The 41,213-nt window shown below is 71.6% G+C and carries 43 protein-coding genes and 3 tRNA genes; 13 read left to right on the forward strand and 33 right to left on the reverse strand.

The features are described 5' to 3' along the window. From VK640_09725 to VK640_09745, 5 genes are all read right to left on the reverse strand, one after another. Positions 1–124: dehydratase (locus VK640_09725; GenBank protein HTE73463.1), on the reverse strand; the 124-nt coding region annotated here is incomplete at its 3' end. Next, complete coding sequence (locus VK640_09730) at positions 124–570, reverse strand: MaoC family dehydratase N-terminal domain-containing protein (protein ID HTE73464.1); 447 nt, start codon at positions 568–570, stop codon at positions 124–126. The genes VK640_09730 and VK640_09725, both read right to left, overlap by 1 nt. A 42-nt stretch (positions 571–612) precedes the next feature. After that, complete coding sequence (gene rpmG / locus VK640_09735; protein HTE73465.1) at positions 613–780, reverse strand: 50S ribosomal protein L33; 168 nt, start codon at positions 778–780, stop codon at positions 613–615. 168 nt (positions 781–948) lie between these two features. Beyond that, positions 949–1,022 (reverse strand) — tRNA-Met (locus tag VK640_09740). 48 nt (positions 1,023–1,070) lie between these two features. Further along, positions 1,071–1,143 (reverse strand) — tRNA-Thr (locus tag VK640_09745). A 135-nt stretch (positions 1,144–1,278) separates the two neighbouring features. Here VK640_09745 and VK640_09750 point away from each other — a divergent pair. Next, positions 1,279–2,667, forward strand: a complete 1,389-nt coding sequence (locus tag VK640_09750; protein HTE73466.1) for a glutamate decarboxylase — start codon at positions 1,279–1,281, stop codon at positions 2,665–2,667. Between the two features lie 95 nt (positions 2,668–2,762). On the opposite strand, the gene VK640_09755 is transcribed toward VK640_09750, so the two are convergent. The 3 genes from VK640_09755 to VK640_09765 all read right to left on the reverse strand — a co-directional run bounded on the left by VK640_09755 (position 2,763) and on the right by VK640_09765 (position 4,557). Further along, positions 2,763–2,847 (reverse strand) — tRNA-Tyr (locus VK640_09755). A 55-nt stretch (positions 2,848–2,902) separates the two neighbouring features. Next, positions 2,903–3,280, reverse strand: coding sequence for a hypothetical protein (locus VK640_09760; protein HTE73467.1), 378 nt, complete (start codon positions 3,278–3,280; stop codon positions 2,903–2,905). Next, complete coding sequence (locus VK640_09765) at positions 3,277–4,557, reverse strand: PspC domain-containing protein (GenBank protein ID HTE73468.1); 1,281 nt, start codon at positions 4,555–4,557, stop codon at positions 3,277–3,279. The genes VK640_09760 and VK640_09765 overlap by 4 nt, the downstream gene beginning before the upstream one ends. A 133-nt stretch (positions 4,558–4,690) precedes the next feature. Here VK640_09765 and VK640_09770 point away from each other — a divergent pair, with 133 nt between their 5' ends. From VK640_09770 to VK640_09790, 5 genes are all read left to right on the forward strand, one after another. Beyond that, positions 4,691–5,926: a PspC domain-containing protein gene (locus VK640_09770; protein HTE73469.1), complete on the forward strand. Its 1,236-nt coding sequence runs from the start codon at positions 4,691–4,693 to the stop codon at positions 5,924–5,926. Beyond that, on the forward strand, positions 5,923–6,573 hold the full coding sequence (locus VK640_09775) for a response regulator transcription factor (protein HTE73470.1): 651 nt from the start codon (positions 5,923–5,925) through the stop codon (positions 6,571–6,573). The genes VK640_09770 and VK640_09775 overlap by 4 nt, the downstream gene beginning before the upstream one ends. A gap of 58 nt (positions 6,574–6,631) precedes the next feature. Further along, positions 6,632–6,994 carry a cytoplasmic protein gene (locus tag VK640_09780; GenBank protein HTE73471.1) on the forward strand — a complete coding sequence of 121 codons (363 nt, stop codon included), beginning with the start codon at positions 6,632–6,634 and terminating at the stop codon, positions 6,992–6,994. Between the two features lie 23 nt (positions 6,995–7,017). Then, positions 7,018–7,506 carry a YajQ family cyclic di-GMP-binding protein gene (locus VK640_09785; protein HTE73472.1) on the forward strand — a complete coding sequence of 163 codons (489 nt, stop codon included), beginning with the start codon at positions 7,018–7,020 and terminating at the stop codon, positions 7,504–7,506. Positions 7,507–7,577: 71 nt separating this feature from the next. Further along, positions 7,578–8,096 carry a hypothetical protein gene (locus tag VK640_09790; protein HTE73473.1) on the forward strand — a complete coding sequence of 173 codons (519 nt, stop codon included), beginning with the start codon at positions 7,578–7,580 and terminating at the stop codon, positions 8,094–8,096. 2 nt (positions 8,097–8,098) lie between these two features. Here the strand turns inward: VK640_09790 and htpX are convergent, their stop codons facing one another. Continuing rightward, complete coding sequence (htpX, locus tag VK640_09795; protein HTE73474.1) at positions 8,099–8,962, reverse strand: zinc metalloprotease HtpX; 864 nt, start codon at positions 8,960–8,962, stop codon at positions 8,099–8,101. A 218-nt stretch (positions 8,963–9,180) separates the two neighbouring features. After that, positions 9,181–10,206: an HNH endonuclease signature motif containing protein gene (locus VK640_09800; protein HTE73475.1), complete on the reverse strand. Its 1,026-nt coding sequence runs from the start codon at positions 10,204–10,206 to the stop codon at positions 9,181–9,183. A gap of 60 nt (positions 10,207–10,266) precedes the next feature. Between VK640_09800 and VK640_09805 the strand changes: the two genes are divergently transcribed. Both VK640_09805 and VK640_09810 read left to right on the forward strand, forming a co-directional pair. Beyond that, positions 10,267–10,560, forward strand: a complete 294-nt coding sequence (locus tag VK640_09805) for a hypothetical protein (protein HTE73476.1) — start codon at positions 10,267–10,269, stop codon at positions 10,558–10,560. Then, a complete protein-coding gene (locus VK640_09810) occupies positions 10,557–10,946 on the forward strand; it encodes a hypothetical protein (protein HTE73477.1) in 390 nt (129 codons plus the stop codon). Before VK640_09805 ends, VK640_09810 begins: the two co-directional genes overlap by 4 nt. Before the next feature lie 140 nt (positions 10,947–11,086). Here VK640_09810 and VK640_09815 read toward each other — a convergent pair whose 3' ends face one another. From VK640_09815 to VK640_09860, 10 genes are read right to left on the reverse strand one after another with little or no spacing between them, the layout of a single operon-like run. Further along, on the reverse strand, positions 11,087–12,562 hold the full coding sequence (locus VK640_09815; protein HTE73478.1) for an NADH-quinone oxidoreductase subunit N: 1,476 nt from the start codon (positions 12,560–12,562) through the stop codon (positions 11,087–11,089). Beyond that, on the reverse strand, positions 12,559–14,070 hold the full coding sequence (locus VK640_09820) for an NADH-quinone oxidoreductase subunit M (protein HTE73479.1): 1,512 nt from the start codon (positions 14,068–14,070) through the stop codon (positions 12,559–12,561). Before VK640_09820 ends, VK640_09815 begins: the two co-directional genes overlap by 4 nt. Further along, on the reverse strand, positions 14,067–16,019 hold the full coding sequence (locus VK640_09825) for an NADH-quinone oxidoreductase subunit L (protein HTE73480.1): 1,953 nt from the start codon (positions 16,017–16,019) through the stop codon (positions 14,067–14,069). Before VK640_09825 ends, VK640_09820 begins: the two co-directional genes overlap by 4 nt. Beyond that, on the reverse strand, positions 16,016–16,378 hold the full coding sequence (nuoK, locus tag VK640_09830; GenBank protein ID HTE73481.1) for an NADH-quinone oxidoreductase subunit NuoK: 363 nt from the start codon (positions 16,376–16,378) through the stop codon (positions 16,016–16,018). The genes VK640_09825 and nuoK (VK640_09830) overlap by 4 nt, the downstream gene beginning before the upstream one ends. Next, a complete protein-coding gene (locus VK640_09835; protein HTE73482.1) occupies positions 16,378–16,929 on the reverse strand; it encodes an NADH-quinone oxidoreductase subunit J in 552 nt (183 codons plus the stop codon). The genes nuoK (VK640_09830) and VK640_09835 overlap by 1 nt, the downstream gene beginning before the upstream one ends. Continuing rightward, on the reverse strand, positions 16,926–17,582 hold the full coding sequence (locus tag VK640_09840; protein HTE73483.1) for an NADH-quinone oxidoreductase subunit I: 657 nt from the start codon (positions 17,580–17,582) through the stop codon (positions 16,926–16,928). Before VK640_09840 ends, VK640_09835 begins: the two co-directional genes overlap by 4 nt. Positions 17,583–17,623: 41 nt before the next feature. Continuing rightward, positions 17,624–18,592, reverse strand: a complete 969-nt coding sequence (gene nuoH, locus VK640_09845; protein HTE73484.1) for an NADH-quinone oxidoreductase subunit NuoH — start codon at positions 18,590–18,592, stop codon at positions 17,624–17,626. Next, the gene (locus tag VK640_09850) at positions 18,589–19,161 is read right to left on the reverse strand and encodes an NADH-quinone oxidoreductase subunit C (protein ID HTE73485.1); all 573 of its coding nucleotides are present in this window, start codon (positions 19,159–19,161) and stop codon (positions 18,589–18,591) included. The genes nuoH (VK640_09845) and VK640_09850 overlap by 4 nt, the downstream gene beginning before the upstream one ends. Continuing rightward, positions 19,158–19,727 carry an NADH-quinone oxidoreductase subunit B family protein gene (locus tag VK640_09855; protein HTE73486.1) on the reverse strand — a complete coding sequence of 190 codons (570 nt, stop codon included), beginning with the start codon at positions 19,725–19,727 and terminating at the stop codon, positions 19,158–19,160. Before VK640_09855 ends, VK640_09850 begins: the two co-directional genes overlap by 4 nt. Next, positions 19,724–20,095: an NADH-quinone oxidoreductase subunit A gene (locus tag VK640_09860; GenBank protein HTE73487.1), complete on the reverse strand. Its 372-nt coding sequence runs from the start codon at positions 20,093–20,095 to the stop codon at positions 19,724–19,726. The genes VK640_09855 and VK640_09860 overlap by 4 nt, the downstream gene beginning before the upstream one ends. Before the next feature lie 90 nt (positions 20,096–20,185). Between VK640_09860 and VK640_09865 the strand changes: the two genes are divergently transcribed. The 5 genes from VK640_09865 to VK640_09885 all read left to right on the forward strand — a co-directional run bounded on the left by VK640_09865 (position 20,186) and on the right by VK640_09885 (position 26,248). Next, positions 20,186–22,069: a 2-oxoacid:acceptor oxidoreductase subunit alpha gene (locus VK640_09865; protein HTE73488.1), complete on the forward strand. Its 1,884-nt coding sequence runs from the start codon at positions 20,186–20,188 to the stop codon at positions 22,067–22,069. Continuing rightward, entirely contained in the window at positions 22,066–23,142 is a 1,077-nt protein-coding gene (locus tag VK640_09870) for a 2-oxoacid:ferredoxin oxidoreductase subunit beta (GenBank protein HTE73489.1), read from the forward strand. Before VK640_09865 ends, VK640_09870 begins: the two co-directional genes overlap by 4 nt. Then, positions 23,139–24,086, forward strand: coding sequence for an EamA family transporter RarD (rarD, locus tag VK640_09875; GenBank protein ID HTE73490.1), 948 nt, complete (start codon positions 23,139–23,141; stop codon positions 24,084–24,086). Before VK640_09870 ends, rarD begins: the two co-directional genes overlap by 4 nt. 88 nt (positions 24,087–24,174) lie before the next feature. After that, a complete protein-coding gene (locus VK640_09880) occupies positions 24,175–24,732 on the forward strand; it encodes a hypothetical protein (GenBank protein HTE73491.1) in 558 nt (185 codons plus the stop codon). 124 nt (positions 24,733–24,856) lie between these two features. Next, on the forward strand, positions 24,857–26,248 hold the full coding sequence (locus VK640_09885) for a trehalose-6-phosphate synthase (protein HTE73492.1): 1,392 nt from the start codon (positions 24,857–24,859) through the stop codon (positions 26,246–26,248). A gap of 30 nt (positions 26,249–26,278) precedes the next feature. Here VK640_09885 and VK640_09890 read toward each other — a convergent pair whose 3' ends face one another. The 13 genes from VK640_09890 to VK640_09950 all read right to left on the reverse strand — a co-directional run. Continuing rightward, positions 26,279–27,889, reverse strand: coding sequence for an NAD(P)/FAD-dependent oxidoreductase (locus tag VK640_09890; protein ID HTE73493.1), 1,611 nt, complete (start codon positions 27,887–27,889; stop codon positions 26,279–26,281). A 1-nt stretch (position 27,890) separates the two neighbouring features. After that, the gene (locus VK640_09895; protein ID HTE73494.1) at positions 27,891–29,090 is read right to left on the reverse strand and encodes an aminomethyltransferase family protein; all 1,200 of its coding nucleotides are present in this window, start codon (positions 29,088–29,090) and stop codon (positions 27,891–27,893) included. Between the two features lie 125 nt (positions 29,091–29,215). Continuing rightward, a complete protein-coding gene (locus VK640_09900) occupies positions 29,216–29,392 on the reverse strand; it encodes a hypothetical protein (protein HTE73495.1) in 177 nt (58 codons plus the stop codon). A 75-nt stretch (positions 29,393–29,467) separates the two neighbouring features. Continuing rightward, a complete protein-coding gene (locus VK640_09905; GenBank protein HTE73496.1) occupies positions 29,468–30,469 on the reverse strand; it encodes a polyprenyl synthetase family protein in 1,002 nt (333 codons plus the stop codon). Then, on the reverse strand, positions 30,469–32,043 hold the full coding sequence (nuoN, locus tag VK640_09910) for an NADH-quinone oxidoreductase subunit NuoN (protein HTE73497.1): 1,575 nt from the start codon (positions 32,041–32,043) through the stop codon (positions 30,469–30,471). The genes VK640_09905 and nuoN overlap by 1 nt, the downstream gene beginning before the upstream one ends. Further along, positions 32,040–33,569: an NADH-quinone oxidoreductase subunit M gene (locus VK640_09915; GenBank protein HTE73498.1), complete on the reverse strand. Its 1,530-nt coding sequence runs from the start codon at positions 33,567–33,569 to the stop codon at positions 32,040–32,042. The genes nuoN and VK640_09915 overlap by 4 nt, the downstream gene beginning before the upstream one ends. Position 33,570: 1 nt before the next feature. Continuing rightward, the gene (nuoL, locus tag VK640_09920; GenBank protein ID HTE73499.1) at positions 33,571–35,517 is read right to left on the reverse strand and encodes an NADH-quinone oxidoreductase subunit L; all 1,947 of its coding nucleotides are present in this window, start codon (positions 35,515–35,517) and stop codon (positions 33,571–33,573) included. A 10-nt stretch (positions 35,518–35,527) separates the two neighbouring features. Further along, complete coding sequence (gene nuoK / locus VK640_09925) at positions 35,528–35,827, reverse strand: NADH-quinone oxidoreductase subunit NuoK (protein ID HTE73500.1); 300 nt, start codon at positions 35,825–35,827, stop codon at positions 35,528–35,530. Beyond that, positions 35,824–36,621, reverse strand: a complete 798-nt coding sequence (locus tag VK640_09930; GenBank protein HTE73501.1) for an NADH-quinone oxidoreductase subunit J — start codon at positions 36,619–36,621, stop codon at positions 35,824–35,826. Before VK640_09930 ends, nuoK (VK640_09925) begins: the two co-directional genes overlap by 4 nt. After that, positions 36,621–37,184 (reverse strand): NADH-quinone oxidoreductase subunit NuoI, encoded by a 564-nt coding sequence (nuoI, locus tag VK640_09935; protein HTE73502.1) that lies wholly within the window; start codon positions 37,182–37,184, stop codon positions 36,621–36,623. The genes VK640_09930 and nuoI overlap by 1 nt, the downstream gene beginning before the upstream one ends. Then, on the reverse strand, positions 37,184–38,497 hold the full coding sequence (gene nuoH, locus VK640_09940; protein ID HTE73503.1) for an NADH-quinone oxidoreductase subunit NuoH: 1,314 nt from the start codon (positions 38,495–38,497) through the stop codon (positions 37,184–37,186). Before nuoH (VK640_09940) ends, nuoI begins: the two co-directional genes overlap by 1 nt. Continuing rightward, positions 38,494–40,926 carry an NADH-quinone oxidoreductase subunit G gene (locus VK640_09945; protein HTE73504.1) on the reverse strand — a complete coding sequence of 811 codons (2,433 nt, stop codon included), beginning with the start codon at positions 40,924–40,926 and terminating at the stop codon, positions 38,494–38,496. The genes nuoH (VK640_09940) and VK640_09945 overlap by 4 nt, the downstream gene beginning before the upstream one ends. Then, on the reverse strand, positions 40,923–41,213 hold a 291-nt coding region (locus VK640_09950; GenBank protein HTE73505.1), incomplete at its 5' end, for an NADH-ubiquinone oxidoreductase-F iron-sulfur binding region domain-containing protein. The genes VK640_09945 and VK640_09950, both read right to left, overlap by 4 nt.

The following is a 41,213-nucleotide window of genomic DNA, read 5'->3' on the forward strand; positions in this document are numbered from 1 at the left end:
TCCAGTGGATGACGTTGAAGTCGCCGGAGGCGCCGGCGTAGCGCACCAGGTCGGCGCGCCGGATGGTGAAGGTCTGCGCGGGGACGGTGGTGCCGACCTCGACCTCGGCGGGGGACGGGGCCATCAGCCCTCCCCCCGGACGACCAGCGTGGACCGGACCGCGGCGACGTGCTCGCCCTCGACGGTCGCGACGTCGCTGCGCGAGGTGAGCATGTCGTGACCACCGGCCGAGCGGACGGTCTCCAGCGTGACGGTCACAGTCAGCGCGTCGCCGGCGTGGATCGGCCGGGTGTGCTCGAAGCGCTGGTCGCCGTGGACGACCCGGCTGTAGTCGATGCCCAGCTCGGGGTCGTCGACCAGGACCCGGGTCGCTCGGAAGGTCAGCACGAAGGCGAAGGTCGGCGGTGCGATGACGTCGGGGTGGCCGAGCGCCGTGGCCGCCTCGCGGTCGCGGTAGGCCGGGTTGGCGTCGCCGATCGCCTCGGCGAACTCGCGGATCTTCTCGATCCCGACTGCGTAGGGCTCGGTCGGCGGGTAGGTCCGCCCGGCGTACGACGGGTCGATCGGCATGGCGGCGACCCTACGGCCTGGCGCCCGTGACCTCGTGACGGACTAGCGGGTCTCGCGGTGCAGGGTGTGCCGGCGGTCGCGCGGGCAGTACTTCTTGATCTCGAGCCGGTCCGGGTCGTTGCGGCGGTTCTTGCGCGTGATGTAGTTGCGCTCCTTGCACTCGACGCACGCCAGCGTGATCTTCGGACGGATGTCGGTCTGCTTGGCCACGGTGGCTTCTCCCAGCCTTGTCGGGCGGCCCGTGATGGGCCGGGTGCAGTCGTGTCGCTGCGGGTGTTCGGGTCGTGCGGTGTCCTGCGGTTTCCTGCGGTGTCCTGCGGTGTCCTGCGTGTCTTGCAGGTTCGTGCGGTGTCCTGCGGTGACGCCGGGCGGCGTCGGTAGCGGAGGCCGGACTTGAACCGGCGACACAGCGATTATGAGCCGCTTGCTCTACCAGGCTGAGCTACTCCGCCGGGTCGGCCGCCGCCGCACACCGGGGTGCGAGGCGGGCTGCCGTCCAGAGCCCCCTTACGGAATCGAACCGTAGACCTTCTCCTTACCATGGAGACGCTCTGCCGACTGAGCTAAGGGGGCGTGAGCCCGACGAGGATACATGCTCGCCGGGGGCCCCGAAACCGCGCTCGACCGGCCGGCGGCTCATCCGAACCGGGTGATGACGACGCCGCCTCCGGCTGGGAGCGTGACCGGGCCACAGGCTTGGAGGCGGACATGGCGGTCTGGAAGAAGGACAGTGGCGCCGGGCAGGACCTGACGGTGGTCCCCCGGTTCACCCGGGCGGGGATGCTGCAGGTGCCGAAGGACCGGCTGCCAGAGAGCGAGATGCTCCCGCAGACGGCGTACCAGATCGTCATGGACGAGGTGATGCTGGACGGCAACGCCCGGTTCAACCTGGCCACCTTCGTCACCACCTGGATGGACGAGGAGGCCGACCGCCTCTACGCGGCGACCGTCGACAAGAACATGGTCGACAAGGACGAGTACCCGCAGACGGCCGAGATCGAAGCGCGCTGCGTGCGCATGCTCGCCGACCTGTGGCACACGGCCGACGTCGCCGACAGCGTCGGCACGTCGACGACGGGCAGCTCCGAGGGGTGCATGCTCGCCGGCCTCGCGCTCAAGCGCCGCTGGCAGGACGCCCGGCGGGCGGCGGGCCGGGCCACGGACCGGCCCAACATCGTCATGGGCGGCAACGTCCAGGTGGTCTGGGAGAAGTTCGCCAACTACTGGGACGTCGAGCCGCGCTACGTTCCGCTCGAGGGTGACGTCTTCCACCTGACCGAGGACCGGCTGCTGGAGTACGTCGACGAGAACACGATCGGCGTCGTCGCCGTCCTCGGGTCGACCATGGACGGCAGCTACGAGCCGGTGGAGGCGATCTGCGCCAAGCTCGACGAGTACGAGGCGAGCAGCGGGGTCTCCGTTCCGGTCCACGTGGACGCGGCGTCCGGCGGCTTCATCGCGCCCTTCGTGCAGCCCGACGTCGTCTGGGACTTCCGGTTGCCCCGCGTCGTGTCCATCCAGGCGTCCGGGCACAAGTTCGGCCTGGTCTACCCGGGCGTCGGCTGGGTCCTCTGGCGGGACACCGAGCACCTGCCCGACGGCCTCGTCTTCCACGTGAACTACCTCGGCGGCGACATGCCGACCTTCGCCCTGAACTTCTCCCGGCCCGGCGCGCAGGTGCTGCTGCAGTACTACCAGTTCCTGCGCCTCGGCAGGGACGGGTACCGCCTGGTCCAGCAGGCGTGCCAGGACGTCGCGCTGCACATCGCCCGGCGCCTGGAGAAGATGCCGGAGTTCGACGTGATCACCGACGGGAGCGACCTGCCGGTCGTCTGCTTCTCGATCAACGCCGGTGTCACGAAGTACGACGTCTACGACGTGTCCCGCAAGCTGCGCGAACGCGGATGGCTGGTGCCTGCGTACACCATGCCGCCCAACCGCGAGGACCTCGCGGTGCTGCGGGTCGTCGTCCGCAACGGCTTCAGCCACGACATGGCCGACCTGTTCCTGCGCGACCTCGTCACCGCCGTGGAGTGGCTCGACGGGCTCAGCGGCCCGATGCCGCACGAGGAGCAGCCGAGCGGCTTCCACCACTGAGCCGCGAGTCCTCTCCGCACGACCGAGCAGGTGAGATCCGGGACGAGAAAGGGCCCCCGACCCGTGTCCTCCCGGGGTAGGGGGCCCTTCTCGGCTGGTGGCAGGTGAAGGATTCGAACCTTCGTAGGCTAAGCCGACGGATTTACAGTCCGCTCCCATTGGCCGCTCGGGCAACCTGCCGTGCGTGGCCGAGAATATCCGACGGCACCGGGGGGCGGGCAAACCGGACCGGCGGTCACCTCGGGTCCGGTCGGTCCCGGTCCGCCTCGAGCACCACGGTGTCGTCGCTCGGGGTGTCGTCACTCGGGGTGTCGTCGCTCGGGGCGCTCGGGGCGTCGTCGCTCGGGGCGTCGTTCCTCGGGGCGTCGTTCCTCGGGGCGTGGGTGCTCGGGGCGTGGGTGCTCGGCCCTGCTCCGACCGGCACCGGACGCGGCCGGCTGCTGCGCAGCGCACCGGTCAGGCCGGCCAGGCCGATCCCGACCAGCATCGCCGGGAGCAGCCACCGCAGGTCGGGATCGTCGCCCGCGGCGGCACCGATCAGGTGCGTCACTGCCACCAGCAGGAAGACCACGCCGGCGATCAGGGACACCCAGTCCAGCTCGTGACGCTTCATCGCTGCTCCACCCTGACCTCTCCGAGGCCGACCTCGGCGTCGACCTTGATGACGGTGCCGCTCGGCCCACCGCGGGGCTCGGTGCTGGCTGTCACGTCCACGTCCGTCCCGTCGTCCTCCTGGTCGAAGACCATCGCGTGGCCGGCGCCCACCTCCGCGTCGACCGTCACCTCGGCGTCCGACGGAACGAGCACCGTCAGGCTCCCGACACCGACTCGGACGTCAGTGTCGACCGTGCTGCCCGGTGGAACCTGAGTGAGGTCGAGCAGCGCGTCCCCTATGCCGAGCCGGTGCGGCCTCTCGGCCGCGGCGGCCGTCTGAGGGGTCCAGTCCCGCTCGCCGACGCCGCCGGAGAGGCGCTGGTCGGTGGCCGCGGCCACGGTGGTCGCGAGCGCCAGCAGGACCCCGAGCACGATCAAGCCGCGGGCCCGGCCCACGACGGCGCCGACCAGCAGGCCGATCGCCGTGACCCCGAGGGCCGTCCCGAAGACCGCGACCGCCCGGAAGTCGTCCGCGGACCCGTCGTTCGCCACGTTCCACAGCAGCATCAGGCCGACGACGACCAACACCGAGCAGAACGTCACGACGCCGAGGACCGAGCGCTCGCGCGGTGGCTGCGGCGGCCGGGGTGGCACTGGCGGAGGCGGCGGTACGGCGGCGCCGGGCGGCACGGGCGCGGTCGGGCCGGGCGGCACGGGGACGGTCGGCGCGGTGTAGGCGGTGCCGGTGGTCTGCCCGAAGGCGCCCGGCCCGGTGGCTGGGACCGGTGGGGGCACCGGGCCGTACGGCACCTGGCCGGGTGTTCCCGCGGCCGGCCGCTGCCCGTTGCGCAACAGGAGCAGCACGATGACCGCGACGACGACCAGCGCGCCGAGCCCCCCGAGGCCGGGGCCGGTGTCGAGCACCGCGCCCATGAATACCAGCCCCAGGATGAGCACGACGCTGCCGAAGACGACCGTGGACACGGTCGAGCCGTCGGTGTGGCCGCGGACGATCCGCTGGGCCTGCGACTCCTCCTCGCCGTCGTCGGCGATGAGGAGCCAGCCGGCGACGTACAGCAGGATGCCCGAGCCGCCGAAGATGGTCAGCACCACGAAGAGGATCCGCAGGATCAACGGGTCCACGCCGGCGTACCGGCCGAGCCCGCCGGCGACGCCGGCCAGCTTGCGGTCGGTGCGGCTGCGGCGCAGCGTCGCGATCGGCGGGAGGGCGCCGGCGCCGGAGGCGTAACCGGGAGGCGGGCCCTGAGGAGGAGCGGTGGTCTCGTCTGTGCTCATGGGCCCAATCGTGTCCACGGCCGGCCTGCGCCGCATCAGGTGACGCCCCTGGACGCACCCTGAGCGGACCCTGACCGCCGGCTCCGGCGGCGACCCTGATGCGCCTCGCGCGCGCGCGTAGGAGGATCGGGGAGTGAGTGAGCCCGCCGAGCCGATCGCGGCACCCGTGCTGCCCGGCGACCTGCCGGTGCGGCGGATGTACCGCAGCTCGGACGGCCGGGTGCTGGCCGGCGTGGCCAAGGGCCTGGCCGACCACCTCGGCGTCGACGTGCTGTGGGTGCGCATCGCCTTCGTGGTGCTCACCGCCGCCAGTGGGGCCGGCGTGGTCGCCTACGGGCTGTTCTGGGTCTTCGCCCCGCAGAGCCCGTACGAGCCGGCCGGGCAGCCGCGCGAGCGCGGCCGGGACCTCACCATGCTGTTGGCGCTGGGCTCGCTGGCCGTCGGCCTGGTGCTGCTGCTCACCGCCCTGGGCATCGGGCTGAACCCGGGTCTCACGGTGCCCCTCGTGACGGTGTGCCTCGGCGTCGCGATCCTGTGGCGGCAGGCCGACGACGACGCCCGCGAGCGCTGGCGGCAGGCGACGGCGACCTCCCAGGGGCCGGGCATGCTCCGGGCCGGGGTGGGGCTTGCGCTGGTGCTGCTGGGGGCGGCCGCGATCCTGGCCGGCCCGGCCAACGGCGGCGGGGCGGTCGGGGGACTGGTCGCCGCCGCCGTGGTGGCTGTCGGGATCGCCCTGGTGAGCGGTCCGTGGTGGTTGCGGATGGCGCGCGAGCTCAGCGCCGAGCGCAGTGCCCGGATCCGCGAGCAGGAGCGCGCCGAGGTGGCCGCCCACGTGCACGACTCGGTGCTGCACACGCTGACGCTGATCCAGCGTCACGTCGACGACCCGCGCGAGGTCGCCCGGCTGGCCCGCTCGCAGGAGCGGGAGCTGCGCGGCTGGCTCTACCGGCCGGTCGGTGGACCGGGCGGCTCCACGCAGCTCGGCGCGACCCTCGAGGCGGCGGCCGCCGAGGTCGAGGACGCCCACGGGGTCGCGATCGAGGTCGTGGTCGTCGGCGACTGCCCGCTCGACGACCGGCTGGTCGCGGTGCGGGACGCGGCCCGCGAGGCGATGGTCAACGCGGCGAAGTACGCGAAGGGTGCGCCGGTCTCGCTGTACGCCGAGGTCGAGCCCGAGCAGGTCACCGTGTTCGTCCGCGACCGTGGACCGGGCTTCGACCCGGACACGGTCCCTGGGGACCGACTCGGCCTGCGCCAGTCGGTCGTGGGCAGGATGGCCCGGCACGGTGGCCGCGCGATCGTGACCTCGGAGCCGGGCGAGGGGACAGAGGTGCAGCTAGAGATGCCGCGTGACAGGAGCCCGTCATGACCGACCACACCGCCGTCCGGGTGGTGCTCGTCGACGACCACCGGATGTTCCGCAGCGGCGTGCGGGCCGAGCTGGGCGACGCCGTCGAGGTCGTCGGGGAGGCCGAGGACGCCGACCAGGCGATCACCGTCATCAGGGCGACCCGGCCCGACGTGGTGCTCCTGGACGTCCACCTGCCCGGTGGCGGCGGGCGGGCCGTCCTGGCGGCGCTGGTCGCCGAGCTGCCGGACGTACGGTTCCTCGCCCTCTCCGTGTCCGACGCCCCGGAGGACGTCATTTCCGTGATCCGCGGCGGCGCCCGCGGGTACGTCACCAAGTCGATCACCGGGCCGGAGCTGGCCGGTGCCGTGCGCCGGGTCGCCGACGGGGACGCCGTGTTCTCGCCCCGGCTCGCCGGGTTCGTGCTCGACGCCTTCGCTGCCACGACCGACGTCGCCACCGTCGACGAGGACCTCGACCGGCTCTCGCAGCGCGAGCGCGAGGTGCTGCGGCTGATCGCGCGCGGCTACACCTACAAGGAGGTGGGCAAGGCGCTGTTCATCTCGGTCAAGACCGTCGAGACCCACGTGTCCGCTGTGCTGCGAAAGCTGCAGCTGTCCAACCGGCACGAGCTGACCCGATGGGCGACGTCGCGCCGGCTGGTCTAGGGGCTGGCCGGGCGACAGGCACTCGCGCCGGCGAGGTCTGCTGGTCGACACTGCTCCCATGAGCGACGAGGTCGAGCAGGACCCGGTCGTCACCGACCCGGACAAGTACCGCGTCGTGTTCGAGAACGACCGGGTGCGCGTCCTGGAGTACGTCGACTCCCCCGGAGCACGCACCAGCCCGCACGGCCACCCCGACAGCGTGATGGTCACCCTGTCGTCGTTCCGGCGCCGCCTGCACCACGAGGGTGGGACCCGCGACGTCGAGGTCCCGGCCGGGCTCGCGACCTGGCTGCCCGCGCAGCAGCACAGCGGGGAGAACACCGGAGACAGCCCGACCCACACCGTCTTCGTCGAGCTGAAGGAGCCCGCGCACGGTGGAGAGGCCCAGGCCGGTGAGGCCGTCGGCCCGGACCTGGGCTGACCGCGTCGTATACCGTGCCGCGCATGGCTGACTCGTCCTTCGACATCGTGAGCAAGGTCGACCACCAGGAGGTCGACAACGCCCTGAACCAGACCGCCAAGGAGATCTCGCAGCGCTTCGACTTCAAGAACGTCGGGGCGTCGATCAAGTGGTCCGGCGAGGCGATCCGGATGGAGGCGAACAGCGAGGAGCGGGTCAAGGCCATCCTCGACGTCTTCGAGACCAAGCTCATCAAACGCGGCATCTCGCTGAAGTCGCTGAAGAAGGGCGACCCGACACTGTCGGGCAAGGAGTACTACCTGGTCTGCGAGATCGAGCAGGGCATCTCGTCGGAGAACGCCAAGAAGGTCTCGAAGCTGATCCGCGACGAGGGCCCGAAGTCGGTCAAGGCGCAGATCCAGGGCGACGAGCTGCGGGTGTCGTCGAAGAGCCGCGACGACCTGCAGGCGGTCCAGGCGATGGTCAAGGGCGCCGACCTCGACTTCGCGGTGCAGTTCGTCAACTACCGATGAGGTAAGAGCCGGCGAACCATCGACCGCCCGAGGGCGTCGTCCCTACATCGACTCTTCGTCAGGGGGACGGCATGAATCGTTGGCTCTTCCTTCCCGGTGCGCTGGTCCTCGGACTCCTGGTCGGCACGCCGTCGACTGCGTCGGCGGCCACCGTCACGTCGGAGTTCGCGTTCGTCAACGGCCTGCTGCAGGCCCAAGGCGTGGACTGTGACCGCACCGTCTACTACGTCTGCGGCATCGGCACCTTCGATGGTCGGGCCGCTGTCAGCCGGGTGGAGTACCCGACCGACCAGCGGCTGCTGCTCGACCAGGGGTGCGCGCTCTACGACACCGTGGAGGTCGTGACGCTGGTGGACGGGAGCGGCGAGCTGGTCATCGCGCACGACGACGCCCTGCTGTGCGGCCCCAACCCGAACTGGCTGCTGCACGCATCGCCTTCGTCGTTCGGCAACCCGTTCCGCGTGACCTCCGACTGGACCGTCGTGGACGGTTCCGGCGCTTACGAGGACACCTCTGGCACCGGCACCTGGTCGGTCAGGTGGGCCGGCGGCGCCGGGTCGGGCGGGCACGTCGGGGTGCTCACCGACTGACGTCAGCGCTGGTAGCCGGCCATCTGCTCGAGGCGGGCGATCCGCTCGGCCATCGGCGGGTGGGTCGAGAACAAGCTCGACATGCCCTCGCGGCGGAACGGGTTGGCGATCATCAGGGAGCTGGTGGTCTGCAGGTTCGGCTCGGGCGGCAGCGGCAGGGCACGGGTGCCCATCTCCAGCTTGCGCAGCGCGCTCGCCAGGGCGAGCGGGTCGCCGGTCACCTGGGCGCCCGAGGCGTCGGCCTGGTACTCGCGGGACCGGCTGATCGCCATCTGGATCAGGCCGGCCGCGACCGGGCCGAGGATCAGCACCGCGAGGGCGCCCAGCGGGCCGGGACCGTCGTCGTCGCTGCTGCGGCCGATCGGCACCAGCCAGGCGATGTAGCCGAGGTACATGATCACGCTGGCCAGCCCGGCAGCCACAGAGCTGATCAGGATGTCGCGGTTGTAGACGTGGGCCAGCTCGTGGCCGAGCACGCCTCGCAGCTCGCGCTCGTCGAGCAGGCCGAGGATCCCCTCCGTGCAGCAGACCGCAGCGTTGCGGGGGTTGCGCCCGGTCGCGAACGCGTTGGGCGCGTTGGTGGGCGAGACGTAGAGGCGGGGCATCGGCTGGCGGGCGGCGGTCGACAGCTCGCGGACGATGCGGTACATCGCGGGCTGCTCAGCCTCACTGACCGGGCGGGCCCGCATCGACCGCAGCGCCATCTTGTCGCTGTAGAAGTAGGCGATGCCGTTGGTGACCAAGGCGATCACGAACGCGATCGTCAGCCCCGCAGTGCCGCCGAGCCACTGCCCGACGAGCAGGATCAAGCCGGACATGAGTGCGAGCAGGACGGCGGTCTTGACGCCGTTCGCGTGGCGGTGCACGTGTTCCTCCGCAGGGGTCGGGTCTCCGACCGGTCAACGCCTCCCAGGAGCGCGCCGTTCCCGGGACCCGATCGTCCCATCTCCCGCCGCACGCACGTGAACGCGTGCTCACGGCGGGCAGGCGCCGGTCCGGTGAGCAGTCAGCTCCCCGCACCGGTCAAGCCGAGATCAGGTGAGCGGCAAGCCGCCGCCGTCGTCAGGTGAGCGGGTGCTGCGCGTCAGCTGAGCGGTGGGTCGGTTCCGGTGGTGTAGGTGCGGCCCAGCGGGCTGGTCCAGGTCTTGAGGCCGGTGTCGGGGTGGTAGCGCAGCGTCCAGCGGCCGTGGGTCTTGGCGTTGTGGTGCTGGCGGCACAGGGGGCCGAGGTTGATCGCGACGGTCCGCCCGTCGGGCCGGCCGAAGTTGACGACGTGGTCCCAGTCGCAGTCCTGGGCCCGGCGTGAGCAGCCGGGGAAGCCGCAGACCCGGTCCCGGGCGGCGAGGAAGGCGGTCATGTCCGCGCAGGGCCGGTAGGTTCGCGCGCCGCGGTCGATGACCTGGCGGGTGCCGGGGTCGGTGGTCCAGCGGACCCAGTCCCGGTCGGCGGCCATCGCCCGGGCCAGCCCGGCCGGGACGGCGCCGTAGCCGGGGATCACGCCGGGGTTGGCGGCCAGCCCGAGGGCGGTGGGCAGATCCAGCACGACCGCGGCGACCTGCTTGCCGCCGCACGAGCACCGCGGCAGGTACCGGGACGACCGACCGCCCACGCTGGCCCGCAGCAGCTCCAGCACCGCCGCGTCCACCGTCGCCCCGTCACCGGCGGAGCCGTCGCGGACCGCAGCATCGAATCTGGTCTGTCCCTCGTCGGTCTCGAGCTGGCGGATGAGGCGGGCGGCGGCACCGGGGCCGAGCAGGGCGTCGATCACCGAGTCGACGCGCAGGGTGTCCAGGCCGGTGCCGACGTCGTCGCCGGCGGCGCGCAGGGCGGCCCTGGATGCCCGGGCCCGGCGGGTCACCTCGGCCCACATGTCGCCCTCGAGGTGCGCCGGCATGGACATCGCCCAGGAGGCCATCGAGTCGGGTTGCCCGAGGCGGTCGATCCGGCGGCCCCTGGCGGCCTGCGCAGCGCGCTGGGCAGCGCCGTCCGGGTCGACGGTGACGACCGCGGCCTGCACCGCGCGGCGGGACTCGGCGGCGGTGCGGTCGGCCATCGTGGGCAGCACCCGGGCCTGCACGGCGGCGGCCAGCGGGTCGGGCAGCTCGCGCACCGCAACCGCCAGGTCGGCCGCCTACCGCCAGACACCTCCCCGCGGGCCAGCGCGGCCAGCGTGTCACCGAGCCGCTCGGTCAACGCCAGCGCGACCTCGGTGCGCTCCGCCGCGGTGCCCGGCGCGAGTCGCAGCGCAGCCCCGACCTCGTGGCGGGCCTCGATGCCGGGCAGCCCGAAGGACGCGGTCGCCTCCGCCACCGACGCGAGGGCACGCTGCTGCTCGCCGGCCACCATCGCCAGCACCCGCTCCCAGCCGCGGATCAAGTCCACCCTCGCCGCGCCGTCCAGCACCTGCGGGTCGATCCCGGCCAGCACGGTGACCGCCGCCACCAGGCCGACCGGCTCACCATGAACGTCGACGCCCTCAGCCACCCGCGCCACCATCACCGCCGGATCCGCGCACACCTCCCCCTCGGCCCTCGCGAACCGGTCCCCGGTCGCGACCCGGTCCGCGGTCTCGACCCGGTCGACGGCCGCCGCTTGGTCGGCGACCCGCACACGGTCGAGGCGCAGGAGATGGTCGAGGCGCCGGAGACGGTCGAGGTCGGCCCGGTCGACGCCGTCGATCAGATCGCGGTCGTCCGGGACCTCGGCCAGGTGGTCCCACAGACCGGCCGGCTCCTCGGGCAGCACCGGCTCCCAGCCCTCGAACGGGTCCGCGGGAAGCACCGGCTCCGGCGCCAGCGCCCAGTCGGGCGGCCACCAGGCCGGCTCGGCCAGCGCCAGGGCACCGGCTGACCCCGCCGCCTCGGTCACCCCACCCACCGCCCGCATAACTCGAACGTATGTTCGAATACTACCAGGTGTCCGGTCGCCGCCACTAGCCCTGCGGCGGATCTGTGGACGTCGCCGAGAGCCCCAGTCGCCGAGAGTCCCGGTCACCCGAACCGCAGGATGGTGTCCGGCAGCACCGAGAGCAGGACTGCTGCACCGAGGGTCATCCCGATGGCCACACCGTCGGACCACGAGATGCGGTACGACGGCGGGCCCTGCGCCGGGTCGCCCGCGGGGCGCGCGTAGATCAGCGCCGCCCATGCCAGGTAGTAGAAGAGCCCGACCACCACGTTGACCGCCATCACCAGGGCCAGCCAGCCGGCCCCGGAGTCGACCGGCGCCTGGAAGACGACCACCTTGGCGAACAGTCCGAGCAGGCCCGGCGGCAGCCCGGCCAGGCAGGCGAGGGAGAACGCAAGGGCGAAGGCCGACAGCGGCTCGGTGCGGGCCAGCCCGCGGTAGTCCTCGAGATCGTTGGCTGGCCGGTGCCGGCCGACCAGCGTGACGATGCTGAACGCGCCGAGGTTCATGACGCCGTACGCGAGGACGTAGGCGACGGTCGCGGGCAGCACCGCGTCGACCTCGCCGACGGTCGCCGCACCGAGCGGGACGAGCATGTAGCCGGACTGCGCCACCGACGACCACGCGAGGAGGCGCACGGCGTGACGTTGGCGCAGCGCCGCGAGGTTGCCGACAGTCATCGTGAGCGCAGCGACGACGGCGATCGTCGGTCCCCAGACGTCGGCGTAGGGCGCGAAGCCCTCAGTCAGCAGCACCGCGAGGCCGACGAAGCCGGCCGCCTTGGAGACGACGGACAGGAACGCCGCCACCGGGACGGCCGCCCCCTGGTAGACGTCCGGCGCCCAGAAGTGGAACGGCACCGCGGCCACCTTGAAGCCGAAGCCGGCCAAAGACAGCGTCACGCCGAGCACGAGCACCGCGGTCCGGTCGCCGGGCACGTCGAGCGCGGTGGCGATGCGGTCGAGGTGCACGTGGCCGGTGACGCCGTAGACCAGGCTCAGACCGAAGAGCATCACCGCGGTCGACACGACGGAGACCAAGAACAGCTTCAGCGCCGCCTCGCCCGCCCGAGGGTCGTCGCGGCGCAGCGCCACGAGGGCGAACGCGGGCAGCGACACCACCTCCAGTGCCACGACGAGGGTGAGCAGGTCGCGGGCCGCCGCCAGGGTGAGGGCGCCGGTCACCGAGGCGAGCAGCAGGAAGAAGTACTCGCCGGACGGCAGCCGGTCGTCGCGCACCGTGTCGATCGACAGCAGCACGACGACTGCCGCACCGGCCACGACGAGCGCCTGGAAGACGAGGGTGAGGTCCTCGACGACGTACGAGCAGGACGGCAGCACCAGCCCGCCGCCGCCGACGCAGAAGGTCTCGCGGCGGTCACCTGCGAGCGGGACCAGCAACGCGCCGGCGACGACCAGCCCGCCCAACGCCAGCCAGCCGGTGACGGCGCGCCGGGCCGCCGGGAGCAGGGCGTCGACGACGACGACCGCCACCGCCACCAGCGCCACCACCAGCGGCGGCGCGACGGCGAGGTAGTCGATGTCCTGGACGACGCTCAACCGACGATCACCCGCTGGGCTGAGAGCAGCGTCTGGACCACCGGGTCGCTGGCGTCCAGCAGCCAGCCCGGCCACAGCCCCAGCACGAGCACCAGCGCCACGACCGGCGCCCAGACCAGCAGCTCGAACCGGCTCGCGTCACGCATCAGCACGGCGTCGCGCCAGGCCTGGTAGCTCGTGCCCTGCGCGACCCGGCGCAGCATCGACGCGAAGTACGTCGTCGTGAGGACGACACCCAGGCCGGCGAGCGCCATCAGGACGAGGTAGTAGGGCCGGTTGAGCTCGGTCGCAGGGTCGAACGCGCCGAGCAGCACCAGCATCTCGCCCCAGAAACCGGCCAGCCCGGGCAGGCCCAGGCTCGCGACGGCCGCGAAGGCGAGCAGGCCGCCGAGCCGCGGCATCCGCTCGTACAGCCCGCCGCCGAGCACCGCGATGGACGCCGTGTGGTGCCGGTCCTTGATCGCACCGACGAGGAAGAAGAGCAGACCGGTGATCAGGCCGTGCGCGATGTTGGCGTAGAGCGCACCGTTGACGCCGACCGGCGTCAACGTCGAGATGCCGAGCAGCACGAAGCCCATGTGGCTGACCGAGGAGAACGCGATCAGCCGCTTGAGGTCGGTCTGGGCCAGGCAGGCCAGTGAGCCGTAGACGATGCCGACGACCGCCAGGGCGCCGAGGAAGGGCGCCACCACCTCGGCCCCCTCGGGGGCGACCGGCAGCGCGACCCGGACGAACCCGTAGGTGCCCATCTTCAGCAGCACGCCGGCCAGCAGCACCGAGCCGACCGTCGGCGCCGCTGTGTGGGCGTCGGGGAGCCAGGTGTGCAGCGGCCACATCGGTGTCTTGACGGCGAAGCCGAGGCCCAGCGCGAGGAAGGCGAGCACCTGGATGCCGCGTGACATGTCGGCGCCCTGGCGGTCGGCGAGCTCGACCATGTCGAAGGTGCCGGCCTGGCTGCCGACGAGCAGGATGCCGACGAGCATGACGACGCTGCCGAGCAGCGTGTAGAGGATGAACAGGTTGGCGGCGCGCCGCCGGTCGCCGGGCACCGAGTCGTCGCCCCACTGCGCGATGACGAACCACATCGGCACCAGGACGACCTCGAAGAAGACGAAGAACAGCAGCAGGTCGAGGGCGACGAAGGTGCCGACCATGCCGACCTCGAGCAGCAGGATCAGCCCGACCAGGGCACGCAGCCGACCGGCCTCGGGGCGTACGCGCAGCAGGTAGGCGGTGCAGAGCGCGGTCAGGCCGCAGGTGAGGAGCAACAACGGCGAGGAGACGCCGTCGACGCCGAGGTGGAGACGCAGGCCGAGTGTCGGCACCCACTCCACATCGGTGGCCGCGTCGGCGGCGACCGCCCAGCCGGCGACGGCGAAGGTCGCGGTGGTCACCGCGAGCCCGAAGCGCACGGCGAGCCGCTCCGCGCGGCGCGGCGGTGCGACGAGCAGCCCCAGCGCGCCGGCAGCGGGCAAGGCGAGGAGCAGGGGCAGCAGCAGGTCGGTCACGACGCGAAGGTCACCACCCCGGCCACGAGCAGGAGCACGCCCGCCAGCAGCCCCGTCAGGTAGGCCTGCACGGTGCTGCCCTGGGCCCGGCTGACCCACTCGGAGAGCCGGCCGGTGCCCTGGCCGGTGTCGCGCACCGCCTCGCCGACGACGGCGTCGTCGGCCCACCCGACGGCGCGGGTGGCGACCCGGACCGGCTGCACGAACGCCCGGTCGTAGAAGTCGTCCACGAAGAAGGCGTGCTCGAAGGCGCGGCGCTGACGCAGCTGCGCGGTGGGGTCGGCTGCGGGCGCGCGCCGCCACACCAGCCAGACCGCGAAGGCGCCGATGACGGCGAGCGCCACCGACAGGGCCGAGGTGACCGGTCCGACGTGCAGAGTCTCCTGCGCGATGTCCGGCTGCTCGGTCACGAGCGACGGGGTGCTGCCCAGGGCCGAGACAGTCGTCGCCGCCCAGTCCGGGAGCCACTCGTCGCGCAGGCCGACCAGCCCGAGCAGCACCGTCGGCACGGCGAGCAGCACCAGCGGCCAGCGCATCACCGGCGACGACTCGTGCGCGGCGACGGGGCTGCGCGGCCGGTCGAAGAACGTCATCAGCCAGAGCCGGGCGACGTACGCCGCGGTCACCGCGACGGTCAGCAGACCCACGACGAGGACCAGCCAGCCGGTCCACGCGTAAGCCGGGCCCTCGTGGTGGACGGCGGTCTCCTCGGCCGCGCCGAGCACCGCCTCCTTGGAGAAGAACCCGGCCAGGGGCGGGACGCCGGCGAGGGCAGCGAGCCCGAGCGTCATGGTCAGAAAGGTGACCGGCATCAGCCGGCGCAGCCCGCCCATGTCCGGCATCAGGTTGGTGCCGACCGCGTGGATGACCGCGCCGGCGGCCAGGAAGAGCAGCGCCTTGAACGCGGCGTGGGTGAGCAGGTGGAACTCGGCGGCCACGGCCGAGCCGACGGAGAGCGCCGCGAGCATGTAGGCCAGCTGGCTCACCGTCGAGTAGGCGAGCACCCGTTTGATGTCGTCCTGGCCGAGCGCCGCCATCGCCCCGCCGAGCATCGTGATGCAGGCGATCACCGCCATCACCGCGAGGGTGGCCGGGGCCAGCAGGAAGACGTCGAACAGTCGCGCGACCAGGTAGATGCCCGCGGCGACCATGGTGGCGGCGTGGATCAGCGCGCTGATCGGCGTCGGGCCGGCCATCGCGTCGGGCAGCCAGGTGTGCAGCGGGAACTGCGCCGACTTGCCGACGACCCCGCACAGCAGCAGCAGGGTGGCGATCGTCGCGGTGTGGCCCGACCAGACGTCGGTGGACAGGGTGCCGGGCAGGTCAACGCGACCGTTCTCGACGGCTGCGGTGGTGACGGCGGCGTCCATGCTGAAGGAGCCGACGGTGGTGCCGACCAGGAAGATGCCGAAGAGGAAGCCGACGTCGCCGAGCCGTGTCGTCACGAACGCCTTGACGGCCGACGCGCGCGAGCCCTCCTGCTCCCAGTGGTGGCCGATCAGGAAGTAGGAGCAGACGCCCATCACCTCCCAGCCGACCAGCAGCACCATCAGGTCGTCGGCGAAGACCACGAGCAGCATGGCGGCGGTGAACAGCGAGACCAGCGCGGCGTACGACGAGTAGCGGGGGTCGCCCTTGAGGTAGCCGATCGAGTAGACCTGCACGGCCAGCGCCACGGCGCAGACGGCGACCGAGACCACCGCGGCCAGCCCGTCGACGCGGAGGTCGACGCCGATCGGCGGTCCGCCGGTGGGCACGTCCGCCAGCCGGGCGCTCTCGTAGAGGTCGCCCGCGAGGGAGCGGCCGGCGAGCAGGAGCGCAGAGAGGAAGGCCACCGAGGCACCGGCCACCGCGACCGGCACCACCAGCCGCGGCCAGGTGCGCCCGCCGAGCAACCCGACGACGGCAGCCAGGAAAGGCGCGCCCAGGGCGAGATAGGCCGGGATCACGACGCCTTCTCCTGCACCGGCTCTGCGTCGGTCGCGGCGACGGCCTCCGGCTCGGGCTCGCGCAGCTCGGTGAGCTGGTCGAGGGACGACGTCTCGCGTTGCCGGAAGACCAGCAGCACGATCGCCAGGCCGAGACCGACCTCGGCGGCGGCGATGGTGATGACGAACAGCGTGAAGACCTGGCCGGCCAGCAGCTCGTCGCGCAGCCAGACGTCGAATGCCACCAGATTGATGTTGACCGCGTTGAGCATCAGCTCGACCGACATCAGCACGAGGATCGCGTTGCGGCGGGCCAGCACGCCGTAGACCCCGATGGAGAAGAGCAGGCCGGCGAGCACGACCGGCAACAGCAGCGGCATCAGCGCCCGTCCCCGTGGCCGCCGCCGGAGGGGTCCGCCGCGCCGATGTCCCGGCGCGACAGCACGATCGCCCCGACGAGCGCCGCCAGCAGCAGCACGGAGAGCACCTCGAAGGGCAGCACCCAGCTGCGGAAGACCGCCTCGCCGGCCGCCGCCGACGAGCCGCCGACGTCGTCGGACGACAGCTCGATCCGCTCGCCCCGAAAGGCGTCGACCGACGAGACGACGACGATCCCCGCCAGGCCGAGCGCCACCACAGCGGCCGCGACCCGCTGCATCGGTGGCGCGTCGAGGTCGGCCGAGACCCCGATCGGCGCCCGGGTCAGCATCAGGCCGAACAGCAGCAGCACGACGACGGCGCCGACGTAGATCAGCACCTGCACCCAGGCGACCAGCTCGGCGGACAGCAGCAGGTAGCAGCCGGCGATCGCGCCGAGGCACACGACCAGCCACAGGGCGGCGTGCACCAGCTGCCGGGTGGTGACCACCAGCAGCGCAGACCCCAGCGCGACGACACCGAGCAGGCCGAACAGCGCCTCGACCAGCGTCACCGCTCGTCCTCCTCGGGCGCCCAGACCACCCCACCCAGCGAGCGCCGGCCGGTCGGCGGCGCCTCCGGCGCCGCGACCTCGGGCGTGACGGGCTCGGCCGGAGCCGGCTCCACGGGCTCGGCCGGAGCCGGCGCGGCTGCCTCGGCCTCACGACCGTGCCGGGACGGTCGCTCCGGCCCGGCTCCGGCCGCCGTCTTGGCCAGCGCCGCGGCAGCCGACTCCAGCTCCTTGGGGCGTACGCCGCTGTCGTCGTGCGCGGGTGGCGGCGGGACGGTCGCCATCCACTCGCCGAGCCGCTCCTTGCCGTGGGTGAGGTCGCGGATGTCGAGCTCGGCGTACTCGAACTCCGGGGACCAGAACAGCGCGTCGAAGGGGCAGGCCTCGATGCAGATGCCGCAGTACATGCACAGCGAGAAGTCGATGTCGAAGCGGTCGAGGACGTTGCGCTGCCGCTCGCGGCCACCCGGCGGCGCAGGGATCGTCTCCTTGTGCGAGTCGATGTAGATGCACCAGTCGGGGCACTCACGGGCGCACAGCATGCAGACCGTGCAGTTCTCCTCGAGCAGGGCGATCACCCCGCGGCTTCGCGGCGGCAGCTCCGGCTTGACGTCCGGGTACTGCCCGGTGACCGAGCGGCGGGTCATCGTCCGCATCGTGACGGCGAGGCCCTTGGCGAGCCCTGCACCCGGGATCTTCACGCGACCACCACCGCCACCACCCCCGTGAGAGCCAGCTGGCCCAGCGCCAGCGGCACGAGTCCCTGCCAGGCCAGCCGCTGCAGCTGGTCCTCACGCAGCCGCGGGTAGGCGACCCGCAGCCAGATCACCACGAAGGCCAGTGCCATCGTCTTGACCAGCGTCCACACGACACCGAGCGCCGGCAGCTCGTCGACGAACGGGCCCCGCCAGCCGCCCAGGAAGAGCACCGTCGTGAGCGCCGACAGCACGACGATGCCGGCGTACTCCGCGAGCAGGAACAGCGCGAAGCGCAGGCCGGTGTACTCCGTGTAGGCGCCGAAGATGATCTCCGAGTCGGCGACCGGCATGTCGAACGGCGGGCGCTGCAGCTCGGCCAGCCCGGCCACGAAGAACACGACCGCACCCGGCAGCTGCCAGACCAGCCACCACGGCTCCCACGCCTCGACGATCGCGGGCAGCGACAGGGTGCCCGCGGCCATCGCGACCGACGCCGCGGCCAGGATGAACGGCAGCTCGTAGGCCATCAGCTGGGCGGCCGAGCGGAGGCCGCCGAGCAGCGAGAACTTGTTGGCGCTCGCCCAGCCGGCCATCAGCGAGCCGAGGACGCCGATGCCCATCACGGCGAGGACGAAGAAGAGGCCGGCGTCGAGGTCGTGCCCGACCCAGTCCGGCCCGACCGGGATCGCGACCAGGACCACCAGGTAGGGGATCAGCGCGACCGCCGGCGCGAGCTTGAAGACGGTGCGGTCCGCCGCCGCCGGGACCACGTCCTCCTTCTGGGCGAACTTCACGCCGTCCGCGACCAGCTGGGCCCAGCCGTGGAACCCGCCGGCGTACATCGGCCCGAGCCGGCTCTGCATGTGGGCCATCGCCTTGTGCTCGGTCTGCCCGACGAGCAGCGGCAGCACGAGGAACGCGCCGAGCACCAGCACGATGCGCAGCACCACCTCGAGCGCCTCGGTCACGCCCCGTCCGCCCCCTCGTCCGACGGCTCGGCGGGTACGTCCGGCAGCCCGTCCGGGCGAGGTCCCCACACCGCGGGGTCGGGCACGCCGGGGGGCCGGGTCTTGCGCCGTCCGGGCGACGCACCGCCGTGGGCGTCGGCGTCGGACTCACCCGGCTCCTTGGCTCCCGGCCAGGCCTTGGCCGCCCGCGCGGCGAGCACGAAGTCCTTGCGCAGCGGGTGCCCCTCGAAGCCGTCGGGCAGCAGCAGCGGCCGGAGGTCGACGTGGCCGGCGAAGTCGATGCCGAACATCTCGTAGGTCTCACGCTCGTGCCAGGCCGCGCCGGCGAAGACACCGGTCACCGTCGGGAGGACCGGCTCGGCCGAGGGCACCCGGGTCCGCAGCAGCAGGTGCTCGCGCCGCTCCAGGCACCACAGGTGGGTCACCACGTCGAAGCCGGGCGCGTCGGTGTCGTCGAGCTGGTCGACCGCGGTGAGCCAGTCGAAGTAGTCGAACCCGCGGTCACGGGCCGCCGTGACCTCGGCCACCCACGCCTCCGGCGCGACGTCCACCTCGGCGGGGATGCTCACTCGTCACCGACCGGGACGGTGGTGATCGGGCCGCGCACCGGGGTGGGGTGGTAGCGGTCGGCGAGGGACTCGCCGGCGATCTTCTCCTGCAGCTTGAGGATGCCCTGCAGCAGCGCTTCCGGGCGGGGCGGGCAGCCAGGCACGTAGACGTCGACCGGGACGATCTGGTCGACGCCCTTGGTCACGCAGTAGGAGTCCCAGTAGGGCCCGCCCGAGTTGGAGCACGCCCCGAAGGAGATGACGTACTTGGGCTCGGGCATCTGGTCGTACAGCCGCTTCACGGCGGGCGCCATTTTGTCGGTGACGGTGCCGCTGACGACCATCAGGTCGGCCTGCCGCGGCCCCGGGGCGAACGGGATCACGCCGAGGCGGATGAAGTCGTGGCGGGACATCGACGAGGCGATGAACTCGATCGCGCAGCAGGCCAGGCCGAAGTTGAACACCCACAAGCTGTAGCGGCGCCCCCAGTTGAGGACCAGCCGCATCGGCTCCGGGGCCGCCCGCTGCAGCGCCCCGACCGACGGGGGGCCGACTGATGGCGACGGCAGGTCGACGGCGCCGCTCACGACCACGTCAGCACCCCCTTGCGCCAGGCGTAGAGCAGGCCGACTGCGAGGAACCCGATGAAGACGAACATCTCCACCAGCGTCGTGACGCCGTAGCCCGGCGCGGCGAAGATCGTCGCCCACGGGAAGAGGTAGACCGCGTCGACGGCGAAGATCACGTAGAGGTAGGCGTAGACGTAGTAGCGCACGTGGCTCTGCGCCCAGCCCTCGCCGACCGGGTCGACCCCGCACTCGTAGGTCAGGGACTTGCCGACGCCCGGCACCGACGGCGCCAGCAGTCGGTTGGCCGTGAACGCGACGGTCACGAAGACCACGCCGACCAGCAGGACCAGCCCGACCAGGGCGTAGCCGCCGTAGAAGCCGTCCACCGCTGCTGCCTCCTCGATCTCGCTCGTCGATCTCGGCGCAAGCCGGAGTCTAGGGGGCGTTGCAACCTACGCTGACGTAACCTGGGAGGCGTGCCACCAGCGAAGCACGTGGAGCAGCGCGACCGGGTGATCATCCGGTTCGCGGGCGACTCCGGTGACGGGATGCAGCTGACCGGCGACCGCTTCACGACGGAGACCGCGTCGTTCGGCAACGACCTGTCGACGCTGCCCGATTTCCCCGCCGAGATCCGGGCGCCGGCCGGGACCCTGCCCGGCGTCTCGGCCTTCCAGCTGCACTTCGCCGACCACGACATCATGACGCCGGGGGACCGGCCGGACGTGCTGGTCGCGATGAACCCGGCGGCCCTCAAGGCCAACCTCGGCGACCTCGCCCGGGGCGCCGACGTGATCGTCAACACCGACGAGTTCACCGGCCGCAACCTGACCCGCGTCGGCTACGCCGCCAACCCGCTCGAGGACGGCTCCCTCGAGGCCTACAACGTGCACCCGATCGCGCTGACCTCGATGACGGTCGAGGCGCTCAAGGGCTTCGACATCACCAAGAAGGAGGCCGAGCGCGCCAAGAACATGTTCGCGCTGGGCCTGCTCTCCTGGCTCTACAACCGCCCGACCGAGGGCACCGTGCGGTTCCTCAAGGCCAAGTTCGCCCGCAACGAGGCGATCATGCAGGCCAACCTCACCGCCTTCGAGGCGGGCTGGTCCTTCGGCGAGACGACCGAGGACTTCTCGGTGTCGTACGAGATCAAGCCGGCCCGGCTGCCGACCGGGACCTACCGCAACATCTCCGGCAACCTCGCCCTGTCCTACGGGCTGGTCGCCGCCTCGCAGCGCACCGGACTGCCGCTCTTCCTGGGCTCCTACCCGATCACCCCGGCCTCCGACATCCTGCACGAGCTGAGCAAGCACAAGCGGTTCGGCGTGCGGACCTTCCAGGCCGAGGACGAGATCGCGGCCGTCGGTGCGGCGCTGGGCGCGGCGTACGGCGGCTCGCTCGCGGTCACCTCGACCTCGGGCCCCGGGCTGGCCCTGAAGGCCGAGACGATCGGGCTCGGCGTGTCGCTGGAGCTGCCGCTGATCGTCGTCGACGTGCAGCGCGCCGGTCCGTCGACCGGCATGCCGACCAAGACCGAGCAGGCCGACCTGCTGCAGGCGATGTTCGGCCGCAACGGCGAGGCACCGGTGCCGATCGTGGCGCCGCGCTCGCCCGCCGACTGCTTCGACACCGCCCTGGAGGCGGCCCGGATCGCGACCGCCTTCCGGGTGCCGGTCATCCTGCTCTCCGACGGCTACCTCGCCAACGGCTCCGAGCCGTGGCTGGTCCCGACCGTCGACGAGCTGCCCGACCTGCGGGTGGCCTTCGCGACCGAGCCCAACGGCGAGGAGGACGGCCAGCCGGTCTTCCAGCCCTACCTGCGCGACCCGGAGACGCTGGCCCGGCCGTGGGCCGTCCCGGGCACCGCCGGGCTGGAGCACCGGATCGGCGGCATCGAGAAGGCCGACATCACCGGCAACATCTCCTACGACCCGGCCAACCACGACTTCATGGTCCGCACCCGGCAGGCCAAGGTCGAGGCGGTGGCCGCGACGATCCCGCCGCTCGAGGTCGAGGACCCGTCGGGGCACGCCCGGGTGCTCGTCCTGGGCTGGGGGTCGACGTACGGCCCGATCGGCGCCGCCTGCCGACGGGTGCGCAGCGCCGGCGGCGTGGTCGCCCAGACGCACCTGCGCCACCTCAACCCTTTCCCGGCCGACCTGGGCGAGGTTCTGCGCCGCTACGACAAGGTGCTCGTCCCGGAGATGAACCTCGGCTACGGCTTCGGCGGCCAGCTGGCAATGCTGGTCCGCGCCAAGTACCTCGTCGACGCCATCGGCTACAACCAGATCCGTGGGCTGCCCTTCAAGGCGGAGGAGCTCGCGACCGTCATCACCAACGTGATCGAGGACCTTCAGTGAGCGCCGTTCCGAACCAGCCCTACCCGTCGCTGTCGCTGGTGCCCAAGGCTCCCGAGAAGCAGTCGGCCAAGGACTTCAAGACCGACCAGGAGGTCCGCTGGTGCCCGGGCTGCGGCGACTACGCGATCCTCGCGGCCGTCCAGTCGTTCATGCCGACGCTCGGCCTGGCGCGCGAGAACATCGTCTTCGTGTCGGGGATCGGCTGCTCGTCGCGCTTCCCGTACTACATGGACACCTTCGGGATGCACTCGATCCACGGCCGCGCGCCGGCGATCGCAACCGGCCTGGCGGCGTCGCGGCCCGACCTGTCCGTGTGGGTGGTGACCGGTGACGGCGACGCGCTGTCCATCGGCGGCAACCACCTGATCCACGCGCTGCGCCGCAACGTGAACCTGAAGATCCTGCTGTTCAACAACCGGATCTACGGCCTCACCAAGGGTCAGTACTCCCCCACCTCCGAGCTCGGCAAGATCACCAAGTCCACGCCGATGGGCTCGCTGGACTCGCCCTTCAACCCGGTGTCGCTCGCACTCGGGGCCGAGGCGTCCTTCGTGGCCCGCTCGATCGACTCGGACCGCAAGCACCTGACGTCGGTCCTGCAGGCGGCAGCGGCGCACCGCGGCACGGCGCTGGTCGAGATCTACCAGAACTGCAACATCTTCAACGACAACGCCTTCGAGCCGCTCAAGGACCCAGGCACCCGCGACGACTTCACCATCCGGCTCGAGCACGGGCAGCCCATCACCTGGGGCGCCGACAGCGGCCAGGGCGTCGTCCGTGACCACGACCAGGCGCTCAAGGTCGTGGACGTCGCCTCGGTCGACCCGGCCGAGCTCGTCGTGCACGACGCGCACGCCGACGACCCGTCCCACGCGTTCGACCTGAGCCGGCTGGCGGACATCTCGCTGGCCCGCACCCCGATCGGCGTCTTCCGGGACATCGACCGGCCGGTCTACGACGACCTGATGCGCGAGCAGATCGAGCGCAGCCAGCAGCCCGGCACCACCCCGGGCAGCGGGGACGACGCCCTGGCTTCGCTGCTGGCCGGCTCGGACACCTGGACCGTGTCCTGACCGACGAGCCCCGCACGGAGGCTCGGCGGGGGCTCCTCTACGGCGTCGCCTGCTACCTGATCTGGGGGCTCTTCCCGCTCTACTGGCCGCTGCTCGAGCCGGCCGGGGCGGTGGAGATCATGGCCCACCGGGTCGTCTGGTCCCTGGTCTTCGTGCTCGTCGTCCTGACCGTCCGCCGCCGGTGGGAGTGGGTCCAGCCCCTGCTCGCCGACCGGGCCACCATGGTCAGGCTGTCGCTGGCGGCCGTCCTGATCGCCGCCAACTGGGCGCTCTACATCTGGGGCGTCAACAACGAGCACGTCGTCGAGACGTCGCTGGGCTACTTCGTCAACCCGGTCGTGACGGTCCTGCTCGGCGTGCTGGTCCTGCACGAGCGGCTGCGCCGGCTGCAGTGGGCGGCGGTCGCGGTCGGTGCGGCCGCGGTGGTGGTGCTGACCGTCGAATACGGCCGGCCGCCGTGGATCGCGCTGGGACTGGCCGGGTCGTTCGCGACGTACGGCCTGCTGAAGAAGCAGGTCGGCCCATACGTCGGCGCCCTGGAGTCGCTGACCGTCGAGACCGCCGTCATCGCGCTGCCGGCGCTGGGCTTCCTGGTCGCGCTGGAGCTGCGCGGCGACGGTCAGCTGGGGCACTCCGGGGTCGGGCACGGGCTGCTGCTCGCGTCCGCTGGAGTGGTGACCGCGGTGCCGCTGATCTTCTTCGCGGCAGCCGCCCGACGGGTCCCGCTGAGCATCCTGGGCCTGCTGCAGTACCTGACGCCGGTCCTGCAGTTCCTCCTCGGCGTGCTGCTCTACCAGGAGCCGATGCCCGCGTCGCGCCTCGCCGGCTTCACGCTGATCTGGGCCGCCCTCGCCCTGCTCACCTTCGACAGCCTGCGCCACCGACGGCGCTCGACCCGCCGGGAGCCCGAGCCCGGACCGGAGTCGGTCGAGATCCTGGCCTGATCGTGATGACGACGGCGGCGGCGGATGAACCACCCACGGTGGTCGCTCCGTGTACCTGGACGACACAGTCCAGCGAACGGAGAACACCATGTCGATCCACGTCTCGAGGTCAGGCAGCCGGCTCGCCGGGGCAGCTGGCGTACTCGCTGCCGGGCTCCTGCTCGCCGCGTGCGGCGGCGGGTCGGGCTACGGCGGCTCGGACGACGCCGACAGCCCCTCCGCCTCGACCCAGGCCGCACAGAAGGCCGGCGGCGGGCAGACCGTCCGGACCGGCGACACGGAGTACGGCGACGTCCTGGTGGACGCGAACGGCATGACGCTGTACGTGTTCGACGCCGACTCGCCGGGCACGTCGACCTGCACGGGCAGCTGCCTGGAGTACTGGCCGGTCGCCGAGGCGTCCGGCACCGTGAGCCACGCGGCGGACGTGACGGCGGAGCTGTCGACCATCACCCGCGACGACGGCACCACCCAGCTGACGGTCGACGGGTGGCCGGCCTACACCTACGCCGCGGACTCCGGGCCCGGCAAGGCGACCGGTCAGGGCACGAACCTCTCCGGCGGGCTCTGGTGGGTCATCTCCCCTTCCGGCTCGAAGATCACGACCACGGATGACGACGACACGGGCGTCGGCGGCGGCTACTGAGCGTCCGCGGCCTGATCGTCGTGAGCTCCGGCCTCCCCGCGCAGTTGCGCGGGCCGAGCGTGGATGCATTCGGCGCCGACGGTCACCCCGGCTTGGAGCGGGGTGACCGTAGGGTGAGGGGGATATGCATGACTTCGTCGTGGTTGCCAACCGCCTGCCCGTCGACCGGGTGGAGGAGCTGGACGGCGACGTCCACTGGCGGCCCAGCCCGGGTGGGCTGGTCGCGGCCCTCGAGCCGGTCATGCGGGCCGGCGACGGTGCCTGGGTCGGGTGGTCGGGCGCGCCGGGCGAAGCCGACGACCCGTTCGACGCCGACGGCATGCACCTCGTGCCGGTCGGCCTCTCCGAGAGCGAGGTCGCGGACTACTACGCCGGCTTCTCCAACGCCACCCTGTGGCCGCTCTATCACGACGTGATCGCGCCGCCGGTCTTCCACCGGCAGTGGTGGAAGGCCTACCTGGTGGTCAACGAGCGGTTCGCCGAGGCTGCCGCGGCCGAGGCCGCCGACGCCGCGACCGTCTGGGTGCACGACTACCAGCTGCAGCTGGTGCCCGCGATGCTGCGCCGGGCCCGACCCGACCTGCGGATCGGCTTCTTCAACCACATCCCGTTCCCCGGCTACGAGATCTTCGCGCAGCTGCCGTGGCGCTCGGAGATCGTCGAGGGGCTGCTGGGTGCCGACCTGGTCGGCTTCCAGCGCCAGCAGGACGTCACCAACTTCCTGCGGGCCGCCAGGAGGGCGGCCGGCCGCAGCACGAAGGGCGCCGGGGTGACGGCCGGCTCCGAAGGCAGCCGCCGGGTCCGTGCCGGGACGTTCCCCATCTCCATCGACGCAGCGAGCCTCGAGGAGGTCGCCCGCCGGGACGACGTGCAGGCACGGGCCAAGGAGATCAGGACCGCCCTCGGCGACCCGCAGACCGTCCTGCTCGGCGTCGACCGGCTCGACTACACGAAGGGCATCCTGCACCGGCTCAAGGCCTACGGCGAGCTGTTGCGCGAGCGACGGCTCGGCCCGCCGTCCGCCGTGCTGGTGCAGGTGGCCAGCCCGAGCCGCGAGCGCGTCGAGCAGTACCAGGTGCTGCGCGACGAGGTCGAGGGCACGGTCGGCCGCATCAACGGCGACCACAGCGTGCTCGGGCACCCGGCCGTGCACTACCTGCACCACGCCTACCCGCGCGAGGAGATGGCCGCCCTCTACCTCGCCGCGGACGTGCTCCTGGTGACCTCGCTGCGAGACGGCATGAACCTGGTCGCCAAGGAGTACGTCGCCTGCCGCTTCGACGAGACCGGCGCACTGGTGCTCAGCGAGTTCACCGGGGCTGCCGACGAGCTCACGGCGGCCTACGGCATCAACCCGCACGACATCGAGGGATTCAAGGACACCGTGATGCGCGCGGTCGAGGCGTCGCCCGCCGAGTCGCGGCGGCGGATGCGGTCGATGCGGCGCCGGGTGCGCGAGCACGACGTCGCCGCCTGGGCGGCCGACTTCCTCGGCGTGCTGCAGCAGGGCGACTGACGAGCGCCTCGGTGCCGAGGTGCTGCCCGGTCAGTCGGCCTCGCCGACGCGGGTCCTGAGGTCCCGGAGGATCTGCTGGCTGGCCAGCTTGCCGGGAGCACCCATGACGCAGCCGCCGGGGTGGGTGCCGGAGCCGCACTGGTAGTAGCCGTCGATCGGCGTGCGGTACTGGCTCCATCCCGGAGCCGGCCGGAAGAAGTACATCTGCGGCGCGAAGAACTCGCCGGCGAAGATGTTTCCCTCGGTCAGACCCACGGTGCGCTCGATGTCGAGCGGCGTCTGCACCTCGCGCTGCAGCACGAGGTCGCCGAAGCCTGGGAAGAACGACTCGAGCGTCGCCTGCACGGTGTCGGCGAAGCGGTCCCGCTCGGTGTCCCAGTCGCTGCCCTTGAGGTGGTAGGGCGCGTACTGCACGAAGCACGACATGACGTGCTTGCCGGGAGGCGCCATGTCCGGGTCGACGAACGACTGGATGGCACAGTCGATGTAGGGCCGCTTGCTGTACCACCCGTACTTCGCGTCGTCGAAGGCCCGCTCGAGGTACTCCATGGTCGGGCCGATGTTGACGAACCCGTAGTACTGGTCGGTGCTGTCGCCGAGCGCGGGGTAGCGCGGAGCTCCGTCCAGCGCGAAGTTTACCTTCGCGGAGGTGCCCTGGAACCGCAGGCGGTCGATGTTCTCGACCAGCTCGCTGGGCAGCTCGCGCGGCTCGACCAGCTGGGTGAAGGTGCGTCGCGGGTCCAGGGCGCTGACGACCGTCGGCGCCGTGAGCTCCGTGCCGTCCTCGAGGGCGACGCCCACGGCTGCGCCGTTCCTGGTGATGACCGACGCCACGGGGGCGTTCAGCATGATCTCGGCGCCGTACGCCTGAGCTGCGCGCGCGAGCACCTGAGTGAAGCCGCCGTTGCCGCCCTTGTGGAACGACCAGGCGCCGAAGTGCCCGTCGTGCTCGCCGAGCGAGTGGTACAGCAGCACCAGGCCGGATCCCTGCGACATCGGCCCGACCTTGGTCCCGATGATGCCGGAGGACGCGATGTAGCCCTTGAGGATGTCGCTCTCGAAGTAGTCGTCGAGGAAGTCGGCGGCACTGCCCGTGATCAGCCGCACCAGGTCGTGGAGCACCTTCTGGTCGACGCCGCCGAGGTGCTTCAGCAGGTCCGCGGTCTCAGCCAGGTCCTGCGGCGACTTGCCGAAGACGTTGGGCGGCACCTTGTCGAGCAGCGGCTTGACCACCTGGCAGACACGCTCGACGTCGTACTCGTACCGGTCCATCGCGTCGGCGTCGTGCGACGAGTGGCGGGTGATCTCCTTGATGTTCTCGTCGCGGTCCTGCCCGAGCAGGAGGTAGTCGCCGTTCTCCATGGGGGCGAACGACGACGGCATGAGGATCGGCATGAAGCCGTGCTTGACGAGCTCGAGCTCCTGGACGATGTCCGGCCGGAGCAGGCTCAGCGCGTACGAGAACGAGGTGAACTGGAACCCCGGGCGCAGCTCCTCGGTGATGGCCGCCCCGCCGACGAGGTGCCGGCGCTCGACGATGAGCACCTGCAGGCCGGCCTTCGCGAGGTAGGCGCCGTTGACGAGGCCGTTGTGCCCGCCGCCGACGATGATGGCGTCGTACGCCCTGGTCGCGGGTGCCATGTCAGGCCGTCTTCCTGGGCGGGTTGAAGAACGGCAGCTTGGTGACAGCGGCCGCGACCGTCTCGTAGTGGTGGTTGATGGTCAGCTCGAGGTTCACCCGGGTGCCTGCGGAGGCGAGGTCGGGCCGGACCCGGGCCATCGCGATGTGCTGCTGGAGCACGGGTGAGTACATCAGGCTGGTGGCGTAGCCGACCCGTTCGCCGACGTCGTCGTACAGCATCGACTCGTAGTCCAGAGGGGTCTCGTCCTTCGGGGGGACGAGACCGGCCCGGTTGTAGACCCGGTCGTAGTCCAACCAGTCGAGCACCAGGCCCACGGTGGCCCAGCGCGAGGTCTTCTCGGCCAGCTCGCGGCGCAGCGCCTGCCGCCCGATGAACGGGCGGGTGTCGTCGTCGATGCTCTTGAGCATCCAGCCGAAGCCGAGCTCCTTGGGCGTGATGCGGTCGTGGTCGGTGTAGGCGAGCCGGCTCGACGAGAACTCGACGTTGATGAGGACCAGGCCCGCCTCGATGCGGCTCATCAGCAGCGCCTCCTCGCCGAAGGGCCGGAGACCATGGCCCTGGCCTGCCTCGATCACGGCGTCGAGCACACCGATCGCGTCGTCCCGCGGCACCCGGACCTCGTAGCCCAGGTCACCGGTGTAGCCGGTGCGCGAGACCGTCACCGCCGCGCTGCCGATCTTGGTGTCGGTGTGCTCGAAGTACCGGAGCCCCTCGATCCCCGGCGCGACCTTCGCGAGGATCTCGCGGGACCTCGGGCCCTGCACGGCAAGCATGCCGTAGTGGTCGGTGACGTCCTCGATCGTCACGTCCAGGCGCCCGACGAGGTCGCTGAGGTAGCCGAGGTTCGGCTCCGCCGCCGTGAGCAGGAAGTCGGTCGCCGAGTGCCGGAAGAGCACGCCGTCCTCGAGAACGAACCCCCGGTCGTCGCACCAGACCGTGTACTGCGCGCGGCCGGGCCGGCAGGTCCGGATGTCGCGGGTCATCACCCCCGCCAGCAGCCGCTCGGAGTCACGGCCGGTGATCCGGAACTTGTACAGCGGCGAGGTGTCGAAGAAGCCCGCGCTGTTGCGGATCGCGAAGTACTCCTGCTTGGGCGACATCTGGTACTTCAGGGCCGACAGGTAGCCGGACCAGTGGCCCCACCGCTTCGTGGTGTTGAGCTGGTCGAGCCGTTCGTGGAACGGAGTGGTCTTGATCATCGCCGACCTTGCCCGCCTGTTGTCGGGATCCCGCAGCTCCCCGATCCTACTGAGTGTTCAGTCAGTCAGGGAGAGCTTGACGGCAGAGACAAGGGGTACGGTCGGCGACCGGGTCGAGGAGCGGGTCACGAGCGGTCGTCCGCGGCGCCGCCCTGGGGACCACCACCCGAGTCCACGGTCGGCGCGTCCGGACCGTCCTCGTCCGGCAGGCGCGGCGGTGTCACGAGGTCCTCCGTCGCATCCTCGATCACCGCCTCTGCGGCGTCGTCGGCGGTCGTCGCGTCGTCAGGCTGGTTCGTCATGCCGGACGCCTACCCCGGGGCTCGCCGTCCAGACGTGGGCGGCACAGCAGCCTGCGGCCGGGACCGGGCCGAACTTCAGACCGCGCGGCCGACGACCTGGTCGCAGAGCGCGGCCAGCGCGTCCCTCGTGGCGCCCTCGGGCAGCGGGGCGAGCACGGCCCGGGCCTCCGCGGCCCAGCGCCGGACCTCGTCCTGGGCCTGCGGGACCGCCGGATTGGCCCGCAGCAGCCCCAGGGCCTCGGCGAGGTCGGCGTCGGCGGCCAGGTCCCCCTCGAGCAGAGCCAGCAACCGCTCGTCCTCCGGACGGGCCGCTCTGCGGGCCAGCAGCACGGGCAGGGTCGGGATGCCCTCGCGCAGGTCGGTGCCGGGAGTTTTGCCCGACACGGCGGTCTCGGAGGTGACGTCGAGCAGGTCGTCGGAGAGCTGGAAGGCCACGCCGATGCGCTCGCCGAAGTTGGTGAGCACGTCCACCGCCGTCTCGTCGGCGCCGGAGAGCATCGCCCCGAACCGGCCGGACGTCGCGATCAGCGACCCGGTCTTGTCGGCGAGCACCGAGAGGTAGTGGTCGACCGGGTCCTCGTCGTCGACCGGGCCGACCGTCTCGCGGATCTGGCCGGTGACCAGTCGCTCGAACGTGCGCGCCTGGAGCCGCACCGCCTCGGGACCCAGGTCGGCGAGGAGGTCCGACGCCCGGGCGAAGAGGAAGTCGCCGGTGAGGATCGCGACCGTGTTGTCCCAGCGGGCGTTGGCCGAGACCGCGCCGCGGCGCACGTCGGCCTCGTCCATGACGTCGTCGTGGTAGAGCGTCGCCAGGTGGGTGAGCTCGACGACGACCGCGGACGGCACGACCCCCGGTGCCTCCGGGTCGCCGAAATGGGCGGCCAGCAGCACGAGCAGCGGCCGGAAGCGCTTGCCGCCGGCGTCGACGAGGTGTCGCGAGGCCCGGGTGACGAAGTCCAGGTCGCTCTTGACCGTCTCGTGCAGCAACGCCTCGACCGAGGCGAGCCCCGAGCGGACCGACGCCTCCAGCGCGGCGTCGCCCGACGCTGCGCCGAAGGGACCGGAGGGCTGTGTCATCAGCGGACGAACTGCGCGGCCTGGCCGGCCAGCTCCAGCACCTGGGTCGGGTAGACGCCGAGGAGCAGCGTGACCGCCACGCCGAGGGCGATGGTCACGGTGGTCAGGGCGCTGGGAACGACGACGGAGGGCCCCTCGGGTGCAGGGGCGCTGAAGTACATGAGCACGATGACCCGGAAGTAGAAGAAGGCCGCGACAGCACTCATCAGCACACCGACGATGACGAGCGGCTCGGCGCCGGAGTCCCATGCCGCGCTGAAGACGGCGAACTTCCCGGTGAAGCCGCCGGTGAGCGGGATGCCGGCGAACGCGGCGAGGAAGAACGTGAAGACCAGGGCGGTGACCGGTGAGCGCCGGGCCAGGCCGGCCCACTGGGAGAGGTGGGTCGCCTCGCCGGCCGAGTCGCGGACCAGGGTCACGACCGCGAACGCGCCGATCGTCGCGAAGCCGTAGGCGACGAGGTAGAAGAGGACGCTGGAGATGCCGGCCAGGTTGCCCTCGGAGTCGACCGCGTCGGTCGCCACCAGGCCGGTGAGGATGAAGCCGGCGTGGGCGATCGAGGAGTAGGCGAGCATCCGCTTGACGTCGGTCTGGGTGATCGCGACGACCGAGCCGACCACCATGGTCAGGATCGCCACGCCCCACATGACCGGCTTCCACTCCCAGGCCAGCCCGCCGACGGCGACGTAGAAGACGCGGAGGAGGGCGCCGAACGCGGCGACCTTCGTGCACGCCGCCATGAAGCCGGTGATCGGGGTCGGGGCGCCCTGGTAGACGTCGGGCGTCCACGAGTGGAAGGGCACCGCGCCGACCTTGAAGAGGAGGCCGACCGCCACCAGGGCGGTGCCGGTGAGCAGCAGCGCGTCGCTGCCCGTCTCGGCGCTGACCGCGTCAGCGATGCCGGACAGGGACACCGTCCCCGCGTACCCGTAGAGCAGGGCGACGCCGTACAGGAAGAACGCCGAGGAGAAGGCCCCGAGCAGGAAGTACTTGAGCGACGCCTCCTGGCTGAGCAGACGCCGCCGGCGGGCCAGCCCGCACAGGAGGTAGAGCGGCAGCGACAGCACCTCGAGCGCGACGAACATCGTCAGCAGGTCGTTGGAGGCCGGGAACAGCAGCATCCCGCCCACCGCGAACATCAGCAGCGGGAAGATCTCGGTCTGGGTGACGCCCGTCTCGGTGAGCGTCCGCTCGGCGCGCGAGCCGGGCATGGACGAGCCGGTCGGGGCGAAGACGCCCCCCTCGTCGGTCTGCCGCTCCGCTGCGGTCAGGACGCCGGGAATCGCCAGCAGCAGGATCGTGCCCTGGAGGAACAGCGTCGGGCCGTCGATGGCCACCGCCCCCATGGCGGCCACCTGCTGCTCCCCCGCCAGCGACACGACGGAGACGAAGGCCGCCGCCAGCCCCACGAGCGCCAGTCCGAGCTGGGTCTCGTGCCGCCAGGTGCGGCCCATGAAGGCCTCGAGCAGCACGCCGACCAGGGCCACGGCGAAGACGATGAGCATCGGCATCAGCAGCCGGTACTCGACGGACGGCGACTCGAACGTCGCGGCGAGGACGGTCGACCCGGTCACGGCACACTCCTTTCCGCGGCAGGCACCTCGGGCGCGGGGTCCTCGACGCCGACCTGCTGCATGGTGCGGTCGACGGCCGGGCTGATGACGTCCAGCAAGGGCTGCGGGAAGAAGCCGAGGGCGATGATGACGGCGATCAGCGGGGCGACCACCCACGCCTCCCGTACGTCCAGGTCGGCCAGCTTGGAGGTGTGCTCGTTGGGCTGACCGGTCATGGTCCGCTGGTACATCAGCAGGATGTAGAGCGAGGCCAGGATGATGCCGCCGGTCGCGATGATCGCCGCGGCCTCGTAGCGGGTGAACGTGCCGACGAGGACCAGGAACTCGCTGACGAAGGTCGAGAGGCCGGGCAGCGCGAGCGAGGAGAGGCCGGCCACCAGGAACGTCCCGGCGAGCATCGGCGCCACCCGCTGCACGCCGCCGTAGTCGGCGATCAGGCGGGACCCGCGACGGCTGATCAGGAACCCGGCGATCAGGAACAGCGCCGCCGTCGAGAAGCCGTGGTTGACCATGTAGAGCGTCGCGCCGGACTGTCCTTGGGTCGTCATCGCGAAGATGCCCAGCACGATGAAGCCGAAGTGCGAGATCGACGTGTAGGCGATCAGCCGCTTCATGTCGGTCTGGCCGATGGCGAGCAGCGCGCCGTACAGGATGCCGATGACGGCCAGCGTGATGACGACCGGCGCCGCCCACTGCGACGCGTCGGGGAACAGCGGCAGGCAGAACCGGATCATGCCGAAGGTGCCGACCTTGTCGAGCACGCCGACCAGCAGGACGGCACCGCCCGGGGGCGACTCGGCCGCCGCGTCGGGCAGCCAGGTGTGGACGGGCCACAGCGGCGCCTTGATCGCGAAGGCGATGAAGAAGCCGACGAAGAGCAGCCGCTCGGTGCTCGTGCCCATGTCGGTGTCGAGCATGTTCTCGAACAGGAAGGCCTGCGGGCCGCCGTCGGAGACCACGTAGAGGCCGATGACCGCGGCCAGCATCAGCAGACCGCCGAAGAGGCTGTAGAGCAGGAACTTCACCGCGGCGTACGACCGCTGCGGGCCGCCGTAGGACCCGATGATGAAGTACATCGGGACGAGCATGGCCTCGAACAGCACGTAGAAGAGGAAGACGTCCGTCGCGGCGAAGACGCCGACCATGAAGGTCTCGAGGAGCAGCAGCAGCGCGAAGTAGCCCTTGACGCTGCGCCGGGTTGCGTCGACGTCGTGCCACGAGGCGAGGATGCAGACCGGGGTCAGCACGGTCGCCAGCCCGATGAGGACGAGCGCGATCCCGTCGACGCCGAGCGCGTAGCTCACGCCGAACTGCGGGATCCACTCGTGGACCTCCTCGAACTGGAAGCCCTGGGTGCCGGACTCGAACTGCAGCGCCATCGCGATGAGGACCGCGAGGGTGATCAGCGAGAAGCCGAGGGCCACCTGCTTGGCGACCTGCTCGAGCCGCTCGGGCAGAGCGGCCACGAGCAGGGCACCCAGCAGCGGGATGAGAGCGAGGACGGTGAGCCAGGGGAAGTCAGTCACGTCAGAGCCTCACCAGCAGCATGGCGCCGACCAGCACGGCGGCTCCCGCGAACATCGACAGTGCGTACGAGCGGACGAACCCGGTCTGCAGCCGCCGGACCCGCCCCGACGTCCCGCCGATCAGGGCGGCGAGGCCGTTGACGGCCCCGTCGATGCCCCGGTTGTCGACGTAGACCAGCAGCCGGGTCAGGTACTGCCCCGGCCGCATCAGCAGCGACTCGTTGACGGTGTCCTGGTAGAGGTCCTGCCGGGCGGCGCGGGTCAGAACGGAGCCGCGCGGGGCGACCGCCGGGACCGCCTGACGGGCGTACGTCATCCAGGCGAAGGCGGCGCCGGCGAGCACCAGCAGCACGGTCACCGAGGTCAGGACCGGGACCGCGACCACCGGGTCCTCCTCCGCGTGCTCGCCGACCACCGGCTCCAGCCACGACGTGATCGCGCCGGTCGGTCCGAGCAGCAGACCGAGGAAGGCCGAGCCGACCGCGAGGATCATCAGCGGGATGGTCATGATCAGCGGTGACTCGTGCGGGTGCACGTCGTCGGTCCAGCGCCGCCTGCCGTGGAAGGTCATGGCGAACAGCCGCGTCATGTAGAACGCCGTGATGCCGGCACCGATGAGCGCGGTGAGGCCGAACACCCATGGCCGCCAGCCGTCGCCGACGAAGGCCGCCTCGATGATCGCGTCCTTGCTCCAGAAGCCGGACAGCCCGGGGAAGCCGATGATGGCCAGCCAGCCCACCGCGAACGTCACCCAGGTGATCTTCATGACCGTCGAGATGGCACCGAAGCGGCGCATGTCGATCTGGTCGTGCGTGCCGTGCATGACCGAGCCGGCGCCGAGGAACATACCGGCCTTGAAGAAGCCGTGGGTGAGCAGGTGGAAGATCGCGAAGGCGTAGCCGACCGGGCCGAGGCCGGCGGCCAGCATCATGTAGCCGATCTGGCTCATCGTGGAGGCGGCGAGCGCCTTCTTGATGTCGTCCTTGGCGCAGCCGATGATCGCCCCGAACACCAGCGTGACCGCTCCGACGATGACGACGACGAGCTGGGCGTCCGGTGCCGCGTCGAAGATCGCGTGGCTGCGGACGATCAGGTAGACGCCGGCGGTGACCATGGTTGCCGCGTGGATCAGCGCCGAGACCGGCGTCGGGCCGGCCATGGCGTCACCGAGCCAGGACTGGAGCGGGAACTGAGCCGACTTGCCGCAGGCGGCGAGCAGCAGCATCAGCCCGATCGCCGTGAGCACGCCCTCGCTGGCCCCGTCGGCCCGGCCGAACACCTGGTCGAAGCTCACGCCGCCGAACTGGGCGAACATGATCATGATCGCGACGGACAGCCCGAAGTCGCCGACCCGGTTGGCCACGAAGGCCTTCTTGGCCGCCGCGGCGTACGCCGAGTTCTGGTTCCAGAACCCGATCAGCAGGTACGACGCCAGGCCGACGCCCTCCCACCCGACGTAGAGCACCAGGTAGCTGTCGGCCAGCACCAGGAGCAGCATGGCGGCGACGAACAGGTTCAGGTAGCCGAAGAAGCGCCGGCGGTCGGGGTCGTGCTCCATGTAGCCGATCGAGTAGATGTGGATCAGTGCGCCGACGAACGTGATCAGCAGCACGAAGCACATCGACAGCTGGTCGAGCTGGAAGCCCACGTCGACGTCGAAGCCGCCGACGGAGATCCAGGTGTAGAGCTCCTGCCCGACCGCCCGGTCGTCGGAGTCCCGGCCGAGGAGGGCGATGAGCTGCAGCAGACCGATCGCGAAGGCGAGGACCACGGTGGCCGTTCCCAGCAGGTGGCCGAAGGCGTCGGTGCGGCGCCCGCCGAGCAGCAGGATCGCTGCTCCGGCCAGCGGCAGCGCGATCAGCAGCCAGGTCAGGGACAGGACCCCGGTGGCATCGGCCACCGACCCGGTCTCGGCCGCGGCGAGGACGGTCGAGGTCGTCGCGATCATCGTCGCACCCCTAGTACTTGAGCAGGTTGGCGCCGTCGACCGAGGCCGAGCGACGGGTGCGGAAGATCGTGACGATGATCGCCAGGCCGACGACGACCTCGGCGGCCGCGACGACCATGACGAAGAACGCGATCACCTGGCCGTCCAGGTTGCCCTGCATGCGGGCGAAGGTCACGAAGGCCAGGTTGGTCGCGTTGAGCATCAGCTCGACGCACATGAACACGACGATCGCGTTGCGGCGCAGGAGCACGCCGGACGCGCCGATCGAGAACAGCAGCGCCGACAGGAAGACGTAGTTCATCGGGTTCATGATTCGTCGTCCTCCCGCCGCGCCAGGTCGGTCGCCGAGCCGAGCTCGCCGGGGGCCGGGCGGACGTCGCCGCGCGCGACCAGCACCGGGGACACCGAGGTCTCGGCCGGCGTGCCGTCCGGCAGCAGAGCCGGGGTGTCCACGGCGTTGTGCCGGGCGAAGACGCCGGGCGGAGGCAGCGGCGCCGGGTAGGAGTCGCCGCGGAAGCGCTCGACGGAGAGCTCACGCTGGGAGGGCCGTTGCTCGTGCCGCTCGCGGTGGGCCAGGATCATCGCGCCCAGGGCAGCGGTGATGAGCAGGGCGCTGGTCACCTCGAAGGCGAAGACGTAGCGGGAGAAGATCAGGTTGGCCAGGCCGACGACGTTGCCGTCGGCGTTGGCCTCCTCGAGGCCGATGTTGGTCACCGTCGCATTGCCGATGGCGAGGATCAGCAGCACCCCGAAGCCGAGGCCGGCGATGACGGCGGCGACCCGTTGGCCGCGCAGCGTCTCGACCAGGCTGTCGCCGGAGTCGACGCCGACCAGCATGAGCACGAAGAGGAAGAGCATCATGACCGCGCCGGTGTAGACGACCACCTGCACGACGCCGAGGAACGGCGCGTCCTGCGCCAGGTAGAGCATGGCGAGGCAGAGCATCGTGGCCGCCAGCAGCAGGGCCGAGTGGACCGCCTTGCGGCTGAAGAGGATGCCCAGCGACGTCAGCACCGCGACCGGGGCGAGGACCCAGAAGACGACCGCCTCGCCGGTCCCGGTGCTGGTGCCGGCGGCAGCGGCCAGCAGGGTGCCGGACGTCATCAGCCCTCCCCGGCCGGCTCGGTGGGGCGCTCGGCGACGTACCGCTCCTGCTCCGGCGTCGCGCGCGACACCTTGCCGCGGTAGTAGTCCTGCTCGTCGAAGCCCTCGACCATCGGGTGCGGAGCGGGCGCCATGCCGGGCAGCAGCGGCCCGAGCAGGTCCTGCTTCTCGTAGATGAGCTTGGCCCGGCTGTTGTCGGCGAGCTCGTACTCGTTGCTCATCGTCAGCGCCCGGGTCGGGCAGGCCTCGATGCACAGGCCGCAGAAGATGCAGCGCAGGTAGTTGATCTGGTAGACGCGGCCGTAGCGCTCACCCGGCGAGAAGCGCTCACCCTCGGTGTTGTCGGCGCCCTCGACGTAGATGGCGTCGGCCGGGCAGGCCCACGCGCACAGCTCGCAGCCGATGCACTTCTCGAGCCCGTCGGGGTGCCGGTTGAGCACGTGCCGGCCGTGGAAGCGCGGCTCGGTCGGCTTCTTCTCCTCGGGGTACTGCTCGGTGACGACCTTCTTGAACATCGTCGAGAAGGTGACCCCGAACCCCTTGAGCTGGGTGGGGAGCTGCATCAGCGCTCGTCCTCCTCGTCGCCAGTGACAGCACTGTCCCCGGACGTCGTCGCGGGCGCGGCGGTCAGGGCCGGCACCTTCTGGCCGGGCATCGGTGGCACCGGGTGGCCGCCGGCCATCGGGTCGAACTCGTCCGGCTCGTCGTCCACCGGCTCCGAGCGGGCGGCGAGCAGGTCCCAGACGAAGGTCAGCCCGATGACGACCGCCGCCGCGATGCCGCCGTAGATCAGCACCTGGCGCATGTCGAAGTCGTACTCGGTGTTCAGGGCGCGCACGGTGGCCACCAGGAGCAGCCAGCCGAGCGCCACCGGGATGAGGACCTTCCAGCCCAGCCGCATGAACTGGTCGTAGCGCAGCCGCGGCAGCGTGCCGCGCAGCCAGATGAATACGAACAGGAAGAGGAGGACCTTGATGGTGAACCACAGCACCGGCCACCAGCCCTCGTTGGCGCCCTCCCACAGCGACAGCGGCCAGGGTGCCCGCCAGCCGCCGAGGAACAGGGTCGTGGCCAGCGCGGAGACGGTGACCATGTTGACGTACTCGGCGAGGAAGAACAGGGCGAACTTCAGCGAGGAGTACTCGGTGTGGAAGCCCCCCACCAGCTCGCCCTCGGCCTCCGGCAGGTCGAAGGGTGCCCGGTTGGTCTCGCCGACCATCGAGATCACGTAGATCGCGAACGACGGGAACAGCAGGACGGCGTACCAGTAGTCGCCCTGCGCCGCCACGATCTCCGACGTCGACATGGTGCCGGCGTAGAGGAAGACGCCGACGAACGACAGGCCCATCGCGACCTCGTAGGAGATCATCTGGGCCGACGACCGCAGCCCACCGAGCAGCGGGTAGGTCGAGCCGCTGGACCAGCCCGCCAGCACGATGCCGTAGATCCCCACCGAGGCCACGGCCAGGATGTACAGCACGGCGACCGGCAGGTCGGTCAGCTGCAGCGGGGTCTCCTCGCCGAAGACGGTGACCTCGGGCCCGAACGGGATGACGGCGAAGGCCATGAACGCCGGTGCCGCCGACAGGATCGGGGCGAGGACGAAGACCACCTTGTCGGCGGCCTTCGGGATGATGTCCTCCTTCAGCGCCAGCTTGATGCCGTCGGCGAGCGACTGGAGGAGGCCGGCGGGGCCGACCCGGTTGGGGCCGATGCGGTGCTGCATCCGGGCGACGACGCGGCGCTCCCACCAGATGGTGAACAGCGTCATCACCACGAGGAACACGAAGATCGCCACGGCCTTGCCGACGACGAGCCACCACGGGTCGTCGCCGAAGCCGGGGATCTCGGGCGAGGCGAGCACGGTGCCGGTCACTGGTCACCTCCGGCGGCGCGGATCCTGACCCGCGACCCGTGCGCGGCGCCGAGATCGAGCCGCACCTGCACGCCGTCGGAGTTGGTCGGCAGCCACACGACGCCGTCGGGCATCTCGGTCACCTCGGCCGGCGCGGTCAGCTCGCCCCGGTCGGTGGACACGGCGAGCGCCGCGCCGTCCGTGACGCCGACGGCCTCAGCGGTCGTCGCCGACAGCCGCGCCACCGCCCGGCGGGCGGTGCCGGCCAGGTAGGGCTCGCCGTCCTGCAGGCGCCCGCTGTCCAGCAGCGTCGGCCAGGTGGCGAGCACGACGCGGCCCGCGCTGAGGCTGGCCGGCGCCGGCGGCACCGGGTCGACCGGCTGGAACGCGGCGTGCGCCCCGTCCCAGCCGCCGAGCTCGTGGATCTCGGCGCGCGCGGCGGCGACGTCCGGGAGGCCGAGGTCGGCGCCCATGGCGTCGGCGAGCGCGTCGAGCACCCGGACGTCGGGCATCGCGTTGGTGCCGCGCAGGACCGCCTCGAACGGGCGCTGGCGCCCCTCCCAGGTGACGAACGTGCCGGCCTTCTCGACCGCCGCCGCGACCGGCAGCACGACGTCGGCGCGCTCGGTGACGGCCGACTCGCGCAGCTCCAGGCTCACCACGAACCGTGCGGCGTCCAGCGCGGCCAGCGCGGCGGTGGGGTCGGGCAGGTCGTGCGGGTCGACACCGCCGACCAGCAGCGCCCGGACCTCGCCGGTGTGCACGGCGGCCAGGATCGCGTCGGTGTCGCGGCCGTCGCCCTCGGGCAGCCGATCGACGCCCCAGGCGGTCGCGACGTCCACCCGGGCCGGCGCGTCCGCCACCGGGCGACCGCCGGGCAGCAGCGAGGGCAGCGCGCCGGCCTCGACCGCGCCGCGCTCACCGGCCCGTCGCGGCACCCACTCGAGCCCGGCCCCGGTGGCCTCCGCGAGCCGCACCACCGCGGACAGCGCGCCAGGGACGGAGGCGAGGCCCTCGCCGACGAGGATCACCACGTCGTCGCCGGCCAGCGCGTCGGCGGCCTCCTTGACGCGCGAGTCCCCGGTGCGCAGGGCGTCGAGGACCTCGGCCTCGGTGCCCGGTGCGGTCGGCAGCAGCCGCGCGGACAGTTTCTCCAGGCCGCGGGTCAGCAGCGGCGAGACGGCGTGGACCGTCAGCGAGCCGCGGCGCACCGCCTTGCGCAGGCGGAGGAACAGGATCGGCGACTCCTCCTCGGGCTCCAGCCCGACGAGGAGAACCGTCGAGGCCGATTCGAGGTCGTCGTAGGTGACGCCCAGGCCGTAGCCCGCGACGTGCGCACCGAGGAAGGACTCCTCCTCGGCCGAGTGCGGGCGGGCCCGGAAGTCGACGTCGTTGGTGGCGAGCACCGCGCGGGCCAGCTTGGCGTAGGCGTAGGCGTCCTCGAGCGTCGACCGTCCGCCGACCAGGACACCGGTCGCGCCGCGCGCGGCGCCGAGGCCACGTGCGGCGACGTCGAGCGCCTCGCCCCACGAGGCCGGCACCAGCACGCCGTCCTCGTCGCGGACGAGCGGGGACGTGAGGCGGTCCTGCGCGGTGGCGTACTGGAACGCCCAGCGGCCCTTGTCGCAGTTCCACTCCTCGTTGACCTGCGGGTCGTCGCCGGCCAGTCGGCGCAGGACCTTGCCGCGGCGGTGGTCGGTGCGGATCGCGCAGCCGGAGGCGCAGTGCTCGCACACGCCCGGCGAGGACACCAGGTCGAAGGGCCGCGAGCGGAAGCGGTACGCCGCGCCGGTCAGTGCACCGACCGGGCAGATCTGGACCGTGTTGCCGGAGAAGTAGGACTGGAAGGGCTCCTTCTCGTAGATGCCGACCTGCTGCAGCGCACCACGCTCGAGCATCTCGATGAAGGGGTCGCCGGCCACCTGCGCGGAGAAACGGGTGCACCGGGCGCACAGCACGCAGCGCTCGCGGTCCAGCAGCACCTGGGACGAGATGTTGATCGGCTTCGGGTAGGTCCGCTTGATCTCGGTGAACCGGGACTCGCCGCGGCCGTTGGTCATCGCCTGGTTCTGCAGCGGGCACTCGCCACCCTTGTCGCAGACCGGGCAGTCGAGCGGGTGGTTGATCAGCAGGAACTCCATGATCCCCTGCTGCGCCTTGTCGGCGACGGGAGACGTGGCCTGGGTGTTGACGACCATGCCCTCGGCGACCGGCAACGTGCAGGAGGCCTGCGGCTTGGGGAACGGCCGGCCGTTGCCGGCGTCCGGTACGTCGACCAGGCACTGCCGGCAGGCGCCGACGGGCGCGAGCAGCGGGTGGTCGCAGAAGCGCGGGATCTGCACGCCGACCTGCTCGGCCGCTCGGATCACCAGGGTGTCCTTCGGGACCGAGACCGCGACGCCGTCGACGGTGAGGTTGACGAGGTCCGTCTTCTCGGGGGCCTGTGTCATGCGAGAGCTCCAGCGCGGGCGAAGAGCGTGGAGGCGGCCGGGTCGAACGGGCAGCCGCCGCTGGTCAGGTGCGCGACGTACTCGTCGCGGAAGAACTTGATCGAGCTCTGGATCGGCGCGGCCGCACCGTCGGCGAGCGCGCAGAACGACCGGCCCGCGATGTTGTCGCACTGGTCGAGCAGCAGGTCGAGGTCGGACTCCGCGCCGATTCCCTGCTCCAGCTTGGACAGCACCTGCACCAGCCACCAGGTGCCCTCGCGGCACGGCGTGCACTTGCCGCAGGACTC

It is taken from the genome of Actinomycetes bacterium (assembly GCA_035489715.1).
In the GTDB taxonomy this organism is placed as follows: domain Bacteria; phylum Actinomycetota; class Actinomycetes; order JACCUZ01; family JACCUZ01; genus DATHAP01.

Coding starts and splice junctions, on each gene's coding strand:
- VK640_09905 (HTE73496.1), bottom strand. CDS start 30,469: ATGACACAGCCCTCCGGTCCCTTCGGCGCAGCGTCGGGCGACGCCGCG.
- nuoI (HTE73502.1), bottom strand. CDS start 37,184: ATGCAGCTCCCCACCCAGCTCAAGGGGTTCGGGGTCACCTTCTCGACG.
- VK640_09885 (HTE73492.1), top strand. CDS start 24,857: ATGCATGACTTCGTCGTGGTTGCCAACCGCCTGCCCGTCGACCGGGTG.
- VK640_09780 (HTE73471.1), top strand. CDS start 6,632: ATGAGCGACGAGGTCGAGCAGGACCCGGTCGTCACCGACCCGGACAAG.
- VK640_09900 (HTE73495.1), bottom strand. CDS start 29,392: ATGACGAACCAGCCTGACGACGCGACGACCGCCGACGACGCCGCAGAG.
- VK640_09945 (HTE73504.1), bottom strand. CDS start 40,926: ATGACACAGGCCCCCGAGAAGACGGACCTCGTCAACCTCACCGTCGAC.
- VK640_09730 (HTE73464.1), bottom strand. CDS start 570: ATGCCGATCGACCCGTCGTACGCCGGGCGGACCTACCCGCCGACCGAG.
- VK640_09765 (HTE73468.1), bottom strand. CDS start 4,557: ATGAGCACAGACGAGACCACCGCTCCTCCTCAGGGCCCGCCTCCCGGT.
- VK640_09930 (HTE73501.1), bottom strand. CDS start 36,621: ATGACGTCCGGCACCCTGCTGGCCGCTGCCGCCGGCACCAGCACCGGG.
- VK640_09775 (HTE73470.1), top strand. CDS start 5,923: ATGACCGACCACACCGCCGTCCGGGTGGTGCTCGTCGACGACCACCGG.
- VK640_09750 (HTE73466.1), top strand. CDS start 1,279: ATGGCGGTCTGGAAGAAGGACAGTGGCGCCGGGCAGGACCTGACGGTG.
- VK640_09810 (HTE73477.1), top strand. CDS start 10,557: ATGAACGTCGACGCCCTCAGCCACCCGCGCCACCATCACCGCCGGATC.
- nuoK (HTE73481.1), bottom strand. CDS start 16,378: ATGCCGCTGCTGTTGCCGGTCGTGCTCGCCGGCCTGCTCTTCTCCATC.
- VK640_09840 (HTE73483.1), bottom strand. CDS start 17,582: ATGCGGACGATGACCCGCCGCTCGGTCACCGGGCAGTACCCGGACGTC.
- VK640_09785 (HTE73472.1), top strand. CDS start 7,018: ATGGCTGACTCGTCCTTCGACATCGTGAGCAAGGTCGACCACCAGGAG.
- VK640_09790 (HTE73473.1), top strand. CDS start 7,578: ATGAATCGTTGGCTCTTCCTTCCCGGTGCGCTGGTCCTCGGACTCCTG.
- VK640_09890 (HTE73493.1), bottom strand. CDS start 27,889: ATGGCACCCGCGACCAGGGCGTACGACGCCATCATCGTCGGCGGCGGG.
- VK640_09895 (HTE73494.1), bottom strand. CDS start 29,090: ATGATCAAGACCACTCCGTTCCACGAACGGCTCGACCAGCTCAACACC.
- VK640_09760 (HTE73467.1), bottom strand. CDS start 3,280: ATGAAGCGTCACGAGCTGGACTGGGTGTCCCTGATCGCCGGCGTGGTC.
- nuoL (HTE73499.1), bottom strand. CDS start 35,517: ATGATCGCGACGACCTCGACCGTCCTCGCCGCGGCCGAGACCGGGTCG.
- VK640_09880 (HTE73491.1), top strand. CDS start 24,175: ATGTCGATCCACGTCTCGAGGTCAGGCAGCCGGCTCGCCGGGGCAGCT.
- nuoK (HTE73500.1), bottom strand. CDS start 35,827: ATGAACCCGATGAACTACGTCTTCCTGTCGGCGCTGCTGTTCTCGATC.